General features: G+C 68.4%; 57 protein-coding genes, 2 pseudogenes and 1 other annotated feature (2 of these 60 only partly in view). Of the genes and pseudogenes, 29 read left to right on the forward strand and 30 right to left on the reverse strand.

What is annotated here, in order from left to right:
* The 5 genes in view from ABDW31_RS06155 to ABDW31_RS06175 are tightly spaced (at most 22 nt apart) and all read left to right on the forward strand, a layout consistent with a single transcriptional unit that may run on beyond the window.
* On the forward strand, window positions 1-543 hold the 3' portion of the coding sequence (locus ABDW31_RS06155; RefSeq protein ID WP_184715534.1) for a polysaccharide lyase 6 family protein. 1674 nt of this gene lie to the left of the window's left edge; only the last 543 of its 2217 coding nucleotides appear in the window; its start codon lies off the left edge, out of view; its stop codon occupies window positions 541-543.
* A complete protein-coding gene (locus ABDW31_RS06160) occupies window positions 540-2750 on the forward strand; it encodes an alginate lyase family protein (RefSeq protein WP_184715536.1) in 2211 nt (736 codons plus the stop codon). The genes ABDW31_RS06155 and ABDW31_RS06160 overlap by 4 nt, the downstream gene beginning before the upstream one ends.
* 22 nt (window positions 2751-2772) lie before the next feature.
* The gene (locus tag ABDW31_RS06165; RefSeq protein ID WP_343698429.1) at window positions 2773-4053 is read left to right on the forward strand and encodes an MFS transporter; all 1281 of its coding nucleotides are present in this window, start codon (window positions 2773-2775) and stop codon (window positions 4051-4053) included.
* Window positions 4054-4055: 2 nt separating this feature from the next.
* Entirely contained in the window at window positions 4056-4808 is a 753-nt protein-coding gene (locus ABDW31_RS06170) for a glucose 1-dehydrogenase (RefSeq protein WP_184715540.1), read from the forward strand.
* Window positions 4808-6010, forward strand: a complete 1203-nt coding sequence (locus ABDW31_RS06175) for an SGNH/GDSL hydrolase family protein (protein ID WP_184715542.1) — start codon at window positions 4808-4810, stop codon at window positions 6008-6010. Before ABDW31_RS06170 ends, ABDW31_RS06175 begins: the two co-directional genes overlap by 1 nt.
* Here ABDW31_RS06175 and ABDW31_RS06180 read toward each other — a convergent pair.
* The 6 genes from ABDW31_RS06180 to pyrF all read right to left on the reverse strand — a co-directional run bounded on the left by ABDW31_RS06180 (window position 5991) and on the right by pyrF (window position 9892).
* Window positions 5991-7448 (reverse strand): nucleoside hydrolase-like domain-containing protein, encoded by a 1458-nt coding sequence (locus ABDW31_RS06180; protein ID WP_184715544.1) that lies wholly within the window; start codon window positions 7446-7448, stop codon window positions 5991-5993. The genes ABDW31_RS06175 and ABDW31_RS06180 overlap by 20 nt on opposite strands.
* 77 nt (window positions 7449-7525) lie before the next feature.
* Complete coding sequence (locus ABDW31_RS06185; RefSeq protein ID WP_184715546.1) at window positions 7526-7942, reverse strand: DUF1801 domain-containing protein; 417 nt, start codon at window positions 7940-7942, stop codon at window positions 7526-7528.
* 7 nt (window positions 7943-7949) lie between these two features.
* A complete protein-coding gene (locus ABDW31_RS06190) occupies window positions 7950-8366 on the reverse strand; it encodes a DUF1801 domain-containing protein (RefSeq protein ID WP_184715548.1) in 417 nt (138 codons plus the stop codon).
* Window positions 8359-8781 carry an SRPBCC domain-containing protein gene (locus tag ABDW31_RS06195; RefSeq protein ID WP_184715550.1) on the reverse strand — a complete coding sequence of 141 codons (423 nt, stop codon included), beginning with the start codon at window positions 8779-8781 and terminating at the stop codon, window positions 8359-8361. Before ABDW31_RS06195 ends, ABDW31_RS06190 begins: the two co-directional genes overlap by 8 nt.
* A complete protein-coding gene (locus ABDW31_RS06200) occupies window positions 8778-9107 on the reverse strand; it encodes a metalloregulator ArsR/SmtB family transcription factor (RefSeq protein WP_184715552.1) in 330 nt (109 codons plus the stop codon). The genes ABDW31_RS06195 and ABDW31_RS06200 overlap by 4 nt, the downstream gene beginning before the upstream one ends.
* Before the next feature lie 95 nt (window positions 9108-9202).
* The gene (gene pyrF, locus ABDW31_RS06205; protein WP_184715554.1) at window positions 9203-9892 is read right to left on the reverse strand and encodes an orotidine-5'-phosphate decarboxylase; all 690 of its coding nucleotides are present in this window, start codon (window positions 9890-9892) and stop codon (window positions 9203-9205) included.
* An 89-nt stretch (window positions 9893-9981) separates the two neighbouring features.
* On the opposite strand from pyrF, the gene ABDW31_RS06210 reads away from it, so the two are divergent.
* Window positions 9982-10677, forward strand: a complete 696-nt coding sequence (locus ABDW31_RS06210) for a MarC family protein (protein WP_184715556.1) — start codon at window positions 9982-9984, stop codon at window positions 10675-10677.
* Window positions 10678-10710: 33 nt separating this feature from the next.
* On the forward strand, window positions 10711-11955 hold the full coding sequence (locus tag ABDW31_RS06215; RefSeq protein WP_184715558.1) for a UbiH/UbiF/VisC/COQ6 family ubiquinone biosynthesis hydroxylase: 1245 nt from the start codon (window positions 10711-10713) through the stop codon (window positions 11953-11955).
* A gap of 103 nt (window positions 11956-12058) precedes the next feature.
* Here ABDW31_RS06215 and ABDW31_RS06220 read toward each other — a convergent pair whose 3' ends face one another.
* The 4 genes from ABDW31_RS06220 to ABDW31_RS06235 all read right to left on the reverse strand — a co-directional run bounded on the left by ABDW31_RS06220 (window position 12059) and on the right by ABDW31_RS06235 (window position 14471).
* Window positions 12059-12256, reverse strand: coding sequence for a Trm112 family protein (locus ABDW31_RS06220; protein WP_184715560.1), 198 nt, complete (start codon window positions 12254-12256; stop codon window positions 12059-12061).
* A gap of 9 nt (window positions 12257-12265) precedes the next feature.
* The gene (locus ABDW31_RS06225; protein WP_184715562.1) at window positions 12266-12937 is read right to left on the reverse strand and encodes an LON peptidase substrate-binding domain-containing protein; all 672 of its coding nucleotides are present in this window, start codon (window positions 12935-12937) and stop codon (window positions 12266-12268) included.
* A 29-nt stretch (window positions 12938-12966) separates the two neighbouring features.
* Complete coding sequence (locus ABDW31_RS06230; protein WP_184715564.1) at window positions 12967-13878, reverse strand: co-chaperone YbbN; 912 nt, start codon at window positions 13876-13878, stop codon at window positions 12967-12969.
* Between the two features lie 86 nt (window positions 13879-13964).
* Window positions 13965-14471, reverse strand: coding sequence for a prolyl-tRNA synthetase associated domain-containing protein (locus tag ABDW31_RS06235; protein WP_184715566.1), 507 nt, complete (start codon window positions 14469-14471; stop codon window positions 13965-13967).
* A gap of 82 nt (window positions 14472-14553) precedes the next feature.
* Between ABDW31_RS06235 and ABDW31_RS06240 the strand changes: the two genes are divergently transcribed.
* Window positions 14554-15300, forward strand: coding sequence for a DUF6065 family protein (locus ABDW31_RS06240; protein WP_172266434.1), 747 nt, complete (start codon window positions 14554-14556; stop codon window positions 15298-15300).
* 110 nt (window positions 15301-15410) lie between these two features.
* On the opposite strand, the gene rhaT is transcribed toward ABDW31_RS06240, so the two are convergent.
* Window positions 15411-16475, reverse strand: a complete 1065-nt coding sequence (rhaT, locus tag ABDW31_RS06245) for an L-rhamnose/proton symporter RhaT (protein ID WP_184715568.1) — start codon at window positions 16473-16475, stop codon at window positions 15411-15413.
* 147 nt (window positions 16476-16622) lie between these two features.
* Window positions 16623-16685, forward strand: a sequence feature (sul1 is cis-regulatory element that is thought to sense ions involved in sulfur or methionine metabolism; They are found in Alphaproteobacteria).
* A 40-nt stretch (window positions 16686-16725) separates the two neighbouring features.
* Between rhaT and ABDW31_RS06250 the strand changes: the two genes are divergently transcribed.
* Complete coding sequence (locus tag ABDW31_RS06250) at window positions 16726-18204, forward strand: SulP family inorganic anion transporter (RefSeq protein ID WP_184715570.1); 1479 nt, start codon at window positions 16726-16728, stop codon at window positions 18202-18204.
* A gap of 129 nt (window positions 18205-18333) precedes the next feature.
* Here ABDW31_RS06250 and glmM read toward each other — a convergent pair whose 3' ends face one another.
* Window positions 18334-19680 (reverse strand): phosphoglucosamine mutase, encoded by a 1347-nt coding sequence (glmM, locus tag ABDW31_RS06255; RefSeq protein WP_184715572.1) that lies wholly within the window; start codon window positions 19678-19680, stop codon window positions 18334-18336.
* A 144-nt stretch (window positions 19681-19824) separates the two neighbouring features.
* On the opposite strand from glmM, the gene glmS reads away from it, so the two are divergent.
* Window positions 19825-21645: a glutamine--fructose-6-phosphate transaminase (isomerizing) gene (gene glmS / locus ABDW31_RS06260; RefSeq protein WP_184715574.1), complete on the forward strand. Its 1821-nt coding sequence runs from the start codon at window positions 19825-19827 to the stop codon at window positions 21643-21645.
* 103 nt (window positions 21646-21748) lie between these two features.
* Here the strand turns inward: glmS and rlmN are convergent, their stop codons facing one another.
* On the reverse strand, window positions 21749-22963 hold the full coding sequence (gene rlmN / locus ABDW31_RS06265) for a 23S rRNA (adenine(2503)-C(2))-methyltransferase RlmN (protein WP_184715576.1): 1215 nt from the start codon (window positions 22961-22963) through the stop codon (window positions 21749-21751).
* 207 nt (window positions 22964-23170) lie between these two features.
* Entirely contained in the window at window positions 23171-23971 is an 801-nt protein-coding gene (locus tag ABDW31_RS06270) for an SDR family oxidoreductase (RefSeq protein WP_184715578.1), read from the reverse strand.
* Window positions 23972-24196: 225 nt separating this feature from the next.
* Between ABDW31_RS06270 and ABDW31_RS06275 the strand changes: the two genes are divergently transcribed.
* Entirely contained in the window at window positions 24197-25396 is a 1200-nt protein-coding gene (locus tag ABDW31_RS06275) for an MFS transporter (protein WP_184715580.1), read from the forward strand.
* A gap of 2 nt (window positions 25397-25398) precedes the next feature.
* Here the strand turns inward: ABDW31_RS06275 and ABDW31_RS06280 are convergent, their stop codons facing one another.
* A complete protein-coding gene (locus ABDW31_RS06280; RefSeq protein WP_184715581.1) occupies window positions 25399-25839 on the reverse strand; it encodes an Rrf2 family transcriptional regulator in 441 nt (146 codons plus the stop codon).
* A gap of 198 nt (window positions 25840-26037) precedes the next feature.
* On the opposite strand from ABDW31_RS06280, the gene ABDW31_RS06285 reads away from it, so the two are divergent.
* The 4 genes and pseudogenes from ABDW31_RS06285 to ABDW31_RS06300 all read left to right on the forward strand — a co-directional run.
* Window positions 26038-28029: a potassium transporter Kup gene (locus tag ABDW31_RS06285; RefSeq protein ID WP_184715583.1), complete on the forward strand. Its 1992-nt coding sequence runs from the start codon at window positions 26038-26040 to the stop codon at window positions 28027-28029.
* A 3-nt stretch (window positions 28030-28032) separates the two neighbouring features.
* A complete protein-coding gene (locus ABDW31_RS06290; protein ID WP_343698430.1) occupies window positions 28033-28395 on the forward strand; it encodes a hypothetical protein in 363 nt (120 codons plus the stop codon).
* Between the two features lie 84 nt (window positions 28396-28479).
* Window positions 28480-29706, forward strand: a complete 1227-nt coding sequence (locus ABDW31_RS06295) for an argininosuccinate synthase (RefSeq protein WP_184715587.1) — start codon at window positions 28480-28482, stop codon at window positions 29704-29706.
* Between the two features lie 92 nt (window positions 29707-29798).
* A pseudogene (locus tag ABDW31_RS06300) lies at window positions 29799-29882 on the forward strand (hypothetical protein); the annotation flags it as partial.
* 24 nt (window positions 29883-29906) lie between these two features.
* On the opposite strand, the gene ABDW31_RS06305 reads toward ABDW31_RS06300, so the two are convergent.
* Window positions 29907-30107, reverse strand: a complete 201-nt coding sequence (locus ABDW31_RS06305) for a KTSC domain-containing protein (RefSeq protein WP_184723553.1) — start codon at window positions 30105-30107, stop codon at window positions 29907-29909.
* Between the two features lie 171 nt (window positions 30108-30278).
* Here ABDW31_RS06305 and ABDW31_RS06310 point away from each other — a divergent pair, with 171 nt between their 5' ends.
* From ABDW31_RS06310 to ABDW31_RS06320, 3 genes are all read left to right on the forward strand, one after another.
* A complete protein-coding gene (locus tag ABDW31_RS06310) occupies window positions 30279-30686 on the forward strand; it encodes an MAPEG family protein (protein WP_184723556.1) in 408 nt (135 codons plus the stop codon).
* Window positions 30687-30729: 43 nt separating this feature from the next.
* On the forward strand, window positions 30730-31362 hold the full coding sequence (locus ABDW31_RS06315; RefSeq protein ID WP_184715589.1) for a LysE family translocator: 633 nt from the start codon (window positions 30730-30732) through the stop codon (window positions 31360-31362).
* Window positions 31363-31479: 117 nt separating this feature from the next.
* On the forward strand, window positions 31480-32067 hold the full coding sequence (locus ABDW31_RS06320; RefSeq protein WP_184715591.1) for a hypothetical protein: 588 nt from the start codon (window positions 31480-31482) through the stop codon (window positions 32065-32067).
* A 54-nt stretch (window positions 32068-32121) separates the two neighbouring features.
* On the opposite strand, the gene ABDW31_RS06325 is transcribed toward ABDW31_RS06320, so the two are convergent.
* A complete protein-coding gene (locus tag ABDW31_RS06325; RefSeq protein ID WP_184715593.1) occupies window positions 32122-32904 on the reverse strand; it encodes an SDR family NAD(P)-dependent oxidoreductase in 783 nt (260 codons plus the stop codon).
* A 56-nt stretch (window positions 32905-32960) separates the two neighbouring features.
* Here ABDW31_RS06325 and ABDW31_RS06330 point away from each other — a divergent pair, with 56 nt between their 5' ends.
* Genes ABDW31_RS06330 through ABDW31_RS06340 form a run of 3 tightly spaced genes read left to right on the forward strand, consistent with a single transcriptional unit; the run spans window position 32961 to window position 34517 of the window.
* Window positions 32961-33377 carry a YkvA family protein gene (locus ABDW31_RS06330; RefSeq protein WP_184715596.1) on the forward strand — a complete coding sequence of 139 codons (417 nt, stop codon included), beginning with the start codon at window positions 32961-32963 and terminating at the stop codon, window positions 33375-33377.
* Window positions 33374-34024, forward strand: coding sequence for a lysoplasmalogenase (locus tag ABDW31_RS06335; protein WP_184715598.1), 651 nt, complete (start codon window positions 33374-33376; stop codon window positions 34022-34024). Before ABDW31_RS06330 ends, ABDW31_RS06335 begins: the two co-directional genes overlap by 4 nt.
* 19 nt (window positions 34025-34043) lie before the next feature.
* Window positions 34044-34517 carry a hypothetical protein gene (locus tag ABDW31_RS06340; protein WP_184715600.1) on the forward strand — a complete coding sequence of 158 codons (474 nt, stop codon included), beginning with the start codon at window positions 34044-34046 and terminating at the stop codon, window positions 34515-34517.
* On the opposite strand, the gene ABDW31_RS06345 is transcribed toward ABDW31_RS06340, so the two are convergent.
* Entirely contained in the window at window positions 34514-35797 is a 1284-nt protein-coding gene (locus tag ABDW31_RS06345; protein WP_221444601.1) for a hypothetical protein, read from the reverse strand. The genes ABDW31_RS06340 and ABDW31_RS06345 overlap by 4 nt on opposite strands.
* 128 nt (window positions 35798-35925) lie before the next feature.
* Here ABDW31_RS06345 and ABDW31_RS06350 point away from each other — a divergent pair, with 128 nt between their 5' ends.
* Window positions 35926-37101 (forward strand): cyclopropane-fatty-acyl-phospholipid synthase family protein, encoded by a 1176-nt coding sequence (locus ABDW31_RS06350; RefSeq protein ID WP_184715602.1) that lies wholly within the window; start codon window positions 35926-35928, stop codon window positions 37099-37101.
* A 56-nt stretch (window positions 37102-37157) separates the two neighbouring features.
* Window positions 37158-38549: an amino acid permease gene (locus tag ABDW31_RS06355; protein ID WP_184715604.1), complete on the forward strand. Its 1392-nt coding sequence runs from the start codon at window positions 37158-37160 to the stop codon at window positions 38547-38549.
* On the opposite strand, the gene ABDW31_RS06360 is transcribed toward ABDW31_RS06355, so the two are convergent.
* Window positions 38546-38875 (reverse strand): helix-turn-helix domain-containing protein, encoded by a 330-nt coding sequence (locus ABDW31_RS06360; protein ID WP_184715606.1) that lies wholly within the window; start codon window positions 38873-38875, stop codon window positions 38546-38548. The two genes, ABDW31_RS06355 and ABDW31_RS06360, sit on opposite strands and share 4 nt — an antisense overlap.
* A 50-nt stretch (window positions 38876-38925) precedes the next feature.
* Here ABDW31_RS06360 and ABDW31_RS06365 point away from each other — a divergent pair, with 50 nt between their 5' ends.
* The 3 genes from ABDW31_RS06365 to ABDW31_RS06375 all read left to right on the forward strand — a co-directional run bounded on the left by ABDW31_RS06365 (window position 38926) and on the right by ABDW31_RS06375 (window position 40759).
* Entirely contained in the window at window positions 38926-39375 is a 450-nt protein-coding gene (locus ABDW31_RS06365; RefSeq protein WP_184715608.1) for an SRPBCC domain-containing protein, read from the forward strand.
* A 91-nt stretch (window positions 39376-39466) separates the two neighbouring features.
* On the forward strand, window positions 39467-39895 hold the full coding sequence (locus tag ABDW31_RS06370; RefSeq protein ID WP_184715610.1) for a DUF350 domain-containing protein: 429 nt from the start codon (window positions 39467-39469) through the stop codon (window positions 39893-39895).
* 30 nt (window positions 39896-39925) lie between these two features.
* Window positions 39926-40759 carry a serine protease gene (locus ABDW31_RS06375; protein ID WP_184715612.1) on the forward strand — a complete coding sequence of 278 codons (834 nt, stop codon included), beginning with the start codon at window positions 39926-39928 and terminating at the stop codon, window positions 40757-40759.
* Here ABDW31_RS06375 and ABDW31_RS06380 read toward each other — a convergent pair.
* The 9 genes and pseudogenes from ABDW31_RS06380 to rdgB all read right to left on the reverse strand — a co-directional run bounded on the left by ABDW31_RS06380 (window position 40756) and on the right by rdgB (window position 50703).
* The gene (locus ABDW31_RS06380; protein WP_184715614.1) at window positions 40756-42444 is read right to left on the reverse strand and encodes an MFS transporter; all 1689 of its coding nucleotides are present in this window, start codon (window positions 42442-42444) and stop codon (window positions 40756-40758) included. The genes ABDW31_RS06375 and ABDW31_RS06380 overlap by 4 nt on opposite strands.
* Before the next feature lie 31 nt (window positions 42445-42475).
* Window positions 42476-44005: a response regulator gene (locus tag ABDW31_RS06385; protein ID WP_184715616.1), complete on the reverse strand. Its 1530-nt coding sequence runs from the start codon at window positions 44003-44005 to the stop codon at window positions 42476-42478.
* A 25-nt stretch (window positions 44006-44030) separates the two neighbouring features.
* Window positions 44031-45580 (reverse strand): annotated as a pseudogene (locus tag ABDW31_RS06390) (YifB family Mg chelatase-like AAA ATPase).
* Between the two features lie 111 nt (window positions 45581-45691).
* A complete protein-coding gene (gene gshB, locus ABDW31_RS06395; RefSeq protein ID WP_184715619.1) occupies window positions 45692-46645 on the reverse strand; it encodes a glutathione synthase in 954 nt (317 codons plus the stop codon).
* Window positions 46646-46697: 52 nt separating this feature from the next.
* A complete protein-coding gene (locus ABDW31_RS06400; protein WP_184715621.1) occupies window positions 46698-47513 on the reverse strand; it encodes a transglutaminase family protein in 816 nt (271 codons plus the stop codon).
* Window positions 47510-47899 (reverse strand): YraN family protein, encoded by a 390-nt coding sequence (locus ABDW31_RS06405; protein WP_184715623.1) that lies wholly within the window; start codon window positions 47897-47899, stop codon window positions 47510-47512. Before ABDW31_RS06405 ends, ABDW31_RS06400 begins: the two co-directional genes overlap by 4 nt.
* Window positions 47899-48771 (reverse strand): 16S rRNA (cytidine(1402)-2'-O)-methyltransferase, encoded by an 873-nt coding sequence (gene rsmI, locus ABDW31_RS06410; protein ID WP_184715625.1) that lies wholly within the window; start codon window positions 48769-48771, stop codon window positions 47899-47901. The genes ABDW31_RS06405 and rsmI overlap by 1 nt, the downstream gene beginning before the upstream one ends.
* Before the next feature lie 38 nt (window positions 48772-48809).
* A complete protein-coding gene (gene hemW, locus ABDW31_RS06415) occupies window positions 48810-49952 on the reverse strand; it encodes a radical SAM family heme chaperone HemW (protein ID WP_184715627.1) in 1143 nt (380 codons plus the stop codon).
* Between the two features lie 145 nt (window positions 49953-50097).
* Window positions 50098-50703, reverse strand: coding sequence for an RdgB/HAM1 family non-canonical purine NTP pyrophosphatase (rdgB, locus tag ABDW31_RS06420; protein ID WP_343698431.1), 606 nt, complete (start codon window positions 50701-50703; stop codon window positions 50098-50100).
* Window positions 50704-50926: 223 nt separating this feature from the next.
* Here rdgB and ABDW31_RS06425 point away from each other — a divergent pair, with 223 nt between their 5' ends.
* The 3 genes from ABDW31_RS06425 (at window position 50927) to ABDW31_RS06435 (ending at window position 51909) form a co-directional block, all read left to right on the forward strand.
* Complete coding sequence (locus ABDW31_RS06425; protein WP_184715631.1) at window positions 50927-51043, forward strand: hypothetical protein; 117 nt, start codon at window positions 50927-50929, stop codon at window positions 51041-51043.
* Window positions 51044-51113: 70 nt separating this feature from the next.
* Window positions 51114-51647: a DUF2975 domain-containing protein gene (locus tag ABDW31_RS06430; RefSeq protein WP_172266328.1), complete on the forward strand. Its 534-nt coding sequence runs from the start codon at window positions 51114-51116 to the stop codon at window positions 51645-51647.
* Between the two features lie 19 nt (window positions 51648-51666).
* Window positions 51667-51909 (forward strand): helix-turn-helix transcriptional regulator, encoded by a 243-nt coding sequence (locus tag ABDW31_RS06435; RefSeq protein WP_184715633.1) that lies wholly within the window; start codon window positions 51667-51669, stop codon window positions 51907-51909.
* Here the strand turns inward: ABDW31_RS06435 and ABDW31_RS06440 are convergent.
* Both ABDW31_RS06440 and ABDW31_RS06445 read right to left on the reverse strand, forming a co-directional pair.
* Entirely contained in the window at window positions 51906-52721 is an 816-nt protein-coding gene (locus ABDW31_RS06440; RefSeq protein WP_184715635.1) for a TIGR02281 family clan AA aspartic protease, read from the reverse strand. The two genes, ABDW31_RS06435 and ABDW31_RS06440, sit on opposite strands and share 4 nt — an antisense overlap.
* Before the next feature lie 15 nt (window positions 52722-52736).
* Window positions 52737-53429, reverse strand: partial view of a S1C family serine protease gene (locus ABDW31_RS06445; RefSeq protein ID WP_184715637.1) — the 3' portion only. It continues 285 nt past the right edge of the window; only the last 693 of its 978 coding nucleotides appear in the window; its start codon lies off the right edge, out of view; its stop codon occupies window positions 52737-52739.

The following is a 53429-nucleotide window of genomic DNA, read 5'->3' on the forward strand; positions in this document are numbered from 1 at the left end:
CAGGGCGCGGCCCAGTACCAGCTGGTCGTCGAGGACAGCGCCTTTCAGGACCTGACCGTCAACCGCAGCTTCAACGTCTTTGCCGCCGGTCCCGGCAGCCTGGCCGACCGCATCCGTCTGGAGCGGGTCACGGTCGACAGGATCACCGGCTCGGTGATTTCCGCCCACACCGAAACCGCCGACCTGGGCGCCTACAATGCCGAGGTGGTCGAGGTGATCGACAGCATCTTCCGCGACGTGGCCGGGCCGGTGCTGGACCTCTATCGCGGCGGCACGGACGAGAGCACCTTCGGGCCACGCCTGACCCTGACCGGCTCGACCTTCGAGCGCAGCGGCCAAGGTGACGGCAAGGGGGGTGAGGCCGGCGCGCTGAAGCTCTACGGCGTGCAGCGCACCGAGGCGCGCAGCAACCGTTTCGTCGACAGCGGCGCGCCCAATTTCTTCCGTCGTGTCGGCAGCCCTGTCCTCGTCTGGAGCGACAACCGCCTGCAGGGTACGCCCGACCTGATCACCAATGTTCCGTCGCTGGAGACCGCGCCATGAACCGTCCGGTCCTTCTGGCCCTGCTGGCAACCTTGTCGACCGGCGTTCCCGCCGTCGTCCTGGCCCAGGCCTCCAAGCCTGCCGCCACCGCTCGTATCGACGACGCCAAGCCGGTGCTGGTCACGCCCGACCAGTGGCGCGCCATGGCCAAGGACGGCCAGCGCTATCCGATGTTCGCCGCCGAGCAGAAGCGGGTCGAGCGCGAGGTCCGCGCCGCCATGGCCGCGGGGATCAAGGTCCCGCAGCCCCGCGACCTGGGCGGCGGCCTGACCCACGAGCAGCACAAGGGCAACTACAAGGCCCTGGCCGGGGCGGGCGCGCTGTATCGCCTGACCGGCGATGCGGCCTACGCCGACTTCGCCCGCGACCTCTTGCTGGAATACGCCAAGCTCTATCCGACCCTGAAGGACCACCCGGCCGGCAATTCGTCGGTGAAGGGGCGGCTGTTCTGGCAGGCGCTGAACGACTCCGTCTGGCTGGTCTATGGCGCGCAGGGCTATGACGCCATTCGCGACACCCTGACGCCCGAGCAGCGCCGCACGATCGACGACAACGTCTTCCGCCGCATGGCCCGCTTCCTGTCGGAAGAGAACGCGCCCTATTTCGACCGCATCCACAACCACGCCACCTGGGCCACGGCCGGGGTCGGCATGACGGGCTACGTCCTGCGCGATCCAGACCTGGTCGAGCGCGCCCTGAACGGCACGAAGAAGGACGGCAAGGCCGGCTTCCTGCGCCAGGTCGACGAGCTGTTCTCGCCCGACGGCTACTATGCCGAGGGGCCGTACTATCAGCGCTACGCCCTGGCGCCGTTCATCATCTTCGCCCGGGCGATCCAGCAGAACGAGCCGGTGCGCGGCATCTTCAAGCGCCGCGACGGCGTGCTGCTGAAGGCCGTCGACGGGGTGATCCAGTCGTCCTACGCGGGCAAGCTGTTCCCGATCAACGACGCCATGCCCGACAAGGGCCTGGACACCGAAGAGATCGTCACCGGCGTCGCCATCGCCTACGCCCAGACCCGCGATCCGGGCCTGCTGTCGATCGCCAAGGAGCAGGGCCGCACCCTGCTGTCGCCTGACGGCCTGGCCATCGCCCAGGGCGTCGCCGGCGGTGGGGCCAAGCCGTTCGACTTCCGCTCGATGGAACTGCGCGACGGTCCCAATGGCGACCTCGGCAACCTGGTGTTCCTGCGTCGCGGCGGGGCAAACGGCCAGGCGCTGGTGATGAAGAACACCCAGCAGGGCCAGGGACACGGCCACTTCGACCGCCTGAACTGGCTGTTCTACGACAACGGCCAGGCGGTCGTGCGCGACTACGGCGCGGCCCGCTTCCTCAATGTCGAGGCCAAGGGCGGCGGCGGCTATCTGGACGAGAACGACAGCTGGGCCATGCAGACCGTGGCCCACAACACCCTTGTGGTCGGCCAGAAGAGCCAGTTCGGCGCTGACTGGAAGGTGGGCGAGGAGCGTCCGACCACGCCGCTGTTCTTCAAGGCCGGCGAGGGGCTGCAGATCGCCTCGGCCCGGATGGACAAGGCCTATGACGGCGTCGTCCTGACCCGCACCCTGGCCATGGTCGAGCATCCGGACCTGGCCTATCCCGTGGTCATCGACCTGTTCCGCGCCCAGGGCGGCAAGGCGACCGACTACGACCTGCCGCTGCACTTCAACGGCCACATCGTCACCGCCTTCGACGCCGAGCACTCGGTCCGCGAACGGCCGGTGCTGGGCCAGGACTCCGGCTACCAGCACCTGTGGGTCGACGCTGTCGCCGCGCCTTCCGACAAGACCCGCAGCCTGACCTGGCTGCTGGGCGGGCGGTTCTACACCTACCGCTTCGGGGCCTCGGCCCCGATCAGCGCCCTGCTGGTCGAAAGCGGCGCCAACGATCCCAACTTCAACCTGCGGCGCGAGCCGGCCTTGATCCAGCGGATGCTGGGCCAGGCCCAGGCGAGCTTCTTCTCGGTGCTGGAGCCGCATGGCGCCTATGACCCGACCGCCGAGACAGTGGCGGGTAGCACCAGCCGCATCCGCGACATCGCCCGCAAGCGCGGCGAGGGGGCCGAGGTGATCGTGCTGACCCTGGCCTCGGGCCGAAAGCTGGCGCTGGCCGTGGCCGACGATGTTTCCAAGACCGCCACCCACGCCGTGCGGATCGACGGCCAGGCCTACGAGTGGACCGGGCCCTACGCCCGGTTCGACCGCTGAGGAGATGACGATGAAGTCCGGCATGAGGTGGGTCATCATCGGCCTGATCGCGGTCGCCACCGTGGTCAACTACATCGACCGCAACGCCCTGGCGGTGATGTGGCCCGAGATCGCGTCCGAGGTGGGCGCCACCAAGGATGACTACGCCCTCCTGGTCACCATCTTCATGCTGTTCTACGCCTTGGGGCAGTTCGTGTTCGGCAAGCTGTTCGACGCCATCGGCGTGCGGCTGGGCTTCGCCCTATCGATCGGCTTCTGGTCGATCTCGATCATGCTGCACGCCCTGGCCAATTCGATCCTGTCGTTCAGCATCTTCCGCGCCATGCTGGGGATCAGCGAGGCCGGCGCCTGGCCCGGCGCGGTCAAGGCCAATGCCGAGTGGTTTCCGGCCAAGGAACGCGCCCTGGCCCAGGGCATCTTCAACGCCGGCGCCTCGGTCGGGGCCATCATCTCCGCGCCGCTGATCGCCCTGATCTTCCTGTGGCTGGGCTGGAAGGGGACCTTCCTGCTGGTCGGCGTGCTGGGCTTCATCTGGCTGCTGCCGTGGCTGGTGATCTATCGCGCCGGTCCCGACCGCCACCCCTGGGTCAGCGACGCCGAGCGCGCGCTGATTCTGGACAAGCCGACAGCCCACGCGACCGACGAGGCCTTGGCCCCACCCTATGTGCCGACCCTGAAGCAGCTGCTGTCGCACCGCCAGAGCTGGGGCGTGATCCTGTCGCGCTTCTTCCTCGATCCGATCTGGTGGCTGTTCGTCTCCTGGCTGCCGATCTACCTGGCCGAGACCTTCAACTTCGACATCAAGCAGATCGGCATCTTCGCCTGGGTGCCCTATGTCGGCGCGATGATCGGCAGCATGCTCGGCGGCTGGTTGTCGGGCTGGCTGATCAAGTCGGGCCATGAGCCGGGCATGGCCCGCAAGCTGACCGTCACCCTGGGCGGCCTGATCATGATCCCGTGCCTGATCGCGGCGCCGAACATGACCGATCCGACCCTGGCGGTCCTGGTCATCGCCGGCGTGCTGCTGGGCTTCCAGATCGCCATCGGCAACATCCAGACCATCCCCGGCGACCTGTTCGACGGCCGATCGGTCGGCTCGCTGGCCGGCGTCGGCGGCATGGCGGCGGTGGCCGGCACGCTGATCACCACCTGGCTGGTCCCGGTGATGACCAAGGTCTCCTACGGCCCGATCTTCATCCTGGTCGCCGCCCTGGTTCCCCTTTCCATCCTCTCCCTGTGGTTCGTCACCGGTCGCATCGCGCCGGTCCAGGCGAACGCTTCCCGCACTCTGAAGGACAACTGAACATGCGCCTCAAGGACAAGGTCGCCATCGTCACCGGCGGTGGCCGCGACATCGGCCGCGACGTCTCCCGCGTACTGGCCCGCGAAGGCGCCAAGGTCGTGATCAACTTCGCCAATGACGAGGCCAGCGCGGCCGAGACGCTGGCCAGCATCAAGGCGGCAGGCGGCGAGGCCATCGTGCATCGCGCCGACGTGACGACGGCCGCCGGCGTCGACTCCCTGGTCGCCGCGGCCAAGGCCGCCTACGGCGACAAGATCGACATCCTGGTCAATCTGGCCGGCGGCATGGTCGAGCGCCGGCAGCTGGCCGACATCGACGAGGCCTTCTTCGACAAGGTCATGACCCTGAACCTGAAGTCGGCCTATCTGACGACCCGGGCCGTGGCCCCGCTGATGCCCGAGGGCTCGTCGATCATCAACTTCTCGTCCCAGGCCGGCCGTGACGGCGGTGGTCCCGGCGCCTCGATCTACGCGACGTCGAAGGGCGCGCTGATGACCTTCACCCGCTCGATGGCCAAGGAACTGGGTCCCAAGGGCGTGCGGGTCAACAGCCTGTGCCCGGGCATGATCGCCACCAGCTTCCACGACACTTTCACCAAGCCGGAAGTACGCACGGCGGTGGCCGGCAACACCCCGCTGCGCCGCCAGGGGCGTCCCGAGGAAGTCGCCGAGACCGTGGCCTATCTGGCCTCGGACGCCGCCTCGTTCGTGACCGGCGCCAATATCGACATCAATGGCGGGATGTTCTTCTCGTGATGCGCCGCGGGCCCGCTTCGATCGCGCTCCTGCTGGCGCTCGCCGGCGGGCCCGCCTTCGCTCAGAAGGCCGCCGAATGGCGGCCGGCCTGGACCGCAGCCGCGGCTCCCGCCCGGTTCGACGTCGACGCCGCCAAGGCGCCGATCGGCTACCAGGACCAGACCATCCGCCAGGAGCTGAGGATGGGCGTGGCGGCCAAGGCCTTGCGCCTGCGGATCAGCAACGAGGTGGGCGCCGAGCCCCTGACCCTGCGCAACCTGACCGCCGCCGGTCCCGACGGCCGGATCGTCCCGGTGACGTTCGGCGGTGCGCGCGAGATCGTCGTGCCGGTCGGGGTGGCCCTGGTCAGTGATCAGCTGCCGATCGCGGTCAAGCGCGCCGACCTGCTGAGCGTCAGCCTGCACGCGCCGGGTCCGACGCGCGGCGTGGTGCGCCGCACCGCCGTCCGGATTGGCGCCGGCGACGCGCCGGTCTCGGCCAATGCGGAACTGCACCGCCGCCAGAGCTTCATCTCCGCCGTCTACGGCCAGACCGACAAGCCGCCGGCCGTGGTGGTGGCGTTGGGCGACTCGATCACCGAGGGCTCCAGCGCGACCCTGGGCGCCGAGGCTGACTGGCCGTCGGTCCTGAACCGCCGTTTCGAGGCCGCTTGCCCGGGCGCCTATGTCGTCGCCAACGCCGGCATCAGCGGCAACCAGGTCGTCCGCGACGGCCGCAGCCCCAATGTCCGCGCGCGCCTGGACCGTGACGTGCTCTCGCTGCCGGGCGTCACCCACGTGATCCTGATCGAGGGCATCAACGACATCCGCCACGACGGCGACCCCGCCAATGTCGGCCGCAGCGCCGAGGAGGTCATCGCCGCCTACCGCCAAATCATTGCCCGCCTGCACCTGCGCGGCATCAAGGTCATCGGCGGCACGCTGACCGGCTTCGAGGGCTCGGAGCGCTTCGACGAACGCTCGGAGACCGCGCGCAAGGCCCTCAACGCCTTCATCCGCGGCAGCGGCGAGTTCGACGGCGTGGTTGACTTCGACAAGGCCCTCCAGGACCCGGCCAAGCCCCTGGCCATGCGCGCCGACTGGGCCCGCGACGATCGGCTGCATCCCAACGACCAGGGCTATACGGCCATGGCGAAGGCCATCGACCTGTCGGCGTTCAATCGCCCGGGCGCGGCCTGCGGCCCTACGGCTTCACGTCGATGATCACCCGCTTGTAGCGGGTCAGGCGCGGGGTCCCGTTGTCGGTGACGGCCAGGATCACGTGGATGGTGCCGTCGCCCGGCGCCTTCACGCGGTCGGTCTTGACGATCAGCGAGGCCTTGGCCTGGTCGAAGCCCTTGATCGGCAGCTTCACGCCCGTGTTGTTGTTGGCCATCGGCCGGGTGCCGGCCTCTTCGTAGACGAACCATTCGTAGGACAGGGCGTCGCCGTCCGGGTCGCTGGAGGCCGTCGCCGACAGGTCGACGCGCTGGCCGGGCTTGGCGGTCAGGGTCTCGGGATGATCCAGGCGCGGGACCGGCGGGTGGTTGGCCTGGGCGTAGGGCTTGATGGTCCAGTCCATGCGCGCGGCGAAGTCGTTCTGATAGGCCGAGCGCCAGCGCCAGACCGTGGCGTGGTTGCTGGTCTGCCACTTGTTGTCCAGGCCCAGCACCTCGTCGGTCGCAGTGGTCCAGATCGGCCGGGTCTCGGGCGCGAAGAACCAGCGGTCGGTGCGCGGGGTGTAGAGCTCGTAGCGGCCGCCCCAGCCGCCCCAATCGGGATGATCGGGCGAGCCCAGACCGTTCTGCACCAGGTACAGGAACGACGGGGTGTCGCCCTCCATCTGGAACTTCCAGTTCGGATAGGCCTCGCCCAGCGGGCCCTTGGCGCGGATGTTGGTGTTCAGCCACTCGTTGGTGACCAGCGAATAGTCGGCCCCGCCGAAGCGGCCGTGGAAGTTGTCGCCGCTGATGCCGATCCAGGTGGACTGGTGGAAGTTGGGGCCCGGATTGACGATGTAGAACAGGCCCGGGAACTCGTTGCGGATCCAGGGGCCGCTGTCGTCCTGGTCGGAGATCGCATAGACGCGCAGCTTGGCGACGAAGCGGTCGACCTGCGCCTTCGTGCGGGTCTGGCGCACCTTCCACAGGGCCTGGGCCAGCACGCCGGGACCGCCCCAGACGGTGACCCAGACGGGACGCGGATCGTCGCGGTCGACGGCCTTGATCAGGGCGTCCGAACCGGCGGTGTCGTTGCCCTTGCCGATGACGGCCGCGCCGTCCTTGACCGGGCCGGTCGAGATGCGGGCGCGCAGGTCGGCGGCGTGCGGGAAGCCCGGCTCGTGCAGTTCCAGATTGGCCTGCACCTTCTCATAGGCGTTCAGCACCTCGTGGATGCGCTCGGGGAAGACGCCGCCGCTGTTGGCCGTGGCGATCAGGGCCTCGATGTCGAACTGGTTGCTGTAGGTCATCAGCCGGACCAGCGACTGCTTGTCGTCCGGGTCACCGCCGATGTCGGTCAGCACGACCAGGCGGGTCTTGCCATAGGCGGGCGTCGCTGCGGCAGGACCGGCCGGCGCCGGGGCGGCCAGGACGGGCGTGGCCGCCGCGCTCAAGGCCAGGGCGGCGGCGAGGGTCCAGGAGATGGGCGAGCGACGGGCCATGCGATTTCCTCCCGGCGCAACTGGTATGATCATCGCGCCATATTAGGCGGGTAGCATCTCCCACCCGCCCGACGCAACTAGCGCTTCTGGGTCTTCTTCGCCGCCGCCTGGGCGATGTTCAAGGCCGCGGCCTCGCGGATCAGCGCCTTGAAGGCCTCGGCGTCGATCTCCGCGCCTTCGGGGAAGTCGATGGCCCGCCGGACATTGCCCTCCAGGCTGGAATTGAACAGGCCCGTCGGATCGGCCAGGGCCGCGCCCTTGGCGAAGGTGGTCTTGACGTAGGCCTTGTAGACCTCGCCGGTGCAGATCAGGCCGTCGTGCGACCAGACCGGCTTGCCCCACTTCCACTCCTCGATCCCGTCCGGGTCGGCCTCGCGGATCAGCTGGCGCATCCGGGCCAGGGTGGCGCCGCGCCAGTCGGTCAGCTCGGCGATGCGCCGGTCAATCAGCTGCGAGGCGGGGACGCCTTCGTCCTCGGGGGCGGTCTTCTTCATGGCGTCCTCACATGCGCTCGCCGGGCAGGCGGCTGGCCTGGGCGATCCAGTCGGCCAGCTGGGCCTCGTCGATCGCATCGCCCTCGTGGATGTGGAAGTAACGCACCTTGGCCTGCTTGGAGGTCACGGGCGGCAGGGGCGTGATGTCCGCCCCGTTGAAGAAGGCCACCTTCACGTACTTGGCGAAGACGTGGACGCCCAGGAACCAAGTCCCTTCGGCGTCGGCCGCGCCATACATCGGCGAGTTCCACTTCACGGCCTTGCGTACGTCGGGCACGGTCTTGCTGATCAAGGCGTCCAGCTGGGCGCCGACCGCGCTCTTCCAGCCGGGCATGGCGGCGATATAGGCCTGCACCGGGGCGTCGCCATAGCCCTTGGCGATCTGCGGATTGCCGCCCGAGAGCAGTACGGGATCCTTAGCCATCCAGGCCTCCCAGCACCGGTTCCAGCTTGTCGAGGAACGCCTTCCACCCGGCCATGGCGCCGCCGAAGGCCTGCTTCTGGTCGGGGCGGAACCCGGCCTGCTCGACCCGCAAGTGCGTGCCGGTCGCTGTCGGGGTCAGGGTGAAGGTCACGACGCTGCGCAGGTCATAGGCGGGGTCCTCGTGCTTGAAGTTCCAGCTGTAGGCCAGGGCCCGTTCCGGCTCCAGGGTCAGAACCTTGCAGTCCAGCACCCCGCCCCACTCGCCGCGCAGGTTGAAGCGGTGGCCGACCTGAGGCGCGAAGTCGTTCTGCATCAGCCATTCGGCGATCAGGTGCGGCTGAGTCAGGGCCCGCCACAGCTTGGCCGGCGGGTGGGCGATGTCGCGCTCGATGACGACGGAGCGGGTATCGGTCATTGGTCCATCCTGGTGAGCAGGTCTTCCAGCCGGTCGAGGCGGCCTTCCCAGAACGCGGCCATGTCGCGGGTCCAGTCGGTGAGTGGAGCCAGGGCGGCGGGGCGGGCGCTGTAGTGGGTCTGGCGGCCTTCGTGGCGATCGCTGACCAGGCCGGCCAGCTTCAGGGCCGAGAGATGCTTGGACACCGCCGGCTGCGAGACCCCGGCCTGGGCGGTCAGGGCCCCGACCGTCTGCTCGCCCTCGCGGCACAGGCGCTCGAACAGCGCCCGCCGGGTTGGGTCGGCCAGGGTGCGGAACAGCAGGTCTGAGGTGGGGTCTGTGTGCAACGCATAACTCTTCGGCTATGAATTAATTCATAGCCCCGGAGTTATGAATGAGTCAAGCGATCCTCCCCCGCATCGCGGGGGAGCATCTGGTGGGTTCAAGCCCCAGCCATCTCCGCCACCACCTTCAGCGCCGCTTCGCGCGGATCGTTGGCGGCGGTGATCGGGCGGCCGCAGACCAGGTGGCTGGCGCCGGCGCGCAGGGCGTCGGCAGGCGTGGCGGCGCGGGCCTGGTCGTTCTTGGCTGACCAGCCGGGGCGCACGCCGGGGGTGACGATCAGGAAGTCAGGACCAGCAATCTCACGCGCCAGGGCGGCCTCGTGCGGCGAGGAAACGATGCCGTCGACGCCGCACTCGACCGCCTGGCGAACGCGGCGTTCGACCAGGTCGCGGGCGCTGAAGCTGTAGCCCATCTCGACCAGGTCGGCGTCGGTCAGGCTGGTCAGCACGGTGACGGCCAGGATCTTCAGCGAGGACTCGCCGCGCGCCTTGACCGCGGCCTTCATCACCTGAGGCTCGGCGTGGACGGTCAGCAGATCGCAGCCGCTCTGGGCCAGCACCCGCGCCGAGCGCTCCACGGTCGCGCCGATGTCGTGCAGCTTCCAGTCCAGGAAGATCGACTTGCCGCTGGCTTTCAGCTCGTGGGCCAGGGCCATGCCGTCGCTGGCCAAGAGCTCCAGGCCGATCTTGTAGAACGACACCGTGTCGCCCAGGCGCTCGACCATCGCCCGCGCGTCGTCCGTGGTCGGCAGGTCCAGCGGGATGATCAGGCGCGGGTCGGCGGTCATGGGCTGGTTCCCTGGGGGTTGGCGCGCAACAGTGTTCGCCCTAGGAAGGACGAAGGTTGGGGCGCGAGTTATAAAGGCGAGGACGGCGAATGGACGAGGCGAAGCTGGCCGTCAACTTCTTCGTCGCGCTGTTTGCTTTGATCGACCCGATCGGCAACGTGCCGCTGTTCGCCGCCGCCACCCTGGGCGCGGCCGCCGCGGGCCGCCGGATGGTCGCCGTCTATATCGGCCTCTTCATGATGGCCTTCCTGATCTTCTTCTATTTCACCGGCGTAGGCCTCTTGGCCTTCTTCGGCATCTCGATGCAGGCCTTCCGCATCGCCGGCGGCATCATCCTGTTCATTCTGGGCCTGGACATGGTGCGCGACGACTTCACCACCATGTTCGCCGACGCCGCCGAGGGGATCGAGGACCAGTCGCCGCGCGCCTACGCCAAGCAGCGCTTCGAGCGGCTGATCGTGCCGTTCGCCATGCCGCTGCTGATCGGGCCGGGCGCGATCTCGACCGTGATCATCTACGCCGCCGAGGCCAAGCCGCTGGGCTGGACCGGGGCGGGCATCGGCGTGGGCGTGATCGTCGCCGTCTCGGCCGTGGTCGTGGCCGCCTTCTGGGCCGCGCCGCTGATCAGCCGGGTGCTGGGCCGCATCGGCATGAGCATCGTGGTTCGGGTGCTGGGCCTGATCCTGTGCGCCCTGGCCGTCCAGTTTGTGCTGGTCGGGGTCGGCGACGCCACGCGCGGCCTGATCAACAACGAGGCCAAGGCTCCCTACGCCGAGAAGCCCTAGACACTGCCCCTGGGCGAGGCCCATATCCCCGGCATGTACGATGCCGACGTCATCATCGCCGGAGCCGGCATGGCCGGGTCCACGCTGGCTCTGGCCCTCGCTTCGGGCGGCCTGAAGCCGCTCCTAGTCGACCCGCAGCCGTTCGACGCCCAGCTGGCGCCGACCTTCGACGGCCGCAGCTCGGCCATCGCCTATTCCAGCTTCCGCCAGTGGCGGGCGATCGGCGCGGGCGAGGCCCTGGCCCCTCACGCCCAGCGCATCGAGCAGATCCTGGTCACCGACGGCCGCACGCCGGGCGCCGCGGCCCGCAAGCCGCTGCCGGGCTTCCTGCGCTTCGATTCTTCAGAGATCTCCGGCCGCATCGACGGCGAGCCGTTGGGCTATCTGGTCGAGAACCGCCAGATCCGTGCGGCGCTATCGCAAGCCGTCATCGACCAACAGATCCCGGTCATCGCCCCGATGGCGGCGACCAACCTGGAAGTGACTCCCGGCGCGGCGCGCCTGACCCTCTCGGACGGTCGCGTCCTGACGGCCCCGCTGGCGGTCAGCGCGGAGGGCCGAGGCTCGGTCCTGCGCAAGGCCGCCGGCATCGGCCAGATCGGCTGGGGCTATGGCCAGTCGGGCGTGGTCTGCACGGTCAAGCTGGAGAAACCGCACGAAGGCGTCGCCCACGAATATTTCCTGCCCAGCGGCCCGTTCGCCATCCTGCCGCTGACCGATGATCGCGCCAGCCTGGTCTGGACCGAAAGCACCGCCCGGGGCGAGGCCCTGCGCGGCTCTTCGCCCGAGGCCTTTCACGCCCATCTGATGCGCCGGTTCGGCGACTTCTTAGGGACCGTCGAGGTGGTCGGCCCGGTGTTCGTCTATCCGCTGTCGCTGTCGCTGGCCGAACGCATGGTCGCCCCGCGCCTGGCCTTGATCGGCGACGCCGCCCACGGCGTTCACCCGATCGCCGGCCAAGGTCTGAACCTGGGCCTGAAGGACGCAGCCGCCTTGGCCGAGGTGCTGGTCGAGGCCATCCGCAATGGCGAGGACATCGGGGCCGAGGCGGTGCTGGAGCGCTATGCCCGCTGGCGGCGATTCGACACGGTGACCAACGCCCTGGCCTTCGACGCCTTCGTGCGGGTGTTCTCGAATGACAATCCGCTGCTGCGCGTCGCGCGTGGGGCGGGCCTGGCGGTGGTCAATCGCATCGCACCGGCAAGAAGGTTCTTCATGCACGAAGCCGGCGGCGGGGTGGGCGATCTGCCCAAGCTGCTGCGGGGGGAGGCTCTCTAGCCCCCTCCGTGCTTCGCGCTCCTCCCCCAAAGGGGGAAGACGAATACCTTCCGCCCGCCTTTGGGGGCGGACGACCTGCGTAAGCAGGTCAGGTGGGGGGAGCTTACTCGCTCAGTTCCCGCGCCTCTTCCGGCAGCATGATCGGCACGCCGTCGCGGATCGGATAGGCCAGCTTGGCCGAGCGGCTGATCAATTCGCCGGCGGCGCGGTCGTATTCCAGGGCGCCGCGGGTGACCGGGCACACCAGCACTTCCAGCAGGCGCGGATCAACGTCGATTGTGGGGGCAGGGGCTTCGCTCATGACGCCTCTCTACTGGATCGAAGTCGGTTCGTCATCGTCCCCGGCGGCCGCGTCGATCTCCAGCAACGCCGTAAGGGTCGCCTTGCGCTCGAAGATGGTCTCGGCCTCCAGCAGGGCCTGTTTCTCCAACGGATCGAACGGCAGGGCCATGGCCAAGCTGTTGATCAGGGCGTCGGACGGAGCGCTCTCGGCGTCGCCCCAGTCGATGGCCAGGCCGCGGTGGTCGAGATAGCGGCGCAGGGCGCTCAGCAGCCTGTCGATGTCGGCGGCTGTACGCGCGCCGCTCTGCTCCTCGCGCAGGTCCGGCTCGAACGGGGCGAAGTCGGCTCGCACCTGGCGATAGGGCGTGCGCACCGGCAACTCCTCGCCCGTGCGGAAGCGGCAGACGCCGGTCAGGGTGATCAGGTAGCGGCCGTCGCTGGTCTCGGCGAAGCTGGTCACGCGGCCGGCGCAGCCGACCGGCGCCAGGGCCGGGGTCTGCAGGTCCGGCGCCTGGTGCGGACGGGTCTGGACCATGCCGATGATCCGCTCGCCCGACATGGCGTCGTCCAGCATGTTCAGATAGCGCGGCTCGAAGATGTTCAGGGGCAGCTGCCCGCCGGGCAGCAGCAATACGCCGTCCAGCGGGAACACCGGGATCACCAGTGGCAGGTCGCCGAGCTTGCGATAGGTCCCCTGCATCCAATGCTCCCTTGTCTGTTTATCCAGGTCTAGCTGAACAGGATCGAGGACAGCTTGCGGCGGCCCTGCTTGGCGACCTCGGACGTGGGTCCGGCCGCCTCGAAGACGGTCAGCAGCTGCTTGCGCGCCGCGTCGTCGTTCCAGGCACGGTCGCGCGCGATGATGGCCAGAAGGTGGTCGGCGGCGTCGTCCAGGTGACCGGCGCCGGCCAGGGCCTTGGCCAGCTCGAAGCGGGCCTCGTGGTCGTCGGGATCGGCGGCCAGGCGCTGTTCGAAGGCGGCGGTTTCGGACGGGGCGGCGTCAGCGAGCGTAAGCGCAGCGCGAGCGGCGTCCAGATCCGGATCCTTGGCGTTCGGCGGGGCCATGGCCACGACTTCCGCCGCGCCTTCCAGGTCGCCGCCCAACACATAGGCGCGGGCCATGCCGCCCAGGGCCTGGAGGTTCTCGGGATCGGTCTGCAGGGCTTGGGCGAAGGCCTGGGCCGCGCCGCCGATGTCGCCGATCTCCAGCGATTCCTTGCCCATGGCGATCAACTCGTCGATGGCGCTGGGGCCGGCCGGACCGGTCAGTTTCTCGATGAACGCCTTGACCTGGCTCTCGGGCAGGGCGCCCTGGAACGCGTCCACGGGGCGGCCGTCGACGAAGGCGTAGACCGTGGGGATGGACTGAACGCGCAGCTGGCCCGCGAAGCCCGGATTGGCGTCGACGTCGATCTTGACCAGCTTGACCGCGCCGTTGGCGGCGCCGACGACCTTTTCCAGGGCTGGCGTCAGCTGGCGGCACGGGCCGCACCAGGTGGCCCAGAAGTCGACGATGACCGGCTGGACCTTCGAGGCCTCGATCACGTCGGCCATGAAGCTGGCGTCGGTGCCGTCGGTGATGTGTTCGCTTTTAGCGCCATGTCCATGAGGAGGGGGCGCAGGCTTTTCGCCGATCAGCATCGGGTCTCTCGTGTACTCAAGATAGGGAACGCGTCAGCCGCCAAGATGGTCCCTGGCGCGTCGCGGCGCAATGATTGGTTCGCGTGTTACGCGACCACTTCCATGGCCTCGAAGTCGACGATCATCGGCGCGATGTCGAGGGCGGCCAGGAACTTGCGGAAGTCGGCCTGGGACACCGCCGTGGTGGCGTCGTTGCCGAGGGGATGGAAGTTGACCGGGTCGGACTCCGCCAGCGCCTTGTCCAGCACGAAGCGCAGGCGCTTTTCGGTGTCGTTGATCAGGCCGAAGGCGGTGACCGAGCCGGGCGTCACGCCCAGGGTCTCGACCATCATCTCCTGCGGACCGAACGACAGCCGGCCCGAGCCGATCACGTGGTGCAGCTTCTTCAGGTCGATGGTTGTCTCGCCCAAGGCCGAGATCAGCCACAGCTGGCCCTTGGCGTCCTTGAGGAACAGGTTCTTGGTGTGACCGCCGGGCAGGGCCTTCTTGATCTCCAGACCCTCCTCGACGCGGAACACCGGCGGGTGGTCGAGGGTCGAGTGCGCGACGTCGTGGGCGTCGAAGAAGGCGAACAGGTCGGAGCGGGTCTTCATGCGGTCTCTCTAGACGGCTCAATACTGGCAGGGCTAGACCTGACAGCAGATAGGGCAGGAACGACCCGAGCAAAGGACCGGCATGGAACTGGAGTGCTACCCCACCGAGAACCGTCCGCCGGAAATCGTGCCCGGCCGGCCGCAGCGCGCCTGGATGGACCGGTTCGCCGAGCGCCATCCCTATCGCTGCCTGCCGCTGACCATGGCCAACACCACCGGCTGGGACATCATCTGCCCGGTGGGCTTCTCGATGACCTGGGATGGCGGGGCGCACCAGGAGTGCATCAAGTTCCAGCCCGACCATCCGTATCCGGGCTTCACCGACTTCGTGAAGTCGCACTTCACGCGCGGGGTCGTGACCTTCCACACCGGCTATTTGTTCCGCACCCCGCCGGGCTGGTCGCTGATGGCCATGGGCCCGCCCAATCACATCAAGGACGGTATCCAGCCGCTGGCCGGGGTGATCGAGACCGACTGGCTGCCGTTCCCCTTCACGATGAACTGGATGTTCACGCGGCCGGGCACGGTGCGGTTCGAGAAGGGCGAGACCTTCTGCTTCATCATGCTGATGCAGGACAAGCCGATGGAGGCCTTCCAGCCGGTCATCAAGTCGATGAACGCCAATCCCGAGCTGCGTCGCCAGTACGACGTCTGGGCCGAGAAGCGCACCGAGTTCAACAACCTGATCTTCAAGCGAGATCCTGAAGCCACCAAGGAGGCCTGGCAGCGCTTCTACTTCAAGGGCGAATACCCGGAAGAGATCCAGGCCGAGGCGCCCAGCCACCACGTCAACAAGCGGCGGATGAAGTCGCCGAAGGTGGGGGTTTAACTAAAGCTGTCATCCCGGGCGGCGAAGCCGAGCCGGGACCGCAGGAAGCTCGGAGCTTTCCGCGGTCCCGGCTCTCCGCTGCGCTGCGGCCGGGATGACAGGTCTTCAGGTCAGCCGCCGATCATGTTGCCGTAGCCGATCACCACGGTGGCGCCGACCAGCAGGGCCACGCCTGTCCAGACCATGTTGCGCACGGCGGGGCGGGCGTCCTTCCACTCCTTGAAGGCGAAGCCCCACAGGGTGCCGAAGATGATGATCGAGGCCATGTGCAGGGTCCAGCTGGAGAAGCCGAAGCGGCCCATCTGGCTCTCGCCCATGGTGTAGAAGAAGAACTGGAAGTACCAGGCGGTGCCGGCCAGAGCGCACAGCAGCCAGTTGGCCAGCAGCGGGGCCTTGGAGCCGTCTTCGGCCGTCTTGCCAGCCCACTCGCCGGCGCTCTTGTTCTTCAGGATCAGATAGCCGCACCAGGCGCCGTTGGTGATCAGGCCACCGAACATCACCAGGCACAGCGCCGGCAGGCCGGTCCACAGCGGGCCGGTGCCGGCCGCGGCCGACAGGGCCTTGATCGGTTCGCCAGCGGCGAGACCAAAGGCGAAGCAGGCCGACATGATGCCCGAGAAGATCGCCACGGCGACGCCCTTCTTGAAGTCGAACTCGGCGACGGCTTCGGTCTTCTGCTCCGGGGTCAGGTCATCGTCCTTCTTGGCCCCGGCCAGGGCGACCACGATGATGCCGGCCAGGGTCATCAGCAGACCCAGCAGGATGATGCGGCCCGACGGCGTGCCCAAGAGGTCATGCGCGAACGTGCCGCGCACGATCGGCGGGATCAGGGTGCCGAACACCGTGCACAGGCCCAGCACGACGGCCATGCCCAGGGACAGGCCCAGATAGCGCATGGTCAGGCCGTAGGTCAGGCCGCCAAAGCCCCACAGGACACCGAACAGCACGCACAGGCCGACGACGTTCGACGGCACCTGGCTCATCACGCCCAGCAGGTCGTTGGTGCGGATCGAGGCGAACAGCCACGGCGCGATCAGCCAGGAGAACACCCCGCCGGTCAGCCAATAGATCTCCCACGACCAGCGTTTGACGCTGCGATAGGGAACGTAGAAGCTGGCCGAGGCCAGACCGCCCAGCCAGTGGAACAGCACGCCCAGAAGCGGATTGGCGATCATGCGCGGGCCTCGCCCATCGTACCGGTTCCCGGCATCAGTTCCTCCGTCTTGTAGTCTCAAAATATGAGATGATTGCCTATATGATGGAGGTTTTTCACGGCGTGGCTAGTCCCTAGCGACAAAGTCGTGCAAGGAAGCGCCGTTCACTACGGACCCGGCCTCGTCTCGAGCGTCGGGTGGCTATCCCGGCCGCCGATCCGCCGGGAAACCCGAGCCGCCGCTGCGGCGGCTCATCCCAGATGAAACCCGAATGTCCGTCATCGCTTCTGCGCGCCAGCAATGGCTCGCCTCGCCCCGCCGCGATCTGCTGGCGGGGACCGTCGTCGCCCTGGCCCTGATCCCCGAGGCCATCGCCTTCTCGATCATCGCCGGGGTCGATCCGGCCGTCGGCCTCTACGCCAGCTTCGTCATCGCTGTGACTATCGCCTTCGTCGGCGGCCGGCCGGCGATGATCTCGGCCGCCACCGGGGCCATGGCCCTGCTTATGGGCGGCCTCGTCCGCGACCATGGCCTGGAATATCTGTTCGCCGCCTCGATCCTGTGCGGCCTGTTCCAGATCGTCATCGGCCTGCTGCGCCTGGGCCGTTACATCCGCTTCGTCAGCAAGAGCGTGATGACCGGCTTCGTCAATTCGCTGGCCATCCTGATCTTCCTGGCCCAGATGCCCGAGCTGATCGGCCACAACTGGCAGACCTGGGCGATGACCGCCGCGGGTCTGGTGATCCTCTACACCTTCCCGCGCCTGACCAAGGCCGTGCCCGCGCCGCTGGTCGCCATCGTGGTGCTGAGCGGTTTCGCCATGCTGACCGGCCTGCCGGTGCGCACCGTCGGCGACATGGGCCAGCTGCCGACCGCCTTCCCGGTCTTCCACCTGCCCGACGTGCCCCTGACCTGGGAGACCCTGCGGATCATCACCCCGGTCTCGGCGACCCTGGCCTTCGTCGGCCTGCTGGAGAGCCTGCTGACCGCCAACCTGATCGACGACGTCACCGACACCGCCTCGGACAAGGACCGCGAAACGCGCGGTCAGGGGATCGCCAATATCCTGTCGCCGCTGTTTGGCGGCATGGCCGGCTGCGCCATGATCGGCCAATCGATGATCAATGTCGGCTCAGGCGCGCGCGGACGGCTGTCGACCCTGTGGGCCGGCCTTTTTCTGCTGTTCCTGATCCTGGTGCTGCGCGACTGGGTGGCGAAGATTCCGATGGCCGCCCTGGTGGCGGTGATGATCATGGTCTGTATCGGCACGTTCGACTGGAACTCGATCCTGAAGCTGCGCTCCAACCCACCGCAGTCGTCGATCGTCACGGCCGCCACCACCCTGACCGTGGTCGCCACCCACGACCTCTCCAAGGGCGTCGTGCTGGGCGTGGTGCTGTCGGCGATCTTCTTCATGCGCAAGGTCGGCAAGACCATCGCGGTGACCGAGCTGGACGCGCCGGAGGGGACGTTGCGGTACAGGGTCGGCGGCCAGCTGTTCTTCGCCTCGGCCGACGTCTTCGCCGCCGCCTTCGAGCATCACGGCCACCCGAGCCGCGTCGAGATCGACATGACCGACGCGCGGCTGTGGGACCTGACCGGCGTGGCGGCCCTGGACAAGGTGGTGTTCCGCTATCGCCGCCAGGGCGCGGAGGTGGTGGTCACCGGCATGGACGCCGCCGAGCGCACCCTGGTCGAGCGGGTCGGCCGCCACGACAAGGATCACTTGCCGGTTGGGGCGGGGCACTGAGGAGCCCCCGAAACGCTCATCCCCGCGAAAGCGGGGACCCAAGCTGATTTTCGGGTCTTGGTGGGGTCGTGAGCGGACTTGCTGACGCCGCTTGGGTCCCCGCTTTCGCGGGGATGAGCGGCGTATTTGCTAAACCGCCTTCACCGCGCTCACGATCGACTTCACCACCTTCTTGACCAGGGCGGGGTCGTCGCCCTCGGCCATGATGCGGATCAGGGGTTCGGTGCCCGAGGCGCGGACGACGATGCGGCCGGCGCCGTTTAGCTGGCTCTCGCCGTCGGCGATGGCTTCCTTGACGGTCTTAGCCTCCAGCGGCTTGCCGCCGGCGAAGCGGACGTTTTCCAGGAGCTGCGGCACGGGTTCGAACTGGCGGCCCAGGGCGCTCATCGGCTTGTCGGTCTGGATCATCACCGCCAGCACCTGCAGCGCGGCGATCAAACCATCGCCCGTGGTCGAGAAGTCCGACAGGATCAGGTGGCCCGACTGCTCGCCGCCGACATTGAAGCCGCCTTCGCGCATGCGCTGCATGACATATCTGTCGCCCACGGCGGTGCGCTCCAGCGACAGACCCAGGCCGTTCAACTGACGCTCGAGTCCCAGGTTCGACATCACCGTGGCCACGACGCCGCCGCCCTTCAGGCCGCCGCTCTTGGCGAAGGCCCCGGCGATGATGGCCATGATCTGGTCGCCGTCGACGACCACGCCCTTCTCGTCGCAGATCACCAGGCGGTCGGCGTCGCCGTCCAACGCTATGCCAATGTCGGCGCGGTACTCGCGGACCATCTTGGCCATGGCCTCGGGATGGGTCGAGCCGCACTCCTCGTTGATGTTGGTGCCGTCGGGATTGTCGCCCAGGGCGATGACCTCGGCGCCCAGCTCATAGAGGGCGGTCGGGGCGACCTTGTAGGCCGCGCCATTGGCGCAATCGATGACGATGCGCAGGCCCGACAGGTTCAGGTGACGCGGGAAGGTCGCCTTGACGATCTCGACATAGCGGGCCTGGGCGTCGTCGATGCGCTTGACGCGGCCCAGGTCGCGCGGGGCGGCGAGGCCTTCCTGCAGGCCCTCGTCCATCAGGGCTTCGATCTTCAGCTCCTGCTCGTCCGACAGCTTGTAGCCGTCGGGGCCGAACAGCTTGATGCCGTTGTCGGCGAAATTGTTGTGGCTGGCCGAGATCATGATCCCGAGGTCGGCGCGCATCGAGCGGGTCATCATCGCGACGGCCGGGGTGGGCAGCGGGCCGAACAGGCGCACGTCCATGCCGACGCTGGTCAGGCCGGCCACCAGGGCGGGCTCGATCATGTAGCCCGACAGGCGGGTGTCCTTGCCGATCACCACCAGGTGGCGGCGCTCGTCCTGCGAGCGGAACAGCTTGCCGGCCGCCAGGCCGACGCGCAGGGCGACCTCGGCCGTCATCGGATGCTTGTTGGCCTGGCCGCGGATGCCGTCGGTGCCGAAATAGGCGCGCTTGCTCATCGTATTCTCGTCTCTTCAGGACCGCGAAACGATCCGAAATGCAGATTTATGGGAAGCGATCTTGAGCGAGTGCTAAAGGCCGCTTCGAAAGTCTCGTCAGCCAGGGATAAGCCGGCTGGCGCGTTCTACAAGGGATCATGGCCCATGTGCGGCATTATCGGCATCGTCGGAAAAGAGCCCGTCGCCGAGCGTCTGATCGAGAGCCTCAAGCGGCTGGAGTATCGCGGCTATGACTCGGCCGGGATCGCCGGGGTCGTAGGAGGCAAGGTCGAGCGCCGCCGGGCCAAGGGCAAGATCAAGGCGCTGGAAGCCGTGGTCGCCGAGCAGCCGCTGACCGCGACGACCGGTATCGGTCACACCCGCTGGGCTACCCACGGTGCACCGACCGTCGAGAACGCTCACCCGCACGCCGCCGGCCGCGTCACCCTGGTGCATAACGGCATCATCGAGAACTTCGCCGAGCTGAAGGCCGAGCTGGCCGCCGCTGGTCGCACGTTCAGCAGCGACACCGACACCGAGGTCATCGCCCACCTGATCGATGCCGAGCTGGCCACCGGTCTGGCCCCGCTGGAGGCGTTCAAGGCGACGCTGGACCGCCTGACCGGCGCCTATGCCCTGGCCGTGCTGATCGAGGGCGAGCAGAACCTGATCCTGGGCGCCCGCCGGGGCAGCCCGCTGGTGGTCGGCGAGGGCCAGGGCGAGATGTTCCTGGGCTCGGACGCCCTGGCCGTGGGCCCGTTCACCAACCGCGTCGTCTATCTGGACGAGGGCGACTACGTGGCCCTGGACCACGACAGCTACCGCATCTTCGACGCCTCGGGCGCGGCCGTGACGCGTCCCGTCCGGGTTGTGGCGGCCTCGGCGGTGATGCTGGAAAAGGGCAACTATCGGCACTTCATGGAGAAGGAAATCCATGATCAGCCGGAGGGCTGCCAGCGCACGATCGCGGCCTATGTCGACACCCTGACCTCGAAGGCGTCGGTGCCCGGCGACATCGATTTCGCCAAGCTGGACCGCATCCAGATCGTGGCGTGCGGCACCTCGTTCATCGCCGGCATGGTCGGCAAGTACCTGATCGAGCAGCTGGCCGACCTGCCGGTCGATGTCGAGATCGCGTCGGAGTTCCGCTATCGCCAGCCGGCCCTGCGCCCGGGCTCGCTGGTCATCGCCATGTCGCAGTCGGGCGAGACCGCCGACACCCTGGCGGCCCTGCGCTACTGCAAGGCCAAGGGCATGAAGAGCGCGGTGGTCGTCAACGCCACCGAATCGACCATGGCCCGCGAGGTCGACGTCGTCTGGCCGATCCACTGCGGTCCCGAGATCGGCGTGGCCTCGACCAAGGCCTTTACGGCGCAAGTGAGCGTGATGATCGCCCTGGCCGTCGCGGCGGCGAAAGCCCGCGGGACCATCGACGCCGCCGAGGAGCAGCGCCTCGTGAAGGTGCTCCTGGAAGCGCCGCGCCTGATCGCCGAGGCCATCGGCCTCGAAGACGCCATCAAGGAGATCGCCGCCGACGTCGCCAAGGCCCGGGACGTGCTCTATCTGGGGCGCGGCCCGATGTCGGCCCTGGCCCTGGAAGGCGCACTGAAGCTCAAGGAAATCAGCTACATCCACGCCGAGGGCTATGCCGCCGGCGAGCTGAAGCACGGCCCGATCGCGCTGGTCGACGACCAGACGCCGATCGTCATCCTGGCGCCACACGACAGCTATTTCGAAAAGTCGGCCTCGAACATGAGCGAGGTCATGGCCCGTGGCGGCCAGGTCATCTTCATCACCGACACCGAGGGCGCCAAGCACGCCCCGGCCGGCGCCAAGGTGGTAGTCACCGCGCCTGCTAGCGACCCGTTGGTCTCGACCCTGGTGATGTCGGCCCCGATCCAGCTTCTGGCCTACCACGTCGCCGTGGTGAAGGGCGCGGACGTCGATCAGCCGCGCAACCTGGCGAAATCGGTGACGGTGGAATAGCCACCACATCGCTCATCCCCGCGAAAGCGGGGATCCATGCGGGGTTTAGGAAGGCGGAGACGCAGCTTGGGTCCCCGCTTTCGCGGGGATGAGCGAATGAGGCTTAGGCCGCCTCGTCCTCGTCGTCTTCCGACAGCACGCCGGCCATCGCGGCCAGCGACAGCTTGCGCAGGGCGCTGGCGCGGACCTTTTCGCTCTCGCTCTTCAGCTGGCCGCAGGCGGCGAGGATGTCGCGGCCGCGCGGGGTGCGGATCGGCGAGGAGTAGCCGGCCTTGTTGAGGATGGCGGCGAAGGCCTCGATCGTCGCCCAGTCCGAGCACTGGTAGTCGCTGCCCGGCCACGGGTTGAACGGGATCAGATTGACCTTGGCGGGGATGCCCTTGATCAGCTTGACCAGGGCGCGGGCCTCGTCGGGGCTGTCGTTGATCCCCTTCAGCATCACATATTCGAAGGTCACCCGGCGGGCGTTGCTGATGCCCGGATAGGCGCGGATGCCGGCCATCAGCTCGGCGATCGGGTACTTCTTGTTCAGCGGCACCAGGACGTCGCGCAGCGGGTCGTTGGTGGCGTGCAGGCTGATCGCCAGCATGGCCTGGGTCGCATCACCCAGCTTCTCCAGCATCGGCACAACGCCCGAGGTCGAGACGGTGATGCGGCGACGCGAGATGCCGATGCCCTCGTTGTCGCTGATGATCTCGATGGCGTCGGCCACCTGGCCCAGATTGTACAGCGGCTCGCCCATGCCCATGAACACGATGTTCGAGAGCACGCGGTCGTCCTTGTCCGACGGCCATTCGGCCAGGTCGTCCTTGGCCACCTGCACCTGGGCGACGATCTCGGCGGCCGTCAGGTTGCGGACCAGCGGCTGGGTGCCGGTGTGGCAGAAGCTGCAGTTCAGCGTGCAGCCGACCTGGCTGGACACGCACAGGGCGCCGGCGCGGCCGACGCCGGGGATGTAGACGCTCTCGACCTCGATGCCCGGGGCCATGCGGATCAGCCACTTGCGGGTGCCGTCCTTGCTCACCTGACGCTCGACGATCTCCGGACGGGCGATGGTGAAGGTGTCGGCCAGGCGCGCGCGGGTCTCCTTGGCGACGTCGCTCATATTGGCGAAGTCGGTGACGCCGCGATGGTGCATCCAGCGGAAGATCTGGGTGGCGCGCATCTTGGCCTTGCCGTGCTCGACCACACCGCTCTCGACCAGGGCCGCGACCAGCTGCGGGCGCGTCAGGCCCGAGAGGTTGACCATGGGTTTGGCGACGGCGGGGGCGGGCGTCGTCTCGGCGGAGACGCGCGTCAGGTCGAGGGTGGCGCTCAAGGGGGTGTCCGGCTCTTCGGGGTCGAGGCGGACATATAGCAGGTCCGGGGCGGTTTTCCAAAAGGGCCGGGCTGCGACCGAATCCCTGGCCCAACCCTGTCATCCCGGGCGCAGCGAAGCGGAGACCCGGGACCGCAACCGACGCGGCGCTTCCTGCGGTCCCGGATCGGCGCGCTTCGCGCTTGTCCGGGATGACAGCTTGAATGGCTAAACCTTGCGGAACTTGCCGCCCTGGTTGGCGATCAGGGCCAGGGCCCACTCATCGGGGATGATCTTGGCGAAGGCGGCGATGGCCTTGTTAGGGGCGCCGGGCACGCAGATCGCGCGGTTGGCCTCGGCGGCCTCGTAGCCGGCGGCGGCGACCTCGTCGGCCCCCAGCCACATCCATTCGGGCACACCCTGGCTGACCTGGGCGCGGGTGCCGTTGACGTCGTGGAACTCCGAATAGGTGAAGCCCGGGCACAGGGCCGACACGTGGACGCCGGTCGACAGGTTCTCCAGGTGCAGGCTCTGGGAGAACTTCACCAGGAAGCCCTTGGTCGCCGCGTAGAGGGTGTGGCCGGCCGCGCCGGGGACCAGGCCGGCCAGCGAGGCGACATTGACGATGCGGCCGAACTTCCGCTCGACCATGCCCGGCAGCACCTTGTGGGTCATCTCGCAGACGCCGGTCAGCATCACCTGCAGGAAGGTCGCCTGGTCGGCCCAGCTGGTGGCCGAATAGACGCCCGGCAGGCCATAGCCGGCGTTGTTGACCAGGGCGTCGACCTCGCGGCCCTGTTCGGTGATCGCGGCCAGCACGGCGTCGGTCCCGCCCGGCTCGGCCAGGTCGGCGGGAATGGCATAGGCTTCGACGCCCGAGCGCAGCTTGATCTCGGCGGCCAGGCCTTCCAGCCGGTCGGCCCGGCGGGCGGTCAGGGCCACGTCATAGCCATGGCTGGCATAGATGCGGGCGGAGGCGGCGCCGATGCCGGCGGAGGCGCCGGTGATCAGGGCAAGGCGGCGAGCCATGTCGAGGTGATCCGGAAAAGGACAAACTTGGCCGGAGACGAGCACGCCCGCGGCTTCGATTCAAGAAGTCGCCCCGGCGAACGACGAAATGTGGCGCCCGCCTTGCGACAGCGTTGTCGGTATTTTATCTGACAAAAAACTTCTGCAGTGCAGCACGATATCCGGACGCGACCTTCGCCGCGCTCCGACCCGCTGCGCCGCGTGTGTGTTTGGAGAGACCGCGACATGACCGTCGAGACCGCGACCCGGACCGTCCACCCCGGCCTCGTCCTGGGCGCCCTGGCCCTGGGCGGCTTCGCGATCGGCACGACCGAGTTCGCCTCGATGAGCCTGCTGCCCCACTTCGCCAAGGACCTGGGCGTAGACGCGCCGACGGCCGGTCATGCGATCAGCGCCTACGCCCTGGGCGTGGTCGTCGGGGCGCCGGTGATCGCCGTGGCCGCCGCCCGCTGGCCGCGCCGGGTGATCCTGATGGCGCTGATGGCGGTGTTCGCGGTCGGCAATCTGCTCAGCGCCCTGGCACCTGACTTCGGCTGGATGATCGCCTTCCGGTTCTTCAGCGGCCTGCCGCACGGGGCCTATTTCGGCGTTGCGGCCCTGGTCGCCGCCAGCGTCGCCCCGCCGGACAAGCGGGCGCGGGCCGTGGCCATGGTGATGATCGGCCTGACCGTGGCCACTATCGTCGGCGTGCCGCTGGCCAATGTCGTCGGCCAATGGATCGGCTGGCGCTGGGGCTTCGTCATCGTCGCCGGGCTGGCGGCCCTGACCGCCACCGCCGTGGCCCTCTACGCCCCGCGCGAGGGGGCGGACGCCGACGCCAGCCCGCTGCGAGAGCTGGGCGCCCTGGCCAAGGGGCGGGTGTGGCTGACCCTGGCCATCGGCGCGATCGGCTTCGGCGGCATGTTCTGCGTCTACACCTATCTGGCCGACACCATGCTGGCGGTCACTCACGCCTCGCCGGCCGCCCTGCCCATCGTGCTGATGGTGTTCGGCGCCGGCATGACCCTGGGCACCTTGGTCTGCGCTTGGGCCGCCGACCGCGCCCTGATGCCGGCCATCGGCGCGGTGCTGCTGTGGAGCGCCGCCTCGCTGGCGCTCTATCCGCTGGCCATCCATAGCCTGTGGACCCTGATCCCGGTGGTCTTCCTGATTGGCTGCGGCGGCGGCCTGGGTGCTGTTCTGCAGACCCGGCTGATGGACGTGGCGGGCGACGCCCAGACCCTGGCGGCGGCGCTGAACCACTCGGCCTTCAACACCGCCAACGCCCTGGGGCCGTGGCTAGGCGGCCTGGCCCTGGCGGCCGGCTGGGGCTGGGCCTCGACCGGCTGGGTCGGCGTGGCCCTGGCGCTGGGCGGCTTCCTGTTCTGGATCGTGGCGGCGGTCGACGCGCGTCAGCAGCGCCTGGCCCTGGCCCCGGCCGAGTAGGCTTAGCCGGCGGCGACCGCCTCGTGCGCGCCGTGCAGCAGGTCGGCGACGGTGATCTGGCCCAGGCGCTCATGGGCGGCGCGGTCGGCGGCGGTGATGGCCGCGCGGACCGCGTCGGGAATCTTCTCACCGACCGGGCAGCCCTTCACGCCCTTGGGCGCGACCCCTAAGTGGGCGCATCCGTTCACAGCTTTCAGCACGACGTCCAGGGTGATCTCGTCAGCCGGCTTCAGCAGCCAGGCGCCGCCATTGGCGCCGGCGCGCGCGCCGATCAGGCCCGCCTTGCCCAGCATGGCGGTGACCCGGCGGACCACGACCGGATTGGTCGGGACCGAGGCGGCCAATTCCGCACTGGCCACGGCGCGGTCGGCCGAAAAGGCCTCCTTGTGCGCCAGATAGGCCAGGGCGTGCGCCGCAACGGGGAATTTCTGACTGTCGGACATCTCGACCGGGAACGTAAGGTTGTCACCCGCGCGTTCAACTGAAAACTCGTTCACCTCCGCCGTGTCGCCGCGCCTTCCTTTTGGAGAGGCAGCGACATAGGCGACGATTGAACACGGCGACGATTGGGTGTATCGCGCCCCGCTTGATCGATATGGGTCGGCCGACAGCCTTTTGCGAGGTCGGCCCGGAGGGATTGAATGGCTTCCGAAGCCTCCAGCGCAACGGCCTCCGAGTGCGCGACACAAGCTTCCGACATTCCGCAGCAAAGCGCCGGACCCGCGAACGGTCATGATCCCAAGGGACATGGCTTCTTCGCCCTGGCGTTGGGCGCGGTCGGCGTCGTGTTCGGCGACATCGGCACCAGCCCGCTCTACGCCTTCAAGGAAGCCCTGGCGGCGGCCTCGCACGACGGCGTGACGCGCGGCGAGATCTACGGCGTGGTGTCGCTGGCCCTGTGGGCGCTGATCCTGGTCGTCACGATCAAGTACGTGTTCTTCATCATGCGCGCCGACAACAAGGGCGAGGGCGGGGTGCTGTCGCTGATGGCCCTGGCCCAGCGCGCGATCGGCCGCCGCACGCCGGTGGTCTTCGCCCTGGGGGTGGCCGGCGCGGCCCTGTTCTACGGCGACGCGGTGATCACGCCGGCCATGTCGGTGATGTCGGCCGTCGAGGGCCTGCGCACCATTCCGGCCCTGGAGCACGGGGTCAGCAACCAGATGGTGCTGCTGATCGCCACGGCGATGCTGCTGGGCCTGTTCTTCATCCAGAGCCACGGCACCGCCAAGGTCGGCCTGCTGTTTGGCCCGATCTGCGCGATCTGGTTCGCGGTGATGCTGGTGCTGGGCGCGACCCACCTGGCCGACACGCCTGGGATCCTGAAGGCCTTCAGCCCGCACTACGCCGTCAGCTTCCTGGCCCATCACGGCTTCACCGGCTTCATCGTGCTGGGCGCGGTGTTCCTGACCGTCACCGGGGCCGAGGCCCTGTCGGCCGACATGGGTCACTTCGGCAAGAAGCCGATCCGCTCGGCCTGGATGTTCTTCGTCCTGCCTTGCCTGATGGTGAACTATCTGGGCCAAGGCGCCTTCGCCCTGGCCACGCTGGAGGCCTCGGAACGCGCCGGCGTGCCATTCCCCGAGCTGAATTGGTTCTTCGAGATGGCCCCGCCGATGCTGCGCCTGCCGCTGGTGCTGCTGGCCGGCGCGGCCACGGTCGTCGCCAGCCAGGCGGTGATCACCGGCGCCTTCTCGCTGACCCAGCAGGCGATCCAGCTGGGCCTGCTGCCGCGCCTGGACGTGCGCCGCACGTCCGAGACCCAGTCGGGCCAGATCTTCGTGCCGCAGCTGAACACCATGCTGCTGGTCGGCGTGCTGGCCATCATGTTCACCTTCCAGACCTCGTCGGCCCTGGCCCACGCCTATGGCCTGGCCGTCACCGGCACCATGGTGGTCACCACCTGCATGGCCTTCATCGTCATGCGCCGGATGTGGAAGTGGAGCCTGCCGATGGCCCTGTGTTTCCTCGTGCCGTTCCTGGCCCTGGACCTGACCTTCCTGTCGGCCAACGCCCTGCGCTTCTTCTCGGGCGGCTGGCTGCCGGTGTTCATCGGCGCAGCCCTGTTCCTGGTCATGGCCACCTGGGTGCGCGGCAGCCAGATCCTCAGCGCCAAGACCCGCCGCGACAGCGTGCCCCTGGTCGACCTGATGGAGATCCTGCGCGCCCGCGCCCCGCATCGCGCCCCCGGCACGGCGATCTTCCTGACCTCGGACCCGGACATGACGCCGGTCGCCCTGATGCACAATCTCAAGCACAACAAGGTGCTGCACGAGCGCAACGTCATCCTGACCGTGCGCACGGCCGAGACGCCGCGGGTGTCCGAGGACGACCGGGTCAAGATCGAGAAGGTCAACGACGACCTCAAGAAGGTCACCGTCACCTATGGCTTCATGGAAAGCCCGAACATTCCCAAAGCCCTGGCCGTGTGCCGCAAGCAGGGGCTGAAGTTCGACATCATGGCCACCAGCTTCTTCCTGGGGCGCCGCTCGATCGTGCCGTCGGCCAACAGCGGCATGCCGCTGTGGCAGGACCGCCTGTTCATCTACCTGATGCGCAACGCGGCCAACCCGACCGACTTCTTCAAGATCCCGCCGGGCCGCGTCGTCGAGCTGGGCGCCCAGGTGACGGTGTAGATCATGGAATCCCTGCTGCGCGTCATCGGCGACGGCCTGTCGATCACGGCTCTGGCCATCATCGCCGCCACGGCCCAGGCCGGCTGGAAGCGGGTGCCCAAGGGCGTGGCCATTCCCATGCAGTGGAACCTGGCCGGCAAGCCGACCTGGCGGGCGCCCAAGACCGTGGGCCTGCTGGCCATTCCGGTCGTAGCGATCGTGCTGCTGCTGTCGTTCACGCTGACCCAGGCGACCTTCACCGCCGACCCGACCCAGGCGATGATCGTCTTCCTGGTGCGCGCCACCCTGGCCAGCAGCCTGGCGCTCAGCCAGCTTTTCCACCTCCGCTTCGTCATCAAGACGTTGCAGGAGGAAGGGCAGCTTTAAAGCGCCCCATTTGGTGCTTGACCCGCGCGTCCTGATCCCGTTGAAGGCGCGCGACTTTGTGTTTCTCTCCGGAAGGACCCGCTCATGGCCGACAAGTCCGTGAAGAAGGTCGTGCTCGCCTATTCGGGCGGCCTCGACACCTCGATCATCCTCAAGTGGCTGCAGACCGAGTACGGCGCCGAGGTCATCACCTTCACGGCCGATCTGGGCCAGGGTGAAGAGATCGAACCGGCGCGCGCGAAGGCGCTGGCCGCCGGCGTGAAGCCTGAGAACATCTTCATTGAGGACGTGCGCGAAGAGTTCGTCCGCGACTACGTCTTCCCGATGTTCCGCGCCAACACCGTGTACGAAGGCCAGTACCTGCTGGGCACCTCGATCGCGCGTCCGCTGATCGCCAAGAAGCAGATCGAGATCGCCCGCAAGATGGGCGCCGACGCCGTCAGCCACGGCGCGACCGGCAAGGGCAACGACCAGGTCCGTTTCGAGCTCGGCTATTACGGCCTCGAGCCCGACATCCACGTGATCGCCCCCTGGCGCGAGTGGGACTTCAAGTCTCGCGAGGCCCTGCTGGACTTCGCTGAGAAGCACCAGATCCAGATCGCCAAGGACAAGCGCGGCGAAGCGCCGTTCAGCGTCGACGCCAACCTGCTGCACTCGTCGTCGGAAGGTAAGGTCCTGGAAGACCCGGCGGTCGAGGCCCCCGAGTTCGTCCACATGCGCACCATTGCGCCGGAAGACGCGCCCGATACCCCGACCATCATCACCATCGACTTCGAGAAGGGCGACCCCGTCGCGATCGACGGCGTGGCGATGAGCCCGGCGACCCTGCTGACCAAGCTGAACGAACTGGGCCGCGACAACGGCATCGGCCGTCTGGACCTGGTCGAGAACCGCTTCGTCGGCATGAAGTCGCGCGGCGTCTACGAGACCCCGGGCGGCACCATCCTGCTGGCCGCCCACCGCGGCATCGAGAGCATCACGCTGGACCGCGGCGCGATGCACCTGAAGGACGAGCTGATGCCGAAGTACGCCACGCTGGTGTACAATGGCTTCTGGTTCTCGCCCGAGCGCGAGATGCTGCAGGCCGCCATCGACTACAGCCAGACCAAGGTCTCGGGCCAGGTCCGCGTGAAGCTGTACAAGGGCAATGTCACGGTCATCGGCCGCACCAGCCCGTACAGCCTGTACGACCAGGACCTGGTGACGTTCGAAGAAGGCAAGGTCGCCTACGATCACCGCGACGCCGGTGGCTTCATCAAGCTGAACGCCCTGCGCCTGCGCGTCCTGGCCAAGCGCGACAAGCGCGGCTAGGCGATAAGCCAAGATCGACTATCGAAGGGCGTCGCGGGGCAACTCGTGGCGCCCTTTTCACATCGTCATCCCGCGCTTTATGCGCGGGACCCATGGGTCAGCTTGTACGTGAAAGATCCATCCTGCTCCGCACCTGCGGCGGACAGATGGGTCCCGCGCATAAAGCGCGGGATGACGGCCATAGGGGTGTTATCCGACGCCTACACTCGGTTGTACGGGTATCGATCCCGGATCACCCGCTGGAAGAACCGGCCCTTGGACGGGGCGCGCAGGAAGGCGGCGCTGACGCGTTCGGGGACGCCGACATAGACGTATTCGTCGCCGTCGTTGAACGTCACAAAGAGCTTGCCGTGTTCGGGGGTGTAGCCGATCTCGGCGATCGCCGTGGATTGCACCTGCATGGCTCATGCCTCCTGCGGATGAGGATCGTCTGCCTAAAGGAGCGAATGAGCCCCGAGGCGGTTCCCAGAGCAGCGCTCGTCAGCCGTTTAGGCGCGTCCGGAGTGCGTGCAAACTCAGGACGAATACGGCTAGGGTCGCTCCCTAGAACAACAATTCGGGGAGAAACTCACATGAATCAATCCCACGCCCTGGTGGCCATCGTCACCCTGGTCTCGCTGCTCGTCTATGTCTGGATGATCCTGCGTATTCCCGGCGCGCGCCGCCGGGCCGGCATCGACGCTCCGGCCATGACCGGCGACCCGGCCCTGGAGCGCCACCTTCGCGTCCAGGCCAACACCGTCGAGTGGCTGGTCATCTACCTGCCGTCGCTGTGGCTGTTCGCCATCTACTGGAACGACCTGGTCGCCGCGGCCTTGGGCGTGGTCTGGATCCTGGGCCGCGTCGTCTACGCCCTGGGCTATGCCGCCGATCCGAAGAAGCGTGAGGCCGGCTTCATCATTCAGGCCCTGGCCACAGCGGTCCTGCTGTTCGGCGCCCTGGGCCGGGCGATCTACGTGCTGATCGTGATCGGCAACTAGCTTCACCGTTTCCGTCCATGGCGCGGCGGCCTATATCCGCGCCATGGACCATCTGCCCGTCGATCCCGCCCGCTACGGCGCCTTCCTGGTCGCCATGTTCGTCATGGCCATCACGCCGGGACCGGCCAATCTTTTCGCCATCGCCACCGGCATGGAGCGCGGCAAGGGCGCGGCCCTGGTCGCCGTGCTGGGCATGAACACCGCCAGCCTGATCTGGTTCGCCGGGTCGGCCCTGGGCCTGGGTGCGCTGATCCTGGCGTTCCCCAAGGCCTTCCACATCCTGGCCCTGGCCGGCGCGGCCTATCTGGTCTGGCTGGGGCTGAAGTCGCTGTGGGCCGGGATCAAGAACGTCGAGAGCCACGCCTCGGCGACCATCAAGGCCGGCCGCTCGGCCTTTCTCGACGGCTTCACGGTCCAGATCGCCAATCCCAAGGTGCTGCTGTTCTTCTCGGGCGTGCTGCCGCCGTTCCTGGACATCCAGCGGCCGCTGGCCCCGCAACTGGCGATGTTCGCCTGCGCCACCATCGGCATGGACCTGATCAGCATGTCGTCCTACGGCCTGGGCGGCGCGGCGCTGTCGACCCGGATGAACGAGCCGGGTTTCCGCCGCGGTTTCGCGATCCTGGTCGGCGTGCTGCTGATCACCGCGGCCGTTCTGATCGTCTCCCGCGGGTAGTCTACAACCCTTGCGGATCAAGAGATTTCGCCCGTGCATCAAACGGCGCCTTGGCGAAACCACAAAGCCCAGCCAGAGTTAGTCCAACACCGAGGACTCCGCTTGAAGGAGCAAGTCATGTCCATGAAGAAGGTCGCCCTAGCCGCCGCATTGACGGTGGCCGCCGGCCTCGCCGCCTGCGCGACCCCCACCCCCTATCAACCGCGCGTCACGTCCGGCGCGGTCACCGGCGGCTTCTCCGAGCAGCGCCTGGAGTCGGACCGCTATCGGATCAGCTTCGCCGGCAACAGCCTGACCTCGCGCGAGACCGTCGAGCGCTACCTGCTCTATCGGGCCGCCGAAGTGACCGTGCAAAGCGGCTATGACTGGTTCGAAACCGCCGACCGCCGCACCGACCGCACGGCCCGCACCTATGTCGATCCGGATCCGTTCATGCGCCCGGGCTTCGGCTGGGGTCCGTATGGCGGCTGGCGTCCGTCGTGGCGCTACTACGGCTCGCCGTATGGCTGGCGCACCTGGGACCCCTTCTGGGGTGACCCCTTCTTCGCCAACCGCACCGAGATCCGCACGGTCGAACGCTTCGAAGCCGGCGCCGAGATCCTGATGCACAAGGGCGCCAAGCCGCAGGGGGACCCGCGCGCCTACGACGCCCGCGAGATCATGGCCAACCTGGCCAGCACGATCGTCCGGCCGGAAGTGAAATAGACCGCGTAAAAAAGGGGACCCCACCGGGTCCCCTTTCCTTTTGAGGCTCGCCGATCAGCGCGGGGCCATGCGGATGCCGCCGTCGAGACGGACATCCTCGCCGTTGAAGTAGCCGCAGGTGATCATGGTCACCGCCAGCTGGGCGTATTCCTCGGGGTTGCCCAGGCGCTTGGGGAACGGAACGCTGGCCGCCAGACCCGCCTTCACCGCTTCGGGCGCGCCGTTCATCAGCGGGGTGTTGAAGATGCCCGGCAGGATGGTGTTGACGCGGATGCCCTCGCCCATCAGGTCGCGGGCGATCGGCAGGGTCATGCCGACCACGCCGCCCTTTGACGCCGAATAGGCCGCCTGGCCCATCTGACCGTCTTCCGCCGCCACCGAGGCGGTGTTGACGATCGCGCCGCGCTCGCCGTCTTCCAGCGGCTCCAGGTCCAGCATGCCCTTGGCCGACTTGGCGATGCAGCGGAACGTGCCGACCAGGTTGATCTGGATGATGCGGTCGAAGGCGTCGAGCGGGAAGTGCTTGGTCTCGCCGGTGGCCTTGTCACGGCTGGCGGTCTTGGCGGCATTGCCGGTGCCGGCGCAGTTCACGAGAATGCGCTCCTGGCCGTGGGCGGCGCGGGCCTTCTCGAAGCCGGCGTCGACATCGGCGTCCGAGGTGACGTTGACCTTGCAGAAGACGCCGCCGATCTCTTTCGCGACCGCTTGGCCGCGCTCTTCGTTCATGTCGAACAGGGCGACCTTGACGCCCTGGGCGGCCAGGGCGCGGGCGGTGGCTTCGCCAAGGCCCGAGGCGCCGCCCGTGACGACGGCGGCGACGGTGTTGTCGAGTTTCATGGACGTTTCCCCATATATCGCGTTTAGGTTCGTGCTTGAGTTAAGGGTTTAGACCGATGAGCGACGACGCCAAACCGTCCCCCGACGTCAACGTCAACGAGGTGCTGGATCCCGCCAAGGCGCTGGTCCCGGCCACGGTGCGCGTCAACGAGGAGAAGGTGCGCGAGGGCTTTCTGCCCAAGATCCGCAAGGTCGCCGCCAAGGTCCCGTTCGCCTCCGACGCCCTGTCGGTGTGGTGGGCCGCGCGCGATCCCGAGACCCCGACCGCGGCCAAGGGCATGATCTTCGCGGCCCTGGCCTATTTCGTGCTGCCCACCGACGCCATTCCCGACATCCTGCCGGCCATCGGCTTCACCGACGACGCGGCGGTCTTCGCCGCCTTGGTGGCGATCCTGGGCAAGACCATCAAGCCGCGCCACAAGGAGGCCGCAGAGGCCTTCCTGCACCGGCTGAGCGACGACTCCGCCAAATGATCCCAGGGGCGTTGGTCTCGCCGCTGCTGTGGGCGATCGCGACCGGCAGCGCCCTGGCCTATGGCCTGATCTTTGTTCACCAGCCGGTGTCGGTCCTGCGGACTGTCGTCAAGACCGCGTCGGTGGCGGCCCTGTCCCTGGCCGCGTTCCTGGCCGGCGGCTCGTGGCTGCTGGTCGCTGCGCTGGCCGCCTGCGCGATCGGCGACGGGTTCCTGGCCGGTGACCCCAAGCGCTGGCTGCCGTTCGGCCTCGGCGCCTTCCTGATCGGCCACCTGCTCTACGTGCCGCTGTTCCTGCGCTACGAGGCGCCGCCCGAGCCATCCTACTGGCTGGGCGTCGGGGCGGTGGGCATGGCGGGCGGCCTGGCCTTGCGGACGCTTTGGACCTCGCTGGGCAAGCTGAAGATCCCCGTGATCGTCTACACCCTGGCCATCGTGGCCATGGTCGCCTCGGCCCTGCTGCTGCCCGAGCCGCTCTGGCCGGCCACGGTGGGCGCTGTGGCGTTCATGGCGTCGGATCTGGTGCTGTCGCAGGATCTCTTCCGGGGCGCGCGCCTGCTGGGCTCGCCGCGGCTGACGGCCTGGACGATCTGGTTCCTGTATTGGGGCGGACAGGCCGGCATCTGCTGGGGCATGATGCGCGCCTGACATCGAGGGGGATCTCGCCATGCTGCTCGCCGTCCTGTTCGCCGCGGCCCTTTCCACCGAAACCCCGCCGCCGGCCGACCCCGAGGACCGCGCGGTGCTGGCCGTGACCCAGGCCTTCTTCGACGGCATGGCCGCCGGCAGTCCCGAGGCCCTGCGCGCGGTGACCCTGCCGGGCGCCCAGCTGACCAGTGTGCGGCCGCAGCCCGACGGGACCAGCAAGATCAGCCGCACCGCCTTCGAGGACAGCTTCGGCAAGGCCGTGCCGCCGGGTCTGAAGGAGTGGATGTGGTCGACCCTGATCGTCCGCCACACCAACCTGGCCACCGTCACCGGCCCGTTTGAGCTGACCAAGGACGGCAAGACCGTTCACTGCGGCATGCAGGTCTTTACGCTGGTCAAGACGGGTGGGGTCACGCCGGAGAGCGCCTGGAAGGTGGCGTCGATCAGCTGGACGGCCGAGCCCGACGCCTGCCCCGAGCTGCGGAAGCTTTAGCCGCTGTAGGCGTACTCGGCCTTGCCGTAGACGCCGACCAGGTCGATGGCGAAGCTGGCGCCGTCGGCCAGGTCGGTCAGGAAGGCGTCGCTGGCCTTGGCGTACAGGCCGACATTCTCGGTGGCCGCCGCCGCCAGCAGGAACCCGACCATGGCCGCCTTCGTGCCAATACCGGTAGGGCCATCGCCCGTGAAGCTGGCCAGGAAATCGATCCGTCCGTCCAGCAGTTGGGCGACCTTGGCGTCGGTCGGCGTGCCGCCGAAGATGGTCGCGTAGGCGCTCTTGGTCGCCTCGGCCAGGGTCATGTCGCCGTACTTGGCCGCGAAGCTGTCCTTGGCCTCGCCGTACTTGCCCAGATTGGCCGAGAAATTGATGAAGCGGTTGACCACGTTGAACTTGGCGTAGGCTTCGCTGTTGAGGTTGCTGGGGTTGGGGCCGGTGGCCGACACCAGGAAGTCGATGCCGATCGTGCTGGGAATCTTGCCGGTGAAGAACTGATAGGCCAGCGTGGCCACGGTCGTGGTGCCGTCGGCCGCCGCGATCAGGTCGGCGATGCCCTGGCCCACCGTCTTGGCGCCGTTGGCGACCAGCAGCGAGGTTTCCGTGGCCGTGGTGCGCAGGATGTTGGCCGCCGCGGTGTCGATCTGGGCGCTGGTCGAGGCCAGGTTCAGGGTGCGGTCGTCGAACTTCACCCGCTCGATATTGGTCAGGGTGTCCGTACCCTGATTGCCGTTGACCCGTGTGTCGGTCACCACCCAGGTCGAGCCGGTCTTGGTGATCCGGTAGTTGGCGACCGCGCCGGCGAAGCCCGCCGTGTCGACACCGGCGCCGCCGTCCAGGATGTCGTTGCCCGCGTCGCCGTAGATGACGTCGTCGCCGCCTCCGCCATTCAGGATATCCGCGCCGCCGAAGCCGCGGATGGCGTCATCGTCCTCGCCGCCATTGATCTGGTCCGCGCCGCCCAGAACGATCTCCAGGAGACCGTTCGAGTTGCCGGTCTGGAGGAAGCCGACGGCGGCGGCCACCGAGATCGAGAAGTCCGTCATCCAGAAGCCGGCGACACCGTTGTAGAACGTGGTGTTGCTGGTCACGACGCCGCCGTTCGGAACGCCGTTGGCGTCATAGGTGAAGCCCGTGCCGGCATACTCGTCCGTGACGCCGAAGCCGTAGTCGAAGACGAAGCGCGTTGCGGTGCGGATCCCGGGCGGCGGAACCTGGCCGCCGAGGTCGCTGTCGAAGAGGTCAAGCGAGAAGCCCGCGCCAACCGTGATCTTCGTCATGCTCTTCCCCCGCCTGTGCCGCCGCCGCGGCTCATCCTTGAGTGGAAGTTGCCTGCCGCTTAGCGCCGTCGCAACGGGTTTTTGGCCCGGCCGGTTGTCGTCGGCGAACTTCACCTTAAGTTGGTCGGATGATCGAGACGCTCCTTGCCAAGATGATCAAGTCCGGCGACCTGACGGCGCACCTGCCCGGAGGTCGCGTCATCAAGGCGGGCGACGGCACGGGGCCGCCGGTGGTGATCCGGATCAACGCCCGGGGCCTGCGCCGCCTGGCCAATCCGAGCCTCGGTCTCGGCGAAGGCTATATGGAAGGCGACATCGTCTTCGAGCAGGGCACGATCGACCAGCTGCTGACTATCGTCGGCGAGAGCGGCGGCCGAAAGCCCAAGCGCGGCTCGGCCCTGACCCGCTTCCGCAAGGCGCTGAAGCGGCGCATCCAGCAGGTCAACGGCCGGGTGGCGTCGCGCAAGAACGTCGCCCACCACTACGACCTGTCGAACGACCTCTACCGCCGGTTCCTCGACACCGACATGCAGTACTCTTGCGCCTATTTCGAGCGTCCGGACATGACGCTGGAGGAGGCCCAGGAAGCCAAGAAGGCCCTGATCGGCCGCAAGCTGCTGATCCAACCCGGCATGAAGACCCTGGACATCGGTTCGGGTTGGGGCGGTCTCTCCATGACCCTGGCCAAGGACTTCGGGGCCCAAATGACGGGAGTGACCCTGTCGACCGAGCAGCTGGCGTTGGCGAAAGAACGCGCGGCCAAGGCGGGCCTGGCCGACAAGACCGACTTCCGCCTGACCGACTATCGCGACCTGAACGAGACCTTCGACCGCATCGTCTCGGTGGGCATGCTGGAGCACGTCGGGGCGCCGAACTTCCGCACCTATTTCGAGACCATCGCCAAGCTGCTGGACGAGGACGGCGTGGCCCTGGTCCACTCGATCGGCAAGATGCACGGGCCGGGCGCGACCAACGCCTTCACCCAGAAATACATCTTCCCGGGCGGCTATATCCCCGGCCTCTCGGAGATCGTCACCGCCATCGAGCAGGCGGGTCTGTGGATCACCGACGTCGAGATCCTGCGCCTGCACTATGCCGAGACCTGCCGCATCTGGCGCGAGCGGTTCATGGCTGATCCGGACATCCCGACGATGTTCGACGCCCGCTTCCGCCGGATGTGGGAGTTCTACCTGGCCGGCGCCGAGCTGGGCTTCCGCCACGGGGGCCACATGGTCTTCCAGATCCAGCTGGCCAAGAAGCGCGACGCCGCGCCGCTGACCCGGGACTACATGCTGCGCGGTTGACGAGAAAGCTGGCGGCGTCCATAGGCGCCGCCTGATTTCTTCTCCACGGAGCGCCCATGCGCTTGGCCGACCTCCTGCGCCGCAAGCCGGTGACCCAGGTCGAGGGTGAACACCCTCCCGAGACCCTGCCGCGCACTATCGGTCTGTTCCAGCTGACCATGCTGGGCGTGGGCGCGACCATCGGCACCGGCATCTTCGTGGCCCTGACCACGGCCGTGCCCGCCGCCGGCCCTGCGGTGATTCTGGCCTTCGTGCTGGCGGGGATCACGGCGGCCCTGACGGCCCTGTGCTACGCCGAGCTGGCCTCGACTATCCCGGTGTCGGGCTCCTCGTACTCCTACGCCTACGCCACCCTGGGCGAGTTCGTCGCCTTCCTGGTCGGCGCGTGCTTGCTCTTGGAATACGCCGTCTCGGCTTCGGCCATCGCGGTCGGCTGGGGGCAGTATCTGAACGAGATGTTCGTCGACCTGTTCGGCTGGCGCATGCCCGACGCCATCGCCAAGGCCCCCGGCGCGGGCGGGGTGTTCAACTTGCCGGCCGTGGTGCTGGTCGGCTCGTGCCTGATCCTGCTGCTGCGCGGCGTCAAGGAATCGACCCGCGTCAATGCCGTGCTGGTGATCCTGAAGCTGCTGGTCCTGCTGTTCTTCGTGGTCATCGCCTTCAGCGGCTTCAAGGCCGGCAACCTGACGCCGTTCATGCCGATGGGCATCGCCGGCGTCGGGGCGGCGGCCTCGTCGATCTTCTTCTCCTATATCGGCATCGACGCGGTCTCGACGGCCGGCGAGGAGGTCAAGGACCCGCGCCGAACCCTGCCGCTGGGCATCGTGCTGTCGCTACTGATCGTCACCGGCGTCTATATCCTGGTGGCCCTGGCCGCCGTCGGCGCCCAGCCCTGGACCGCTTTCGCCGGGCAAGAGGCAGGGCTGGCGGTGATCCTGCGCAACCTGACGGGCGCGTCGTGGACCTCGCTGGTGCTGTGCGTGGGCGCGATCGTCTCGATCTTCTCGATCACGCTCGTGGTCATGTACGGCCAGACGCGGATCCTCTACGCCATGAGCCGCGACGGCCTGCTGCCCAAGGTGTTCCAGCGGCTGGACCCCAAGACCCACAGCCCCGACCTCAACACCTGGATCGTGGCGGGCTTCATCGCCGTGCTGGCCGCCTTCGTGCCGCTGGACGTGCTGGTCAACCTGACCAGTATGGGCACCCTGATCGCTTTCGCCATCGTCTCGCTGGGGGTGATCATCCTGCGCCGGACGCAGCCGGACCTGCCGCGCGGCTACAAGGTGCCGCTCTACCCGGTCGTGCCGGCGCTGAGCGTGGCTTTCTGCGCCTATCTGATCATCGGCCTGCCGCTGGACACCTGGCTGCTGTTCGCCGTCTGGGTGGCGGCCGCCTGCGCCCTCTATTTCGGCTATTCGGTCAAGCACTCGAAGCTGCGCGCCTAGGCGTCTTCCTCGGCCGCCTTCTTCAGCCGGCTCAGCATCCCGGCGGCATAGGCCGCGTAGGGGCCGATCCAGCGCTCGTGGACACCATGGATCGGCAGGGCGTCCAGGTGGTTCCAGCGCTCACGCCCGCGCCGCTCGGCCACGACCAGGCCGGCCTCTTCCAGCACGCCCAGATGCTGCATCACCGTGCAGCGATCGAGCGCGGGAATGCGGGCGCACAGCATGCCGGTGGTCAGCGGCTCGACCTTCAGCAGATCCAGGATGTGGCGCCGGGCCCGGTGGCCCAGGGCCTTGAAGATCAGGTCGGCTTCGTCCTCGTTTGACATGTTATAAATCTATAACATATGGTCTTGATCATCAAGTGAAGGAGCTGTCCATGGCGCACGAATTCACCGTCAGCGGCCGGATCGCCAAGCCCGTGTCCGAGGTCTTCGAGGCCGTCGCCGATCCCAAGCGGCTCTCGGGCTATTTCACCACCGGCGGGGCCCAAGGGCGGCTCGAGACCGGCGCGACCGTCACCTGGGATTTCCACGATTTCCCCGGCGCCTTCCCGGTCGAGGTGGTCGAGGTCGTGACCAACGAGAAGATCGTTCTGCGCTGGGGCGCGGCCGAGCCGAACGCGACCTACAGCACCACAGTGACCATGACCTTCGCCGACACCGGCGATGGCCGCACTCTGGTGAAGATCCACGAGGCGGGCTGGAGCGACACCCCGGCCGGCGAGAAGGCCGCCTTCGGCAATTGCGAGGGCTGGACCGGCATGCTGTGCGCCATGAAGGTGTTCGTCGAGCACGGCCTGAACCTGCGCGAAGGCTTCTACAAGTAGGCTTTGACTCTCCCGGCGCGGGCGCCCCCTACGCAAATCTCATCGAGCCGTGTTAGTCAGGGCTCCGCAGATTTTTCGGGGTCGTCCGCGTATGCAGTCCCAGCTTCAGTCGCCCGAGGTCCAGGCCTTCGCCACCGGCTTCCCGGTCACCCTGCTGCACGCGAGCGTGACCCTGGTCATGCTGGTGCTGGGCACGGCGCTGTACGCCCTGATGACCCCGCACAAGGAAATCACCCTGATCCGCGAGGGCAACTCGGCGGCCGCCCTGTCGCTGGGCGGGGTGATGGTCGGCCTGGCCATCCCGCTGTCGGTGTCGCTGAAGGCCTCGACCTCGGTGATCGAGATCGCCATCTGGGGCGCGGCGACCATTGCCGTGCAGTTGCTGGTGTTCCGGGTCACCGACATGGTGCTGAAGGGCCTGCCCGAGCGCATCCAGGAGGGCGAGATCTCGGCCGCCGCCCTGCTGGTCGGCGCCAAGCTGGCCACCGCCCTGATCCTCGCCGCCGCCGTGGCGGGCTGATCGTCCAGACGGTCGGGGGACCTTTTTTCAGTGCACTTCCCCAAGCTTCCCGATTGGCTGGTCTACGCCGCGGCGGTCAGCGCCCTGGTGATCGTCGCCGTCGGCCGGCAGGAGCGTTCAGACGCCCCGCCGCCGCCGCCGCCGGTGCCGGGCGAGGAAGGGCTGCCGCTGGGGCCGTCCTCGCCATTTGACCCATCGATCGTGGTGCAGGTGCCGGACCGGCCTGAGCCCGGCTCGGGCACGGCCTTCTCGGTCGGCGACGACGGCACCTGGCTGACCGCCCGCCATGTGGTCGACGGCTGCAAGTCGGCGGCCATCGTCGTGGCCGATGGCCGGGGCGTTGCGGCTCGCATCCACGTCGACCCGCGCGCCGACGCCGCCATCCTGACCACCGAGGGCGGGGCGCCGGCCGTACCGCTGGGCCTGGACCAGCCGCTGCGCCGCGGCGCGCGCGCCTATCACCCGGGCTTCCCGCAGGGCCATGCCGGTGAGGCCGCCTCGCGCCTGCTGGGCCGTGAGAACCTGGTCGTCCATGGTCGCGGCGCCCGCACCGAGCCCGTTCTGGTCTGGGCCGAGGTCGGCCGCACCGACAGCCTGAAGGGCACGCTCTCGGGCCTGTCGGGCGCCCCGGCGCTGGACAGCGCCGGCCGCGTCATCGGCGTCACGGTGGCCGAGGCCCCGCGTCGCGGCCGCATCTACACGACAGCGCCCGAGACCCTGAAGGCGGTGCTGGGCCCCAACCGTCGCCCGTCGCCGTCCAGCTTCGCCCCCAGCGAGCCGATCACCACCGAGAACTACGGCCGCGTCGCCGACGGCCTGCGCCGCGACCTGCGCGTGGCCCAGGTGGTCTGTCTGGCGGTCTAGGCGACCGCGGCTTCCTTGGCCGGCTTCTGCCGTGCCGCCACCATGAACGACAGCACGATCGCCACCACCCCGATCAGGGCGGTGTAGATGAAGAAGGTGGTGTAGCCGGCCGCCAGGGCGGGGCCGCTAACGCCTAGTTTGGCGCCGGCGGCGGTGAAGCTCTCCGGCGGCAGGCGGGTGAACAGACCCTTGAGCAGGCCCAGCGGGCCCCCGGCCTCGGCAGCCAACGCCGAGCCCTCGACGATGCGGCCAGACTGCGAGGCGATCAGCTTGCCGGGCAGGGCGTACAGCGACGAGAAAAGGGCGTATTGCGTGGCCGTGAACCCGGCCGTCGTCAAGCTGGACATGTAGGCGATCAGGGCGGTGCCGGCGATGCCGCCGGCGATGTTGTCCACGCAGATCGACACGAACAGCATCGGCAGGTTGTGACCGCTCATCGCCAGCAGAGCGAACAGCAGGTTGCTGATCGGCTGGGAGAACGCGCCGATGATCAGGGCCTTCATCAGGCCCAGGCGCGCCACCACGACGCCGCCTAGGAAGACGCCGATCATCGAGGCGATGATGCCGAACACCTTCCGGATCTCGGCGATCTCGGTCAGGGTGAAGCCCATGTCGCGGTAGAACGGGTTCATGATGTTGAGCACGAAGTCCGACACCCGATAGACGCAGATCGCCGCCAGAATCAGGCCCGCCACGCCCTGGAAGCGGGTCAGGAACTCGCCCAGCGGCTCACCGAAGGCCTTGGACATATAGACGCCCGGCTTGGTGCGGACCTTGGGGATCGGCCAGGCGGCCAGCACCACGATGGCCAGGCCGACGGCCACGCCCACGAGCTGCAGCCAGACGCCGTTCGGCTTGGCGGTCCAGGCGTCGGCGAGCGCCTCGCCGCCGACAAGCTTGGACAGCAGGGTCGCGTCGCCCGACAGGCCCGAGCCCAGGCATAGCGCGCCCAGCAGCAGCACGCACAGGCGCAGCCCCCACTCCAGCAGCTCCAACGCCTTGGGCTGGGCGACATCGCCAGTGGGGATCGGGCGGACGGTGTGCTCGGCCTCGCGCGGCGCCCACAGGGTGGCCAGCACGCCGATGCCGGTGACCACGCCCATCACCGCATAGGAGAAGTTCCAGCCGAATTTCTCGGCCAGCAGCAGCGGGCCGGCGCCGGCCGCGATCATCGCGACGCGGTAGCCCCACTGGTAGGCCACGACCATCGGGCCCTGTTCTTCCTTGTCGGCGACCTCGATGCGCCAGGCGTCGATGACGATGTCGTGCGAGGCGGTGGCGAACCCCACGGCCACAGCCGCGGCGCCTAGCGCCGCCAGTTGCGAGACCGGCGACAGGGTCGAGATGGTCAGGAGGCCCAGGATCATCGCGGTCTGGAACACCAGGATCCAGGCGCGACGATGCCCCAGCAGGCCGTGCAGCAACGGCACCTTGGCCCGGTCGATCAGCGGGGCCCACAGGAATTTGAACGAGAACGACAGGGTGGCCAGACTGAAGAAGCCGATCACTGCCAGCGACAGGCCCGAATCCCGCAGCCACAGCGACAGGGTGTCGAAGATCAGCATGTAGGGCAGGCCCGACGCGAAGCCCAGGCCCAGCATCACCAGGCTGCGCCGCTCCAGGAAGAAGGCCAGGGTCTGGAGAAGGGTCTTCTTCTCCTCGGGCTTGGCTTCGGCTTCGGACATGCGGAAATCCCCCTGCGGGGACCCCCGCCTGCTAGCCGGCGACCTTGGCTCGCGTCGCGGCTTTCGTCCAGCGGCCCGAAACACCCGAAGTGGTCCATTTCTGGAGGGCGTCGCGCAGGGACTCCTGGGTCAGCGGCTTGACCAGGAAATCGTCCATGCCAGCGGCCAGGCAGGCGCGCTTGTCCTCGTCGAAGGCGTCGGCGGTCAGAGCGGCGATAGGGGCGGCGACGCCCTTGGCCCGCAGCGCCTTGGCGGCTTCGATGCCGGTCAGGCCCGGCATGCGCAGGTCCATCAGGATCAGGTCATAGGCGCCGGCCGAGGCGGCGGCCACGGCCTGCTCGCCGTCGGCGACGCGGTCGACCTTGCAGCCCTCACGCTCCAGCAGGGTGCGGGCCAGGAGGGCGTTGATCGGATTGTCCTCGGCCAGCAGCACGCGCACGCCGGGGGCCACGGCCCCGGCGATGCGGTCGTCGTGGGCGTGCTCTTCGGCTGGAGCGGTCTCGGTCGCGCCGGCCTGCAGCACCTGGGCGACCATCGAGGCCGCGCGCAGCGGCTTGATCAGGTAGCCCGAGAAGCCGGCGGCGCGCAGCGGCTCAATGCGGTCGCGCTGTTCCGGGGTCAGCAGCACCACGGCCTGGCGACCGACGGGCGGCTTCAGCCCGCCGCGCGGACCGGCCAGGGCCTTGTCGATCAGCAGCACGGCGTCGGCGGGCGCGCCGGCCAGGGCCGAGGCGACGTCGACGGCAGCGAAGGCGCGACCGCCGGCCGCCTCGATCTGGCGGACCGTGGCGGCGCGGACGATGGCGTTGGGCGAGGCGATGGCGACGGCGCGACCCTCGAGCGGCGTAGCGCGGACCGCCGGAGAGGCCATTTCGAACGGCGCTTCGAACCAGAACTCGGCCCCGTGACCCAGCTCGCCGCCGACCCCGACCTCGCCGCTCATGGCCTGGGCCAGGCGCGAGACGATGGCCAGGCCAAGACCGGCGCCGCCCAGCTGGGTGGCGTGGGTGATGTCGGTCTGGACGAAGGCCTCGAAGATGCGTTTGCGGGCTCCCGGCGCGACGCCAGGCCCGGTGTCGGCGACCGAGAAGCGGATGTGGCCGTTCTCGGCGGCGACGGCGGTCAGCAGCACGCCGCCGGCCTCGGTGAACTTCACGGCGTTGCCGGCGAAGTTCAGCAGGATCTGCCGCAGCCGGCCCTCGTCCGCCAGGATGGTCGGTAGGGCGGCGGGCACGGCCCAGGCGATCTCGACGCCCTTCTCGTGAGCGCGCGGGCTCATCAGCTCGGCGACCTGACGCAGCAGATCCTCGACATTGACCGGGGCCAGGGCCAGCTCGATCGACGCCGCGCCCAGGCGGGCGAAGTGCAGCACGTCGTTGACCAGCGACAGGAGGTGGTCGCCGCTCTCGCGCAGGGCGGTGACATAGGTCCGTTGCTCGGCCGTCAGCTTGGTGTTTTCCAAGAGGCGCGCCATGCCCAGCACGCCGTTCAGCGGGGTGCGGAACTCGTGGCTCAGGGTGGCCAGCTGCTCGGGGGTGACGCCGGGGCGGGAAGTGCTCATGACCGGCGATCTTAACCGTCGCGGCTTAACGGGCGGTCAAGCCCAGGTCCGCGGTCGGAACATCGTCCGGCGTCGTGGTGCGGCGATAGGCCAGGGCCTCGGCGATATGGACGCGGCGGACGCTCGTGGCGCCCTCCAGGTCGGCGATGGTGCGGGCCAGCCGCAGGGTGCGGGTCCAGCCGCGGGCGCTGATCCGGCCGGCCTCGGCGGCCTTCGCCAGCAAGGCGCGACCTTGCTCGTCCAGGGCGGTGATGGTCTCCAGGAAGGATCCTTCGGCCCGACCGTTGAGACCTTCGGCCGCGCCCAGTTCGGCGGCGCGGTCGGCCTGCAGCGCCCGCGCCCGGGCCACTCGCGCAGCCACTTCAGCCGTGCCCTCGGCGGGCGGCGGCAGAGACAGGTCGGCGGCGGTGACGGCGGGCATGTCGACGGCCAGGTCGATGCGGTCCATCAGCGGGCCCGACACCCGGCCCTGGTAGTCCTTCTGGCAGCGCGGGGCCTTGCCGCACGCCCCGCGTCCGGCCCCGCCGTGGCCGCAGCGGCAGGGGTTCATCGCCGCCACCAACTGCACCTTGGCCGGATAGCGGATGTGGAAGTTGGCCCGCGCCACCATCACCTCGCCGGTCTCCAGCGGGGCGCGCAAGCTGTCCAGCGCTTGCCGTCCGAACTCCGGGAGTTCATCAAGAAACAGAACGCCGTTGTGAGCCAGGGATACCTCGCCGGGCTTGGCCTTCAGTCCGCCGCCCGTTAGCGCCGCCATGCTCGCTGAGTGGTGCGGGGCCCTGTACGGACGATCCCTTGTCAGCGCGCCGCGTGCGATCAGTCCGGCCACCGAATGGACCATCGAGGTCTCCAGCAGCTCGGTCGAGGTCAGCGGCGGCAAGAGGCCCGGCAGGCGCTGGGCCAGCATCGACTTGCCCGAGCCGGGCGGGCCGACGAAGACCAGGTTGTGGCCGCCGGCCGCGGCGATCTCCAGGGCGCGCTTGGCGTGTTCCTGGCCCTTCACGTCGCGCAGATCCTTGGGCCGCTCGCCCTCGACGATCGGGCCGGGCGTCGGCGCCGCCAGGATCTGGGCGCCCCGGAAGTGGTTGATCAGCGACACCAGTGAGCGCGGGGCCAGGATCCGCGTGCCGCCGGCCCAGGCCGCTTCGGGCCCGGAGCCCTCGGCGCAGATCAGGCCCAGGTCCATGGCGCCGGCCGCCATGGCTGCGGGCAGGGCGCCGGCGGCGGGCATGATGCGGCCATCAGCGACAGCTCGCCCATGGCCGCCCAGCCGTCGAGAGCGTCCAGCGGAATGACGCCCAGGGCCGACATCACCGCCAGCGCAATGGGAAGATCGAAGTGAGCGCCTTCCTTGGGCAGGTCGGCCGGGGCCAGGTTGGCGACAATGCGCTTGCCCGGCAGCGAGAGGCCGAGGCCCGCGAAGGCCCCGCGCACCCGTTCACGGCTTTCGGCCACCGCCTTGTCGGCCAGGCCGACGATGACGAAGGCCTGCTGACCGTTGGTCAGCTGCACCTCGACATCGACGCGGCGCGCCTCGACGCCCTCGAACGCGACGGTGACCACCTTGGCCGCCATGCCGTGACCCTTTGTGGATTCTCGAAATTATCCACAAGTCACAGCATAGCTTCCGAAATGCATCAAGAACGAAAAACGAACATTTTAGGAAAATGCCGTATTTCCGTAGAGTTACCCACCGGTGCGGCGAATGTCCTCGATGCGCTCCCACAGTACAGTCGCGGCGTTGATACCGCTAAAGCGGTTCAGCTGCTGGGCGCCGGTGGGCGACGTAACGTTGATCTCGGTCAGGTACTCGCCGATGACGTCAATGCCGACAAAGATCAGTCCACGGCGCTTTAGCTCGGGGCCGATGATCTTGCACAGCTCCAGGTCGCGCGCGGTCAACTCGACCGCTTCGGCGCGACCGCCGACCCGCAGGTTCGAGCGCACCTGACCCTCGGCCGGCACACGGTTGATGGCCCCGACCGGCTCGCCGTCGACCAGCAGCACGCGCTTGTCGCCCTTGCTGACAGCCGGCACGAACTTCTGGGCGATGACCTGCTCGCGGCTGATCATGGCGTGCAGTTCCAGCAGGGCGTCGAGGTTCGGATCGTCCGCCAGCAGACGCGCCACGCCCGAGCCGCCGCCGCCGTACAGGGGCTTCAGCACGATGTCGCCGTGGCGGGCGCGGAAGTCGTAGATCGCCTCGTGGTCCGAGGTGATCAGGGTCGGCGGCTGTACACCCGGGAAGTCGGTGACGAACAGCTTCTCGGGCGCATTGCGCACCTCGGCCGGATTGTTCACCACCAGGGTGTGGGGGTGGATCTTCTCCAGGAAGTAGGTCGCGGTGATGTAGGCCATGTCGAAGGGCGGGTCCTGGCGCATCAGCACCACGTCGATGTCGTCCTTCATGTCCAGAACGACGGTCTCGCCCAGCTTGGCGTGGGCGCCGTGCTCGGCGAAGACTTCCAGCGATTGCGCGCGCGCGAACACCCGCCCGTCTTCCAGCGACAGCTTGTCGGGGGTGTAGAACCACAGCTTATGCCCGCGGTTCTGGGCCTCCATCATCATCAGGAAGGTCGTGTCGGTGTCGATGTTGATCCCCAGGACGGGATCCATCTGGACGGCGACTCGCAGCGACATGGGGGCTCCTGGGCTTTGTCTGGAGCCTAGTTAAGCCGTTTTCCCCGGAACGCTAGTTCAACCGCAGCCGCATTCGCTCACGCGCCGCCCGGGCGGCGATGGCTGCGCCGCCGTCCAGGGTCTGAGCGCGGGAGAGGGCCTGCAGGGCGCCGGCCAGGGCGCCTTGGCCTTCGCGGGCGGCGGCGACGTCCAGCCAGGGGCGGTGGTCGTTGGGATTGAGCAGCGCGCGGCGCAGGGCCGAGCGCTCGGCGCGGACCCAGTCCTTGGCCTGCTGGGCGCGGGCGAAGATGTTGTTCTGCAGGCGGATCAGCACGGCGCGGTCGGAGATCGGCGCCATGAGGAGTTCCAGGCGCGATGCGACGTCGGGCATCAGGCCGGTGCGAAGGGCGCGGCGGGAGAGCTCCGAGGGCAGCACCACCCGACCTTCGCTGAACGGGTCCAGGGCCAGAGGGCCCTCGTCGGTCTCGATGCGCAGCAGGAAGTGGCCGGGGAAGTCGACCCCGTAGAGGTCCAGCCCGGCCTGGCGGGCGGCGTGCAGGTAGAAGACGCCCAGGGCCACCGGCAGGCCCTTGCGACGGTCGGCGATGGCGATGACGTCGGCGTTGTCGGGGTGGTCGTAGGTCAGGACGTCGCCGGTCAGGCGCAGGTCGCCCGCCAGGGTCTCGGCGACGGCTTCCTCGGGCGACTCGCTCTCGGCGCGGCGGCGCAGGCGGTCGACGGAATCTTGGGCCAGGTGGAGGGCCGGGGTGGTGTCGCGGCTGGGGTCGTCATGGACGGCGCAGGCCAGGGCGGCGTCGAACAGGGGGAAGTCCTCGTCGGGACCTTCGCCGGCGCGGGTGAGGATCTCTTCGGCCTCTTCGCGGGTCATGCGGGGCCTCCAAAATCCAGCCAGGCATTGGGCAGGTGTCGCGGGACGCGGCCGGGCGCCAGGGCGATCAGGTCCAGCCGCACCGAAAGATCGCGCAGGGCCTGACGGTGCGCGGCGAGATGGGCGGCGGCGCGGCGCAAGCGGTCGCGCTGGGTAGGCGTGACGGCGTCCAGGGCGTCCTCGATCGTGGTCCGTTGCTTGACCTCCACAACGGCCAGGGTCTTGCCGCGTTGCGCCAGGAGGTCGATTTCGCCCAACGGGGTGGCCAGGCGAAAGCCCAGGATGCGGTAGCCCTTGGCCATCAGCCACAGCGCCGCGACCACCTCGGCGCGCCGGCCGAGCTTCCGCGCCGCAGCGCCGCGAGCCTGGCGGACGCCCGCGACCATCAGGCCTGCTCCTTCAGCGCCAGAGCCTGGCGGTAGAGATCCTTGCGCGACAGGCCCAGGGCCTTGGCGACCTCGGAGGCGGCCTCGCCCAGGGGGAGGCGGGTCATGGCCTCGCGCAGGGCGGCCTCGGCGTCGTCGGCGGTGGCGACCTTTTCCGCGCCCGGACCGACCAGGATGACGATCTCGCCCTTGGGGGCCTCGAAGCGCGGGTCGGCGGCCAGCTCCTCCAACGATCCGCGGATGCAGGTCTCGTAGAGCTTGGTCAGTTCGCGGCAGACGGCCGCTTGCCGGGTCCCGCCGAACACGGCGGCCATGTCGGCCAGGCAGTCGTCGACCCGAGAGGCGCCTTCGTAGAAGATCAGGGTGGCGCGGGTGTTGGCGAACTCTTCCAGGAAGGTGCGGCGCGCGGCGCTCTTGGGCGGCGGGAAGCCGGCGAACAGGAAGCGGTCGGTCGGCAGGCCGGCCAGGGTGAGCGCCGCGAGCGCGGCCGAAGCGCCGGGGACCGGGATCACGTCATGGCCCGCCACGATCGCCTCGCGGGCCAGGCGGTAGCCCGGATCGGAGACCATCGGCGTGCCGGCGTCCGAGACCAGGGCCACGCGCTCGCCGGCTTCCAGACGCTCCAGGATGCCGGGAATGTCGCGCTCGGCCACGTGCTCGTCGTGGCGCTGCAGCCTGGTCTTGATGCTGTAGGCGGACAGCAGCTTGCCGGTCACGCGGGTGTCCTCGGCCAGCAGCACGTCGCAGGCGGCCAGCACGTCCAGGGCCCGCAGGGTGATGTCGCGCAGGTTGCCGATCGGCGTCGCCACCAGGTAGAGGCCGGGCGCGAGCGGCGCGTCGGACAGGGCTGGCGGGGGAAGCTGGCGGCTCAAATCAACGCGTCCTTCGGCTCTCGCAAATCACAGCCTTATCAGGTCGCTAGCGCGCCTGTCAGCCTGTCCAGCACCAGTCGGCCGGCCCGCGTCGCACGCAATCGGTTGCGGTCGTCGACCAGCAGCCCGGCCTCCACCATGTCGCGAACCTTTGCCACGTCAGGGTTCAGGCCCAGCGGGGCCATCTCGTCGAAGCTCACCCCGTCGTCGATACGCAAACCCAGAACGAGTCGTTCTTCGGCGGCTTCCTCGGGGTTGAGCGGTTCACGCTCGAAGCCCACGCCGGTTTCGGCGACGGCGGCGATGTAGTCCTTGATGCCGCGATGGGCGACGGTGGCGATGCGGCCCTCGGGCAGGTTCAGGCGGCCGTGCGCGCCCGGACCAGCGCCGACATAGTCGCAGCCGCGCCAGTAGACGAGATTGTGCCGCGAGCGAGCGGCCTCGCCTCTGGCGTGGTTGGAGACCTCGTAGGCGTCGAAGCCGGCGGCTTCCAACAGTTCCTGGGTGGTCTCGAACAGGGTGGCGGCCAGGTCTTCGTCCGGCACGACTAGGGTCCCGCGCCCGACCGCCCGGTCGAAGGCCGTGCCATGCTCGATGGTCAGCTGATAGGGCGAGACGTGTTCGGGGCCGAGAGCGATGGCTTCGCTCAGCTCGGCGCGCCAAGCGGCGTCGGTCTGGCCGGGACGGGCGTAGATCAGGTCGATGGACAGGCGCGGGAAGGCCTTGGTCGCCGCCGCGATGGCCCGGCGCGCCGCGCCGGCGTCGTGGTTGCGGCCCAGGGCCTTGAGGGACGCGTCGTCCAGAGCCTGGACGCCCAGCGACAGCCGCTGGATGCCGGCGGCGGCCAGGGCGTCGAAGCGCCCGGCCTCGGCGTCTGTCGGATTGGCCTCCAGGCTGATCTCCAGGTCGGCGACAGGCGACCACAGGCGCTTGGCCGTCTCGATCACCCGCGCCACCTGGTCGGGCGCCATCAGCGAGGGCGTGCCGCCGCCGAAGAAGATCGACAGCAGCTCGCGCTCGCCGGTCAGGGCCCGTTGCGCCTCGAGGTCCGCGACGATGGCGTCGGCCAGGGCCTGCTGCTCGTCGGTCCGGCCCCGATCCCGCACGACGTTGAAGTCGCAATAGGGGCAGATCCGCGCGCAGTAGGGCCAGTGGACGTAGACGCCAAGGGGGGGACTCATCTAACGCCACCCCCACAACCGCTCATCCCCGCGAAGGCGGGGATCCAAGCGGAGTCTGCAGCATGGCGCGCAGCTCAGTCCCGTCCCGCCGAGTACTCTCCGGAACATCGGCTTGGGTCCCCGCTTTCGCGGGGATGAGCGGATTTTATTGATCAAACAGCGCCGCCTTCAGCTTGGCGAAGGCGCGGGCGCGGTGGCTCATGGCGTCTTTCGCGGCGGGCTCCATCTCGCCGAAGGTCAGCTCATGGCCGTCCGGCATGAAGATCGGATCGTAGCCGAAGCCGCGCGTCCCGCGGCCCGGGAACACCAGGGTCCCGTCGACGCGGCCCTCGACCACCACGGCCGGGCCGTTCGGCCAGGCGACGGCCAGGGCCGAGGTGAACCAGGCCGAGCGGTCGTCCGAGCCGATCTCTTCCAGGCGCTCCTCGACCTTCTTCATGGCCAGGGCGAAGTCCTTGGTCGGGCCGGCCCAGCGGGCCGAGAAGATGCCCGGCGCGCCGTCCAGCGCCTTGACCGACAGGCCGCTGTCGTCGGCCAGGGCGATGTGGCCCGACAGATCGGCGGCGTGGCGGGCCTTCAAGAGAGCGTTGCCGACAAAGGTGCTCTCGGTCTCGTCAGGTTCTGGCAGGCCCAATTGGCCGGCGGTCAGGATCTCGAAGCGGCCGTCCAGCAGGGCGGCGATCTCGGGCACCTTGCCGGGATTGTGGGTGGCGGCGACCAGCTTGGTTCCGGCTTCGAGCTTCAACGCCATGGCGGCCTCCATCAGAAACGACGGCGTCCTTTACCGCGCTCCGACGCAACACGCATGTGGCGTGATGGCCACAGCCGCTGGCGGCCGCGCATCATTACCAGAGTTTAATATCGTTTCTCGATAAACGAGATTGGCGGAACCACGTTCGGCTCCTATTTGTTGATCGTGGCGAGGGACCGGGTCGGTCTGGTCCTTGAAGCCCCTTCGCAAACTGGAAAACACGATGTCCGCCGCCCGCCTGTTCCGCCTCGCCGACAAGGTCGTCATGACCGCCATCACCGCCGCTCTGCTGGTAGGTGTTCCGGTGTCGGCCGTGGCGTTCGTGACGCAGACGCTCTAGGCGCGACGGGCTTTTTGACCGCCCCGGCGACGCGGGGCACATTGCTCAGCGTCGCTATTCGGGGGAAGCCATGCGCGCGTTGGGGCCGGGCTCGGTATCGAGTTTTCTGAAGATCATCTTGGACGTCATCTACGTCGGGCTCTGGATCTTCGTCTGCCTGCTGTCGCTGTTCACGCTGGTCGCCCTGCTGTTCAGCTTCAATCCCGAACTCCTGGCCTCGATGTTGCCGATCAGCGACGCCGTCGAGGCTGTCAGCCGCGACGGGCCGCTGTTCGCCGGCGCCCTGGCCGCCTGGGCGCTGCTGCTGGGCGGCTGGATGGTGATCGTCGAGCGCCTGCGCCGGATCTTCGGGACCCTGACCGCCGGCGACCCCTTCCACCCCGACAACGTCGTGCGCCTGCGCCTGATCGGCCTCGTCCTGGCCGGTCTCGAGGTCGGGCGCTACGTCTTCTCGGGGCTGGCCCGCTGGCTGGCCCCCAAGGCCAAGGTCATCGACGACAGCTTCACCCTGACGGCCTGGTTCTCGGTGCTGGTGGTGTTTGTCCTGGCCGAGGTGTTCCGCGAAGGCGCCCGCCTTCGTCGCGAAGCCGAACTCACGATCTGATCCTGGAGCGCGAAACCGCATGCCCGTCCGCGTGAACCTCGACCGCGTCCTGCTGGAACGCCGCATGTCGCTGACGGAGCTTTCCGACCGCGTGGGCGTGACGATCGCCAACCTGTCGATCCTGAAGACCGGCAAGGCCCGCGCCGTGCGGTTCTCGACCCTGGACGCCCTGTGCCGCGAGCTGCAATGCCAGCCCGGCGACCTCCTCAGCTTCGAAAGCGGCCCGCCGGTCAGCTATGAGGACGACGAACTGGAGGGCTAGAAGGCCCGGCCCTTGCTGTCCTCGCGCCACTTGAGGATCAGCTGGCGATTGCGGAATTCGAAGGCTTCCAGGCGGTTCAGGAAGCTCATGCCCAGTAGGGAGCCGCTCATCGGCGCCTTGTTGACCATCACCCGGAAGCCTTCCAGCTTGATGGCTCCGACCTCCAGGGTCGTGGCGTCGTAGGCCGCACCGTAGCCGACGCCGTTGGCGGTCTCGGCCTTGTAGCCGTAGTTCAAGGTCTCGACTGGAATGCCGATACGCTTGGCGTCGGCGGGGCTGAGCACGGTGTCGGTGGCGCCGGTGTCGACCATGAAGCGCACGCGCTGGCCGTTGACCAGGCCGTCAACGACATAGTGGCCGCCTTCGCCCTGCGGCACGACCAGGGTGCGCTCGTCGGTCTGCACCGGCGAGCCGACGTTGAAGGCCAGTTGCAGCTGGCGCGGTACGCTGGCCAGTTCGTTGCGATAGGCATAGCCCAGGGCCAGGACGCCGATCACGCCCAGCCAGATCACGACGTGGCGCAGGTGCTGGCTCAGCGGGCCGTGCAGGCCGCGCAGCAGGGCCGACGAGATCAGCACCACCAGGCCGACGCGATAGAGCAGGGCGGTCTTGCCCTCGTTGCTGGCCAACACCTCGGGGAAGGCGTTGGCCAGGGCGAAGACCAGCACGGCGATCCCGGCCAGGAACCCCAGCCACAGCCACCGGCGTTGCGGCGGCGCCGGTACGGGCGACGGCCGCACAGGGCGTCCTGGATTTTGGGGCGTCGGGGTCGGGGTGTCCGGTTGGTCCCAGGGACCGCGCTTCTCGCTCATGTCAGTTCAAGCACTTCAGTTTAGGCGTCGCTTCTTCAGCAAGGTGGCGCGGTCCATCGAGCGGATCTCGACCTCGAAGGCGTCGCCTTCGCGCAGCACCTTCAGCGGCACGGTGACGCCGGCCGCGCCCAGGGCCCACAGGGCGGTGTAGAATTCCGACAGGTCCGAGACCGGCATGCCGTCGACGGCCAGGATCAGGTCGCCGGCCTTCAGCTCGGCGCGGGCGGCGGGGCCCTTGGGCGAGACGCCGACCACCACGACGTGGTTGTCGACCTCCTGGGCGAAGACGCCCAGCCACGGGCGAGGCGGGTGCGGGGCCTTGCCGCGCGCCAGCTCGTCCAGGATCGGCGGCAGCAGCTCGGCGGGCACGAACATGTTCAGCGGACGGGCCTGGCCCTCGTTGTCGCGGCCTTCCAGGATCAGCGATCCCAGGCCGACCAGCTCACCCTTGGGGCCGATCAGGGCCGCGCCGCTCCAGTGCGGGTGGGCCGGGCCGGTGATGATGGCGTCGTCCAGCAGGTATTCCCAGTAGCCGGCGAACGGCATGCGGGCCATGACCTTGGCGGCGACGGCATGGGCGCGGCCGCCGGCGCCGGCGGCGATCACCGATGCGCCGGCGTCCAGGTCGCGGGCGCTGCCGATGACCATGGCTGGCAGGTCCAGCGGCTCCAGCGCCTGGACCAGGCCGAGGCCGGTGCGGTTGTCCAG

Source organism: Caulobacter sp. (genome assembly GCF_039596335.1).
Lineage (GTDB): Bacteria > Pseudomonadota > Alphaproteobacteria > Caulobacterales > Caulobacteraceae > Caulobacter.

Excerpts from the sequence above, each read along its gene's own strand:
- ABDW31_RS06345 (WP_221444601.1), bottom strand. The coding sequence starts at position 35,797 with ATGACGAAGATCACGGTTGGCGCGGGCTTCTCGCTTGACCTCTTCGAC.
- ABDW31_RS06280 (WP_184715581.1), bottom strand. The coding sequence starts at position 25,839 with ATGTCCGACAGTCAGAAATTCCCCGTTGCGGCGCACGCCCTGGCCTAT.
- ABDW31_RS06175 (WP_184715542.1), top strand. The coding sequence starts at position 4,808 with ATGCGCCGCGGGCCCGCTTCGATCGCGCTCCTGCTGGCGCTCGCCGGC.
- ABDW31_RS06400 (WP_184715621.1), bottom strand. The coding sequence starts at position 47,513 with ATGACCCGCGAAGAGGCCGAAGAGATCCTCACCCGCGCCGGCGAAGGT.
- ABDW31_RS06240 (WP_172266434.1), top strand. The coding sequence starts at position 14,554 with ATGGAACTGGAGTGCTACCCCACCGAGAACCGTCCGCCGGAAATCGTG.
- ABDW31_RS06215 (WP_184715558.1), top strand. The coding sequence starts at position 10,711 with ATGTACGATGCCGACGTCATCATCGCCGGAGCCGGCATGGCCGGGTCC.
- ABDW31_RS06250 (WP_184715570.1), top strand. The coding sequence starts at position 16,726 with ATGTCCGTCATCGCTTCTGCGCGCCAGCAATGGCTCGCCTCGCCCCGC.
- ABDW31_RS06190 (WP_184715548.1), bottom strand. The coding sequence starts at position 8,366 with ATGGCTAAGGATCCCGTACTGCTCTCGGGCGGCAATCCGCAGATCGCC.
- ABDW31_RS06380 (WP_184715614.1), bottom strand. The coding sequence starts at position 42,444 with ATGTCCGAAGCCGAAGCCAAGCCCGAGGAGAAGAAGACCCTTCTCCAG.
- ABDW31_RS06330 (WP_184715596.1), top strand. The coding sequence starts at position 32,961 with ATGAGCGACGACGCCAAACCGTCCCCCGACGTCAACGTCAACGAGGTG.
- hemW (WP_184715627.1), bottom strand. The coding sequence starts at position 49,952 with ATGAGTCCCCCCCTTGGCGTCTACGTCCACTGGCCCTACTGCGCGCGG.
- ABDW31_RS06355 (WP_184715604.1), top strand. The coding sequence starts at position 37,158 with ATGCGCTTGGCCGACCTCCTGCGCCGCAAGCCGGTGACCCAGGTCGAG.
- ABDW31_RS06295 (WP_184715587.1), top strand. The coding sequence starts at position 28,480 with ATGGCCGACAAGTCCGTGAAGAAGGTCGTGCTCGCCTATTCGGGCGGC.
- ABDW31_RS06160 (WP_184715536.1), top strand. The coding sequence starts at position 540 with ATGAACCGTCCGGTCCTTCTGGCCCTGCTGGCAACCTTGTCGACCGGC.
- ABDW31_RS06165 (WP_343698429.1), top strand. The coding sequence starts at position 2,773 with ATGAGGTGGGTCATCATCGGCCTGATCGCGGTCGCCACCGTGGTCAAC.
- ABDW31_RS06290 (WP_343698430.1), top strand. The coding sequence starts at position 28,033 with ATGGAATCCCTGCTGCGCGTCATCGGCGACGGCCTGTCGATCACGGCT.
- ABDW31_RS06305 (WP_184723553.1), bottom strand. The coding sequence starts at position 30,107 with ATGCAGGTGCAATCCACGGCGATCGCCGAGATCGGCTACACCCCCGAA.
- ABDW31_RS06335 (WP_184715598.1), top strand. The coding sequence starts at position 33,374 with ATGATCCCAGGGGCGTTGGTCTCGCCGCTGCTGTGGGCGATCGCGACC.
- rhaT (WP_184715568.1), bottom strand. The coding sequence starts at position 16,475 with ATGATCGCCAATCCGCTTCTGGGCGTGCTGTTCCACTGGCTGGGCGGT.
- ABDW31_RS06425 (WP_184715631.1), top strand. The coding sequence starts at position 50,927 with ATGTCCGCCGCCCGCCTGTTCCGCCTCGCCGACAAGGTCGTCATGACC.
- ABDW31_RS06340 (WP_184715600.1), top strand. The coding sequence starts at position 34,044 with ATGCTGCTCGCCGTCCTGTTCGCCGCGGCCCTTTCCACCGAAACCCCG.
- glmM (WP_184715572.1), bottom strand. The coding sequence starts at position 19,680 with ATGAGCAAGCGCGCCTATTTCGGCACCGACGGCATCCGCGGCCAGGCC.
- ABDW31_RS06405 (WP_184715623.1), bottom strand. The coding sequence starts at position 47,899 with ATGGTCGCGGGCGTCCGCCAGGCTCGCGGCGCTGCGGCGCGGAAGCTC.
- ABDW31_RS06310 (WP_184723556.1), top strand. The coding sequence starts at position 30,279 with ATGAATCAATCCCACGCCCTGGTGGCCATCGTCACCCTGGTCTCGCTG.
- ABDW31_RS06325 (WP_184715593.1), bottom strand. The coding sequence starts at position 32,904 with ATGAAACTCGACAACACCGTCGCCGCCGTCGTCACGGGCGGCGCCTCG.
- gshB (WP_184715619.1), bottom strand. The coding sequence starts at position 46,645 with ATGTCGCTGCGAGTCGCCGTCCAGATGGATCCCGTCCTGGGGATCAAC.
- ABDW31_RS06320 (WP_184715591.1), top strand. The coding sequence starts at position 31,480 with ATGTCCATGAAGAAGGTCGCCCTAGCCGCCGCATTGACGGTGGCCGCC.
- ABDW31_RS06180 (WP_184715544.1), bottom strand. The coding sequence starts at position 7,448 with ATGGCCCGTCGCTCGCCCATCTCCTGGACCCTCGCCGCCGCCCTGGCC.
- pyrF (WP_184715554.1), bottom strand. The coding sequence starts at position 9,892 with ATGACCGCCGACCCGCGCCTGATCATCCCGCTGGACCTGCCGACCACG.
- rdgB (WP_343698431.1), bottom strand. The coding sequence starts at position 50,703 with ATGGCGTTGAAGCTCGAAGCCGGAACCAAGCTGGTCGCCGCCACCCAC.
- ABDW31_RS06220 (WP_184715560.1), bottom strand. The coding sequence starts at position 12,256 with ATGAGCGAAGCCCCTGCCCCCACAATCGACGTTGATCCGCGCCTGCTG.
- ABDW31_RS06315 (WP_184715589.1), top strand. The coding sequence starts at position 30,730 with ATGGACCATCTGCCCGTCGATCCCGCCCGCTACGGCGCCTTCCTGGTC.
- ABDW31_RS06275 (WP_184715580.1), top strand. The coding sequence starts at position 24,197 with ATGACCGTCGAGACCGCGACCCGGACCGTCCACCCCGGCCTCGTCCTG.
- ABDW31_RS06365 (WP_184715608.1), top strand. The coding sequence starts at position 38,926 with ATGGCGCACGAATTCACCGTCAGCGGCCGGATCGCCAAGCCCGTGTCC.
- ABDW31_RS06360 (WP_184715606.1), bottom strand. The coding sequence starts at position 38,875 with ATGTCAAACGAGGACGAAGCCGACCTGATCTTCAAGGCCCTGGGCCAC.
- ABDW31_RS06270 (WP_184715578.1), bottom strand. The coding sequence starts at position 23,971 with ATGGCTCGCCGCCTTGCCCTGATCACCGGCGCCTCCGCCGGCATCGGC.
- ABDW31_RS06230 (WP_184715564.1), bottom strand. The coding sequence starts at position 13,878 with ATGCTGATCGGCGAAAAGCCTGCGCCCCCTCCTCATGGACATGGCGCT.
- ABDW31_RS06285 (WP_184715583.1), top strand. The coding sequence starts at position 26,038 with ATGGCTTCCGAAGCCTCCAGCGCAACGGCCTCCGAGTGCGCGACACAA.
- ABDW31_RS06170 (WP_184715540.1), top strand. The coding sequence starts at position 4,056 with ATGCGCCTCAAGGACAAGGTCGCCATCGTCACCGGCGGTGGCCGCGAC.
- ABDW31_RS06210 (WP_184715556.1), top strand. The coding sequence starts at position 9,982 with ATGGACGAGGCGAAGCTGGCCGTCAACTTCTTCGTCGCGCTGTTTGCT.
- ABDW31_RS06435 (WP_184715633.1), top strand. The coding sequence starts at position 51,667 with ATGCCCGTCCGCGTGAACCTCGACCGCGTCCTGCTGGAACGCCGCATG.
- ABDW31_RS06385 (WP_184715616.1), bottom strand. The coding sequence starts at position 44,005 with ATGAGCACTTCCCGCCCCGGCGTCACCCCCGAGCAGCTGGCCACCCTG.
- ABDW31_RS06440 (WP_184715635.1), bottom strand. The coding sequence starts at position 52,721 with ATGAGCGAGAAGCGCGGTCCCTGGGACCAACCGGACACCCCGACCCCG.
- ABDW31_RS06430 (WP_172266328.1), top strand. The coding sequence starts at position 51,114 with ATGCGCGCGTTGGGGCCGGGCTCGGTATCGAGTTTTCTGAAGATCATC.
- ABDW31_RS06185 (WP_184715546.1), bottom strand. The coding sequence starts at position 7,942 with ATGAAGAAGACCGCCCCCGAGGACGAAGGCGTCCCCGCCTCGCAGCTG.
- ABDW31_RS06350 (WP_184715602.1), top strand. The coding sequence starts at position 35,926 with ATGATCGAGACGCTCCTTGCCAAGATGATCAAGTCCGGCGACCTGACG.
- ABDW31_RS06195 (WP_184715550.1), bottom strand. The coding sequence starts at position 8,781 with ATGACCGATACCCGCTCCGTCGTCATCGAGCGCGACATCGCCCACCCG.
- glmS (WP_184715574.1), top strand. The coding sequence starts at position 19,825 with ATGTGCGGCATTATCGGCATCGTCGGAAAAGAGCCCGTCGCCGAGCGT.
- ABDW31_RS06370 (WP_184715610.1), top strand. The coding sequence starts at position 39,467 with ATGCAGTCCCAGCTTCAGTCGCCCGAGGTCCAGGCCTTCGCCACCGGC.
- ABDW31_RS06225 (WP_184715562.1), bottom strand. The coding sequence starts at position 12,937 with ATGCAGGGGACCTATCGCAAGCTCGGCGACCTGCCACTGGTGATCCCG.
- ABDW31_RS06235 (WP_184715566.1), bottom strand. The coding sequence starts at position 14,471 with ATGAAGACCCGCTCCGACCTGTTCGCCTTCTTCGACGCCCACGACGTC.